This window comes from Clostridium zeae (assembly GCF_017312485.1).
GTDB lineage: Bacteria > Bacillota > Clostridia > Clostridiales > Clostridiaceae > Clostridium_AR > Clostridium_AR zeae.
This window is the reverse complement of sequence record NZ_BMBA01000001.1, coordinates 576714-634384: the sequence shown is the minus strand read 5'-3', so window position 1 is coordinate 634384 and position 57671 is coordinate 576714. Positions and strand designations below refer to the sequence as shown.

The window sequence follows — 57671 nt, the reverse complement described above, 5'->3', positions numbered from 1 at the left end:
CACAGATGACACTTATGAAAAATGTAATGTAACCTTATGGCATGGTTTAAAAGAAGGTGTGCTATATAGAAGACAATTCTTTAATTATGATTTATCAAAAGAATCCATGTGGATGCAGGCAGTAAACTTAGCAGATTTTCCTGTAAGTTATGGAATAATGAGAGTAGATAAGCTTAGATTATATCGAAGACCTGTCACAGTTACCTTAGGCGCTTATGGTTTCCCGGACAATGGAACAGAGGTTATCTATAAAGTAAAAGGCAATGGCAAAGCTATTATACTAAAAGGTCATGATTTTAGTGGAAAAGAAAAGCAGCTTGCCATGACAGTATTTGATGGTTTTGATGAAATAGATATGATTCGAAGCTGCGGCACAAATCCTGATTCTGAAAAGTCAATAGTGATATATGGAAAGTTAACCCGTAAAAAACAATATGGCTATGAACCATATGTAATGATTTCTCAAGTTGTCACAAAAGAAAGTCATGACGATTTTACAGAAGAGGAACTGTTTCCTATTGAATCAGTTGAATATACAGATACAAGAGAATGTGGTGGCTACGGTCCCGTTATTGTTAACTTAAAAGATGGTACCAGTAAAACAATAGTGTTCGAAGGAATGGAAGAAAATCTGCAATTGTAAAAACATAAACAGGATATTAAAGTTCTACAGTAGCTATACAATAAAAAAACATAATTTATTCGTCTGCCAGATTTTCCTCATATGCATTGAGAAAGGCAGATGCGCAAAAAAACTAACTGAAAAAAGGTCGCTTTGGCGACTTTTTTTATTTGCATAAAAAACTTAAGAATTGTTAAGCTTTTTTAAAATGAAATATTAATATTTAAATTTTATATTTATTACATAGTCTAAAAGTTTCTAGTATAGAACTTAATCTATGCTTGTTGGAAAATCTCTTTAAATTATTACTATAAGAATAGAGGTATAGAATGAATAAAATATTTAAAAGCACAATCTTTTTATTTTGGTTATCAATTATATTTATATTTTTTAAATATCAATTATATAATGATGGAGTTCATAAAATTACAACATTTTTAAATGCTTATCCCAGATATAGTGAAGTATTGTTTCTTGTTATTGCAACCTTAAGAATTTTTACCTTTGTTCCGTGCACTGTTTTTATAATCATTGGTGGTATGATATTTAGTCCATTAGAAACAGTTATTTTAACTACTATAGCTAATTTATTAAGTGAAATGTTACTGTTTTTCTTTACAAAGCTTACTTTTGGAATGAATTATCAAAATAAAATAATAGATAAGTATCCTAAGCTATATAATGTTATACAGAAAAATAATGTTCAAATTTTAGCCTTAGGAGTTTCTTCACCAGTTGTACCATCAGATGTTGTTTGTTTCTTTTCTATTTTAACTGGTATCAGTTTTTATAAATATATTTTAACCGTATTTTTAGCTGATGCTCCAATTATTCTTCTATATACTTTTTTGGGAAGTAGTATTAAATATTCTGCATATGTATTTGTAGTTATACTGGTGGTGATAGTTATAATTAGTTATTTTAATTATAAGAGATGGAAGAATCAAATTGACACATAAAAGAAATGACTAAAAGTATTAAGGAATCTTATATTTTAAGATTCTTTATTTTTTTACTATATGTTTGTATATAAAATGTACTAGAACTTAAGAATTCTTAAGATATTTCAAAAGAGAATCTTAATGTTTCGTATTTATACTGAATCCATAAATTTATTATCAAAAAATGAATGTTTCTAAATGTTCTAAATTGAAAAATAAGGGGAAGGATTAAGTATGAAGATTATAAAATTTTTATTACAGTATATTAGATCACCAAGAACTATAGGTGCTGTAGCACCAAGCTCTGAAAGACTGGCAATTAAAATGGTTGATGATATAGACTTTGAAAACTCAGAGTGTATAGTTGAATATGGTCCTGGTACAGGAGTCTTTACTGATAAGCTTGTTGAAAGAAAAAAAAATGATACATTACTTATCTTATTAGAATGCAATGAAGTTTTTTGCAAACAACTTGAACATAGATATAATGAAAAGGATAATGTTATAATAATCAATGACTCTGCTGAAAATGTAGATATGTATTTAGAAAAGTATAAAATAAAAAATGTTGATTATGTAGTTTCAGGTTTGCCTTTTGCTAGCTTACCTAAAAATACTTCAAACAAAATCTTGAAGAAAACTAGAGCTATATTAAAAACAAAGGGCTCATTTATAACCTTTCAATATACTCTTTTAAAGAAAGAATTTATTACTAATTATTTTGAAAACATAGAATTAGAGAGAGTTATACTCAATGTGCCACCTGCCTATGTTTTGAAATGTAAAAATAATAGAAGGGATCTTATTTATGTCAAAGAAAATTCTAATAGTTGATGATGATGCGGAAATAAGAAAAGTTATAGGTATATATTTAGAAAATGAGGGATATGAAATACTGAAAGCTGAAAATGGAGAGCAGGCACTAAAGCTTATTGCTAAAAATGAAGTTGCTCTTGTGCTTTTAGATATTATGATGCCTGGTATGAATGGTACAGAAGTTTGCATGAAAATTAGAGAAGATAGTATTATGCCGATTATTTTTTTATCTGCAAAATCAGAGGATTTAGACAAGATTCAAGGGTTAGCTTCCGGTGCTGACGACTATATTACCAAGCCTTTTAGTGCAATGGAGTTGATTGCAAGGGTTAAGTCACAGATAAGAAGGTACACAAAATATACTACTGAACCAAGAACAGCTAGAAATATAATTGAAATTGGCAATTTAACTATAGATACTGACACAAGGCAAGTATTCGTAGGTGATAAGGAGGTTAGACTTACACCTAAAGAATTTGACATACTACAGCTTCTTGCTAGCAACAAAGGAATAGTTTTTAGCATAGAAAGGATTTACGAAAGAGTATGGGGAGAAGATTCTTACAAGTCAGATAATACTATAATGGTTCATATAACAAAAATAAGAGAAAAAATTGAGGAAGATCCTAAAAGACCTATATATATTAAAACAATTTGGGGAGTTGGATATAAGATATGAAGAAAAAGACATTTACTATAAGCTTAAAATTAAAACTTTTAATCGAGATAGTATTGAGTTTTGTATTAACAATAGTGTATTTATCTACAATGTCTGTGTATATACTTGCTCCTTATTTTGAAGAAAATCGAGATAATTGGAGTACACCACTTGCGTCTTACTTTGCAATAGCATTTTTTATATCCGCTGTTGGAGTTTTTGTTTTATGCTTTTTATTGATGTCAAACAAACATATAAAATATATTAATTATATAGCGAAAGAAGTAAATTTCATTGCTACAGGCAATTTAGGTAAAACACTTGAGGTTAAAGGTAAAGATGAACTTGCAGAGTTATGCATAAACATAAATTCAATGTCCAAACAATTAAAAGATAGATTTCAATATGAGAGGGACTTGGAAAGAACAAAATCAGAGCTCATAACAAATGTTTCTCACGATTTAAGAACACCTCTCACGCCAATTATAGCGTATTTAGATATCCTAAGAAATAAAAAATTTAATACTGAGGAAGAAGAAAAGGAATATATAAATTCATCCTATAATCTTTCAATAAAGTTAAAAAAATTAATTGATGAACTTTTTGAATATACAAAGTTTTCAAGTAAAGAAGTTACTTTAGACCTTGAAAAGGTAGATTTAGGACCTATTCTTAATCAAATAGTAGGAGAATACACACCTATGCTTGAAAGTAAAGGTCTGAGGGTTTTAACACAAACTACTGATGAGAAAATATTTGTAAAGATAGATGTTGAGAAGGTAGTTAGAGTTTTTGAAAATGTTTTAAGTAATGCGGAGAAATACAGTTCCAAACCTTCAGATATAATTGTTAAGACAGAAAATAATAGCGATAATATTGTAATAACAATATCTAATAAAGGAGAACATTTAGATCAGAATAAGTTGGATAGAATGTTCGAAAAGTTTTATAGAGATGATGTTTCAAGATCAACTAATATTGAAGGATCAGGCCTTGGTTTAGCAATTTCTAAAAAAATAGTGGAGCTTCATAACGGGCAGATTTGGGCTGAATGTGATGGAGAGATAATATCAATAAATATTAAATTTCCTATAAATAATCCGTGAATTAAATGTATTTATCTAGAATCCATGTTATAGTTTGTATATAATTTAATATGAGTTAATTAAGTACCTAATATTAAACAATATGATGGAGATTTAAATGAGAAAAATAACTCAGCTTTGATAATTTAATATTTTACATAATTATTAGGAAATTTTATAAAAAGAAGTTGATGGTATGAATCTTTTGAAAGAACTTATTATTAGAAGTGTATTAGTTGTTGTGTTAAATGATGCGATTATATTTTATGTAATTAGCAAACGTTCTCAGAAAATAACCTTGCCTATAGCACTTGGAATTATAGCAGTAACATGCATCGCACTAGTAATTAATATTTGGTATTGCCTACATCGAAATAACATAATATAAATTGAATTTTCTTATAAAACGTCTTTACGGGTGAATAATAGTCATCCGTAATTTTTTTATGCCTCAAAAAATCTCTTGACTTGGAGTTAACACCAAGGAGTATTGTAAAAGTGTGCACAATATGTAATACAAAACGACTTGCAATGGGAATTGACTGGGGAATTAGAACTTTTATTTTTAATATAAGATTCAGAAATGGAAAGTGGAGAAATTTCCGTGTAATATAAAAAGCTTTGTTAATAAAGTAAATAGATATAAGTATTTAGATAAATATAAATTTTTTATAGAAGCATTTAATTATAAAGGATTGGAGAGGCTAAGATGAAAAAACGTATTTTAGGAAGAGGTTTAGAAGTATCAGAAATAGGACTTGGATGTATGGGGATGACTCACGGATTTGGTGAAGTTTCAGATGAAGCAGAAATGATTGAAGTTATTAGAGGGGCAGTGAAGTCTGGAATTACAATGTTTGATACAGCCGAATGCTATCAGAATGATGATGGAACTATTTTCAATGAAACCTTAGTTGGTAAGGCATTAAAACCTTATCGTGACCAGGTGGTTATTGCCTTTCCAGCTCAGGTTGCATTGGCATGGGTAATAGCTCAAAAGCCATTTATAGTACCTATTCCAGGAAGCAGAAAACTAAGTAGAATTGAAGAAAACATAAAAGCTGCTGATATAGAGCTAAGTTCTATGGAATTAGCAAACATAAAACAAGCTTTAGATAATTTAGAATTAAAAGCAGATCGCTGGGATTCTAATTCTGCTAATGCAAAAAGAATTGGGAAATAGAAGTACAAAATAACTTAATGATCGAATTAGCTGTATTTTATAAGAGTCTATAAGCTAGGCTCTTATTTTATTATGTTTTAGTGTTCAGAAAAACACCTCTAAACGAATGGCTATATAATGCTAATTTTAGTCCTAATAATTAAGGAATTTAATAACCTTTTATATTACTATAATATCATTAAAACCTTTGCAAAGATGTATTCACTTAATTAAAATCTTGGCTTAAGAAGGCTGATGTCAGAACTTTAGCACATTCAAATAGTCTTACTCTTGATTTTAGCATTATATAGCCAAAAGTAAATCGGAGGTATGAAAATGAAATATAGTAATCCTATTATAAAAGGTTTTTATCCAGACCCAAGTATTTGTAAGGTAGAGGATACCTATTACCTTGTATGTAGTTCCTTTCAATACTTTCCTGGAGTTCCTCTTTTCGAAAGTAAAGATCTTATCAACTGGAAACAGATAGGTCACTGTCTTACAAGAAAAAGCCAGGTTCAGCTGGAAAAGGTAAATAGTTCTGGCGGAGTTTTTGCTCCAACCATTAGATATAACAATGGTCGTTTTTATATGACTACAACTAACAATACAACAAATCAAAATTTTTATGTATACACTGATGATATTTACGGAGAATGGTCCGAGCCTATATTTGTAGATCAAGGAGGCATTGATCCTTCTTTATACTTTGAAGAGGACAAGGCGTATTTTATGAGCACCAAAGCTGATGATGAAGGGGTTAATGGAATATATGAATGTGAAATTGAAATTGAAAATGGTAGGAGACTCACAGAAAGCCAAGTAATCTGGCAAGGCTCAGGCGGACGTTATCTTGAAAGTCCTCATTTGTATAAGATAAATGGATACTATTACTTAATGGTAGCTGAGGGAGGAACTGAATATGGGCATATGATAACCTATGCACGTAGCAATTCTCCTTATGGTGTTTTTGAAGCCTATCCTCATAACCCAGTGTTAACAAATCGTAATCTTGGAGGTTATGAAATACAGGGAATAGGGCATGGAGATCTTATTCAAGACAACAGTGGAAATTGGTGGATACTCCACTTAGGTTTTCGTCAAATAGATAGATGGACTATGTTTCATCACTTAGGTCGTGAAGTTTTCATGAGTGAGATCACCTTCCATGAGGATGGTTGGTTCACAGCAGGGCATAATGGTACAACCTTGAAGGAAATCGATACAGATCGCATGAACGATGAGGTGGTACAGATAGATAAGAAATATTATACCTTTGAAAATACTGAATGGAATAAAGAGTGGTGCTATCTAAGACATCCTCATAATGAAAATTATATATTTGAGAAAGATAAGTTAAAGCTAAAAGGAACTGAAGTAACTCTTGATGAGGCAGCTTCTCCAACCTTTATTGGAATTCGTCAGAAAGACTTTAATGCAGTAATTTCCTGCGAGGTGTCAATTACTGATGGTGAAGCAGGTATTACACTATACATGGATGAAGATCATCATTATGATTTAGCTATACGTAAAACTTTCAATGGATATGAGGTTATCGAAAGATTAAATATAGGGGATGTTAAATCCATAGAAAACATTGGAACACTAGAAAACAATAATGGCTCACTGGTTATTCTTGCTAATAATAATTACTACAGCTTTTATTTTAAATCTGAAGATAAAGAAGTTCTTCTAGGAACTGCAAAAACTAGATATCTATCCACCGAAGTTGCCTGTGGTTTTACTGGTGTTATTATAGGCTTGTATTCCTATGGAGAAAACATAAGTGAGTATGCTCAGTTTACTAATTTTAAGTGTGAATATAAATAATAAGGTAATAAAGTTCTATGAAAAATAATTATAAGCTTAAAGAAATTTAGCGATGAGCTTAGAAAACTTGACATTAATAACAAAGCAGGCTTATTATATGTATATGCATATGATAGGAGGAATTTTACGTATGTTTACTGAAGAGAGAAGAGAAAAAGTAAAAGAGTGCGCTTGCAGAAATTTAAGAATGACAACTAGAGTAACAACTCTGTATTATGATAAAGCCTTTCAACCAATTGGATTAAAGTCAACACAATTTGCTTTGTTAGCAGACATTGCATCTCGTGAGTCTAGTACAATAGGAGAATTGTCAGAAATATTATTAATGGATCAGACAACCGTAACTCGTAGTATTGAGGTTTTAAGAAAGAACGGATTCATAGAGGTAAGAGCTGCAGAGGATGATGCAAGAAAGAGATGTATATCTATAACAGAAAGTGGAACTGCTAAGTTAAGGGAAGCAATACCTTTATGGCAAGAAGCTCAAAATAATATTGTAGAGGCCATAGGTGAGGAAAAATATAATGATTTTTTAAATACCTTAGCCCAAATACAGAGCTTTGTATAAAGAAGGAAAGAAAGCTTGAGTACATAAAGTATTCAAGCTTTCTTTAGTTTATTTTTCATAAAATGCTACATCAAGAGCATTTCTAGTTGTTAATCTATTAAATGAATGTTTAGGGTGACCTACCATAACAACTCCAGTGATTTTCTTTCCTTCTGGTACTTTAAAAACTTCAAGTATAGGGGAATCATCGCTTAAGGCACAACATTCGAATACTCCAGCCCAGCATGACCCAAGACCAAGTGAAGGGGCAAAAAGCTCAAGATATGTTAGAGATAGTATGGAATTTTCTCTTCCTTTAAAAAAGTTTTTGTCTGATATAGCTAAAATAATGCTTGGAGTATCTCTTAAAATAGTATCTACGCCACTTTGATTAAATTCATTTAACATACCAGCAAAGGCTTTACTATATACAGGGTGGTTTTGAAGCCAATCAGCAGAAACCTTTGCAGCATTCTTTATTACTTCCTTATCATCAACAATTACAAATGACACTCCTTGAAGATTGCTTGCAGTTGGAGCGTAGTGTGCTATATCCACTAGCTTTAATAAATCTTCTCTAGATACACTTTTATCCTTAAAGCTACGGATAGATCTACGAGATCTTATAAAGTTTTCAGCTTCTTCTGCAGATAGTTTTGGAGCATCTTTTATGCTAATCTGATCTGACAGTGGTGTTTTCTTATTATCAATAGCTTCCTTAGGACAAACAGCCACACAATGTCCACAGGCTAAACATGCATCTGGGTTAATTTCTTTAGGACCATTTTCCTCCATCTTTATTACGTTTGTAGGACATTCCTTTACACACATTCCACACTTAATGCATTTTTCTTGATTTAAAGTTATTAGACTCATTGTAATATACTCCTCATTTATAAAATTTTTTATTGTTAACTTATATTGATGTGTAACTTGGTAATTGTGCTTGTAATTTTATAATCCTTTTACCGGAACCCGTTGGAGTTTTGAAAATAGGTTTCGGATATTTATTGTTGATCTGTACATATTTAAAAGCTACAGTCTCTAAAATACATGTATATGCATATATATGTGTAAAAAAATATTATTAATAGCTTGTTTTAATTACATAATGCGTATTTATACAAAAATAAGATAGGCAAATTATAAAATTAAAATCTTATCTTTAAATTGTGTAAGGTTAGATTAAAAATATATATGCATATACATATATTAATATACAAAGATTGCCTTGTCAATAAGATGAACAGTTATAGAAAATTTATCTGAATCATTTTGATAGCTTTTACAATTCGTAAAGTTATTAAAGTAGATATAGTTCCATTATTACATCCAAATAACTAATTATTGTACTATTTGATTTATTGTAATATTTATAATATAATTAAAATAACAATTAAAAAAACTCAAAGGCAAACTTGTCGAAAGATAAGGACGCAAAGCTACGGGTCTAAGGTTTAATGCTATGATAGCCGAGTTGCATTAATATATTATTTTGCTAAAGCATTAATTTAGAATGACTCGAGCTGTGTTCCTTTGAGGAGCACAGCTTTAATTCGTTATTAAAGAATTTAAAAATGGAGGTCAAGAGAAAAAATTATGAAAAAAAAGGTGTTAAATTTTTTATTAATCAGCGTTGTTATTGTAGGACTAGTAAATGGTGGTACAACTTATAAAGCCTATGCTCAAATTCAGAACCTAGATAATAACTCTAGCAGTACAAACACTGATCCGCCACCAACAGAGACATTACCCTCAGATCCAACACAAGCATCTTTTCCGATTTCAATATACAATGGTGAGACTGATATTATCTTCAATGCTGGACATTGGGGAAATATAACTGCATCAATTTCTCAGGAAGGAGTTGGTGGTTCAAACTGTATAAAGTATTCTAATTTAGAAAACAATATATATTCACCAGGTCCTGACATAATATTTTCAAGTCCAAAAGATATTAGTAATATGGTTGATTCGGACAGGCTTCATTTAATCATGGATATAGGGACTGTACCGACCTCTCAGCCTGTAAGGATTATTTTTAATGGGGATCCATCTTTAAATGTTGTCACTCCTAATTTGAATAAAACATCAGTATTTGAAGAATTAAATCTGGATATATCAAATATACGTGCAAAACTTGGAGGGAAAATTACAAAGATGTCCTTTGAAGGTGCTGGGCCTAATGGCTGGCAGAGCGTAAAGAATTTGTATGTAAATGAAATAAGTATTGTAAGATCTACAGGATCAACACCACTTCCAGTAATTGCACCAGTACAACCTTCGCAGCCAGTATCTAATTCATTACCGATTTCTATATATCATGATGAATCAAACATCTACTTCAACCCTGCACAGTGGGGGAATATAACTGGAGAGGTTGCTAATGAAGGTGTTGGAGGTACGAATTGTATTAAATATTCTAATTTGATGAATAATGTATATGCACCAAGCCCAGAAGCAGTTTTTGCTAGTCCTATAAATATAATTGGCATGACGAATTCGGACAAGCTTCAATTAAGCATCAGTTTAGGAAATACAAGTCCTGCTCAAGCTATAAGGGTAATATTTAATGGGGATCCATCCTTAAATATTGTTACACCTAAAATAGATACAAGCTTAGGCTTTCAAACTTTAAATCTTGATATATCAAGTATAAGACAAAGTCTTGGTGGGCAGATTGCTCAGATGTCCTTCGAGAGTGCTGGGCCTAATGGATGGAATAATGTAAGCGATTTATACGTAGATGAAATAAGCATTGTTAGTGGTAGCTTAAATGATGAAATAAATGTACAGCCTTCTTCGGAGGTAACATCAACAGTGCCTAAAAGTTCAGCAATAATATTGAATTCTTCAATTAAAGTTAATGAATTTGCAGTTCAAGGAATTACAAACGAAAATAGTAAAATAGCTAATGTAACAGTGACTGCACAAAATAATCCTATAGTAACTTTTAAGAGTAAAGCATTAGAATCGGTAATTAGAACTGCATTAGGAAAGCCTTTAGGAAATTTGTATAAAAGTGATGTGGAAAAAATTACTTCGTTAAAAGCACAACAAAAAAATATACTAGATTTAAGTGGAATCGAAAATTTGACTAATTTACAAGCTCTTGATTTAAATAAGAATTTAATTAGTGATATAAGCGCATTAAAAAATTTGAAAAATTTAAAGAATCTAAATTTATACAATAATAAAATCAAAGATATAAATGCGTTAAAAGGTTTAACAAATTTACAGTCACTTAATTTAGGGTACAATAAAATCAGCGATATAAGTGCTTTGAAGGGATTAGTAAATTTACAGTCTCTAGATTTAAATAATTATTATCATGTTAGTAACTACATCAGTGATATAAGTGCCTTGAAAGGGTTAGTAAATTTACAGTACCTTTATTTATCAAATACTAAAACCAGTGATATAAGTGCATTAAAAGGATTAACTAAATTGAAGAATCTTTATTTAGATAATTATCAATTCTGTGATATAAGTGTGTTAAAGGGATTAACAAATTTACAGACACTTTATTTGCATGATAATAAAATTATAGATATAAGTGCGTTGAAGGGGTTAGTTAATTTACAATATCTTTATTTATCTAATGCTCCAATTAAAGATATAAGTGTATTAAAAGGATTAACAAATTTACAGTATCTTTATTTATCTAATGCTCAAATCAGTGATATAAGTGCCTTGAAAGGGTTAACTAAATTACAGACACTGTATTTAGATAATAATAAAATAAAAGATGTAAGCACCTTGGCTGGATTAACTAAATTACAGACCCTTTATTTAGATGATAATGGAGTTAAAGATATAAGTGCCCTGAAGGGATTAACTAATCTGCAGTCGCTCCATTTATCAAATAATCAAATTAGTGATATGGGTACATTGAAAGGATTAACAAAATTACAAGCTCTTTATTTAAATAATACTAAAATTAAAGATGTAACTAGCTTGAAGGGATTAACAAAATTACAAACACTTTACTTAAATCAGAATCAAATTAGTGATATAAGTACATTGAAGGGATTAACAACGTTACAGTACCTTTACTTAGCTAATGCTAAAGTTAGTGATATAAGCGCATTAAAAGGACTATCTGGGTTACATACACTTGATTTAAGACAGAATCAAATTAGTAATGATAATAAATCATCATTATCAAAAGCAATATCTAAATGTAAAATGTTTTTCTAAATCTGTTTGCTCAAGAAAAAAATAATTAAAGAATTAGAAGGCGGATTAAATGGTGAGTATATAAGTTTAATCTCTATATAAAGATTACTTATTCCTAATATGGAGGATTTTACTTAATATGCTTCGCCTCTACCATGAAACCCCACGAAAATCTAGAATTTGGATTTTCGTGGGGTATTTTAATTTTAATATATAACTTAAACAGGTCCGAGTTTAGTAGGTTACCGAAGAAGCGAATCATAAATAAGTGAGGCTTTTCAATACGTTAAACCACTAACTAATGGATCTTATGTAAACTTTTATTGCAATACAAGAAAAATGTAACCGTAGGATTTAACAATCATATATTATACTGACAGGATTATAACCCTGTAAGAGTAAAAGAATTATCAGGTAAAGTTATATGTTCTTATGCTACAGAAATGAACAAGCATAGTAAAAATATAACAGAACTATAAGCAAATATCCTTTTGTAATTATATAAAAAAGGAGAACACAGATATGGTAAAACCATTGGACCCAAACTCTATTCCTAAATATGTAAGTGAATTGTTTATTCCTCCAGTATATAAGCCTGTAATTGTAAAAGATCCTGTTACAGGTAAGGAGATAAGTTATAATTACACTATCAGTATGATTCAATTTAAGCAGCAGATTCTTCCAAATATTTTCCCTAAGACAACTGTCTGGGGGTATGAAAGTAATGTTGAGGATACAAGTACAGGTAAAATTCGTTGCTTTCGTAGTTCGCCAGGCCCTACTTTTAAGGCAGTCAGAGGGATTCCAAGCAATGTACAGTGGATAAATAATATTACTGAACCGAATCAATTTGCAGTGGATCCCACTTTACATTGGGCGAATCCAAATAATATGCCAACACCAACACCACCATTTTTGCCTTTTCCACCAGGATATTCTTTAGCACAGAGTCCAGTTCCTCTTGTTACGCACTTGCATGGCGGAGAAGTTCAATCTGATTCTGATGGCGGTCCGGATACTTGGTTTACCGCTGGGGAGGAAAAAACGGGACCAGAATTTTCAAAGAGTCGGTATACCTATCCGAACAAGCAAGAGCCAACTACACTTTGGTATCATGACCATGCCTTGGGAACTACACGTCTTGATGTTTATGCTGGTCTAGCAGGATTCTATTTAATAGAAGATCCAAATAATAAAATATCTCCGCTTCTTCCAAAAGGTCCATATGATATTCCGCTTGCAATTCAAGATCGTTCATTCAATGAAGATGGTTCATTATTATTTCCAAGTAATGGTGTAAGTCCTAATGTTCATCCTTATTGGAGGCCAGCGTTTGTGGGTAATACTATTATGGTCAATGGAAGGGTATGGCCTAATTTAGATGTAGAGCGTAGACAATATAGATTTAGGCTTTTAAACGGATCTAATAACAGAACCTACAACTTTAAGCTTTCAAATAATCAGAACTTCATTCAGATTGGCTCTGATGGAGGCTTTCTTCCTTTTCCTGTAACGTTAACTGAACTATTACTCTCACCAGGAGAACGTGCCGACATTTTAATAGATTTTTCTATGTTAAAGCCTAAAACAACTGTTATTCTCAATAATAATGCTAAAACTCCTTATCCTAATGGTAATGCACCAGATCCAAATACTGTAGGACAAATTATGCAGTTTACTGTCCTTGATACACCTGTTGTTTTACCAACTAAGCTTCCGGATGAATTGAATAAAATACCTATATTGACCCCGGATGTACCAAAGAAGATTTTAACTTTGAATGTAGTTGGCCAAGCAACTGCTCCAACTGAATTATTATTAGATGGACAGATGTGGGAGGCTCCAATTTCAGAATTACCAATAGTTGGATCGACAGTAGAATGGGAGCTTGTTAACCTTACAAATGGTGCACATCCTATCCATGTGCACTTAATACAATTTCAAATTGAAAATCGTCAGAACTTCGACAATGCAAAATATAGTCAAGAGTGGATTAAACTTAATGGGGAGACACCTCTTATGCATCCAACAATTTCACTGCCTGTAGAACCTTTCTTAATAGGTAATCCTATTGACCCTGCTTTAAATGAGCGTGGATGGAAAGATACTGTCATAGCATTGCCAGGAAAAGTTACTAGAATTAAACTTCGATTTGCACCACAAGATGCAAATTCTAAAATAGTTAAGCCAGGGGTTAATTTATTTTCATTTGATCCTACTTCAGGTCCTGGATATGTGTGGCATTGTCATATCATAGATCATGAGGATAATGAAATGATGAGACCGCTTAAGGTTATCTCCTGTCCTAGCGTTGTAGCCAACCCTCAGACTTGTTCTCAGGTTATGGTAGAAGGAAGTACCCAATTAGTTCCTCCTGCACTGAAAGATGCTCCTATTATTCACAATAATATTGTTTATGCAAATATTGAAGCTGTGTGCCCTGAGAATGTTGTTATCAGTGGTTTTGTCCGTAGAACTATCAAATATACAGCTGCTTTAGATAATGGATTTGAGCAAGAAAAAGAGATCATAGATGATACTCCTTTCCAAAGTTTAATTTATAGGGAGGATGCTAACGAAGGCGATGAATTCAGCATTACTGGCGTAACAGTATTATGCGAAGTTTTTGCTCATACTAGAAATTTTGGAACACAGCCTCTTACTGGTAAGCAAGTAGCTTATAATTTTGCAGAAAAAGATATTATAAAAATTTGTATCAGAAAAAATTGAAAATAAAAATGACTTCATAGCTTTAGACTGCTGATAAATATATTTTGTCAGCAGTTTTTTACTGTATAGAAAATTATTGAATTTTTAAATATCAAAACTGGTAGAAATATTACTGTAAATGGCTTTAATTCTGGGTTTATGAAACCACCGACCTGTGCTTATGGTTTTGCGTAAAGTAGGTGGAATTTTAACGTAGAAGAATAAAGAAATAAAAAAAATAGAAAAAATTTAAAAAAATATGTTGAAACATATAAAGAATGATGTTATTATGGAAACGTACTCAAGAGAGAAACATTTAGATATGTCTTCTAAGTAGAGTACGATAAAAATTAATATTCGACATGTTACTGATTCGATTAGGCATGAGCGTACTTAAATAAAATTATTTAATATTGGTTTGTTAAATCATATAGTTTATACTTTTATAACGTTATTATTTATTCTTAATGATTAAATTTTGTGTATAAACTGTGTGAGAAAACAACAACCTATATTATAGATTTTATTTTGATGCTCATGCTTTTTGTATTTGTAACAAATATATAATTAGGAGGTATAAAAAAATGGTAGGAATTATTCTTGCTAGTCACGGTGAATTTGCTCAAGGCATATTACAATCTGGTTCAATGATTTTCGGAGAACAAGAAAACGTTAAAGCTATTGCATTAATGCCAAGCCAAGGACCTGATGACCTTAAAGCAAAAATGAAAGAAGCAATCGCATCCTTTGACAACCAAGATGAGGTTTTATTCTTAGTTGACCTTTGGGGCGGTACACCATTCAATCAAGCAAATGCTCTATTTGAAGAACACAAAGACAAATGGGCAATTGTAGCTGGTTTAAATCTACCAATGTTGATTGAAGCATATGGTGCAAGACTTTCTATGGAATCTGCACACGAGATTGCATCTTTCATCTTAACATCAGCTAAAGAAGGAATTAAGGTTAAGCCAGAAGCATTAGAACCTGTAACTGCTAAACCTGCTTCAGTTCAACAATCTAACGCAGGTGCACCAGGGAAATTTGAGTATGTTCTAGCTAGAATTGACTCACGTTTACTTCATGGTCAAGTAGCAACTGCTTGGACAAAGGCTATGAACCCTACAAGAATTATTGTAGTGTCAGATGATGTATCTAGAGATAAACTTCGTAAGAACTTAATAACACAAGCTGCTCCTCCAGGAGTAAAGGCTCATGTTATTCCAGTGGATCACATGATTAAACTTGCAAAAGATGACCAACATTTTGGAGGTCAACGTGCAATGTTACTGTTCGAAAATCCACAAGATGTTCTTAGAGCAGTAGAAGGTGGAGTAGCTTTGAAGACAATAAACGTTGGTTCAATGGCTCACTCTATAGGTAAAGTTCAACCAAGTAAAGTACTTGCTTTCAATCAGCAAGATATCGATACATTCAATAAGCTTAAAAAAGCTGGATTAAATTTCGATGTTCGTAAAGTACCAAATGATTCAAAGGGAAATATGGATGAAATACTTAAAAAAGCACAAGACGAGTTAGCTAAAGTTAAATAATTTAATTATTTAAGTAGTCTAATTTATTTAGAAAAAGGAGGTTTAATAATCGTGACTTTAAATATAATTCAAATAATATTAGTCATTATTGTAGCATTTCTAGCTGGTGTAGAAGGTATATTGGATGAATTCCAATTCCATCAACCATTAGTTGCTTGTACATTAATCGGATTAGTTACTGGTAACTTATTACCTTGCTTAATCCTAGGTGGTACTCTTCAAATGATAGCCTTAGGTTGGGCAAACATAGGTGCTGCCGTAGCACCAGATGCTGCATTAGCATCTGTTGCATCTGCAATAATTCTTGTTCTTGGTGGTCAAGGTAAAGAAGGAGTTGCTTCAGCTATAGCTATAGCTGTTCCTCTAGCAGTTGCAGGTTTATTATTAACAATTATTTGTCGTACTATTGCTACAGCATTCGTACATTTCATGGATTCAGCTGCTAAAGAAGGAAATCTTGGCGCTGTTGAATTTTGGCAAATAGCTGCTATATGTTTACAAGGTGTACGTATTGCAATACCTGCAGCTTTAATATTAGCAATTGGTGCTGATCCAATACGTTCATTACTTGCTTCTATGCCTGGTTGGTTAACTGGTGGTTTAGCAATCGGTGGTGGAATGGTAGTAGCTGTTGGTTATGCAATGGTAATCAACATGATGGCTACAAAAGAAGTATGGCCATTCTTTGCAGTAGGTTTTGTACTTGCAACTGTTTCACAAATCACACTTATCGGATTAGGTGCATTAGGAGTAGCTTTAGCTCTTGTTTACCTAGTACTTAGCAAACAAGGTGGTTCTGGCAACGGTGGAAATTCAAATACTGGTGACCCAATCGGGGATCTTATAGATAGATACTAAGAAGGGAGTGTACGAAAATGTCAAAAGAATTAAAATTAAGTAAAAGCGATCGTATTTCTGTTTGGTTCCGTTCATTTTTCCTTCAAGGTTCTTGGAACTATGAAAGAATGCAAAACGGTGGATGGGCATATGCCATGATTCCGGCAATCAAAAAATTATATAAGACTAAAGAAGAAAGAGCTGCTGCATTAGAACGTCACTTAGAATTCTTCAACACTCATCCATATGTAGCTTCACCAGTTATTGGTGTAACTTTAGCGTTAGAAGAAGAACGTGCAAATGGTGCACCTATAGATGATGTAACTATTCAAGGTGTTAAAATAGGTATGATGGGGCCTTTAGCTGGTATCGGAGATCCAGTTTTCTGGTTCACTGTAAGACCAATATTAGGAGCATTAGGTGCTTCACTTGCTATCAGCGGTAATGTACTTGGACCAATAATATTCTTCGTAGCATGGAATATTATCCGTATGGCATTTATGTGGTATACACAAGAGTTTGGTTTCAAAGCTGGATCTCGTATCAGCGACGATTTATCAGGTGGTTTATTACAAGATATAACAAAGGGAGCATCTATCCTTGGTATGTTCATACTAGGATCATTAGTTAACAGATGGGTATCTGTTAGATTTGCACCAGTAGTATCATCTGTTAAATTAAGTGATGGTGCTTTCATAGCTTGGGATAAACTTCCTGCTGGAGCTCAAGGTATCCAACAAGCACTTTTACAACAATCATCTGGTATGGCATTAACTGATACTAAGGTTACAACATTACAAGGTAACTTAGATTCATTAATCCCAGGACTTGCTGGATTAATAATCACACTTATCTGTATGTGGTTACTTAAGAAGAAAGTATCTCCAATTGTTATCATCCTTGGATTATTCGCAATTGGTATAGTTTTCCACTTAATCGGCTTAATGTAATATTTTTAACTAGCCTAGGCTTTTTAGCCTGGGCTTTTGTTAACATATAAAGTAGAATAAAAAAACAATTTTTACAAAAATAAAAAATGAATTGGGAAATATATGTTGTTTTTTATTTGCTTTAGACTACTTGATAGAAATATGTGAAGAATATATAATAACAATAAATGTGTGTATAAGTAGAAAAGAGGTATATCCGATGGTTCAATCACTCAATACAAAGGTGGATTTAGTAATTGATGCAACAGCTTTTACGGGTTTATCAGATTATGGTAAGCTTATGATTGGCGATAAAGGCTTTGAGTTTTATAATTCCCGTGATGCTCACAAATTTATTCAAATTCCTTGGGAAGAGGTTGACTATGTAATCGCCTCAATTATGTTCAAAGGAAAATGGATTCCAAGATATGCAATCAAAACAAAGAAAAATGGTACATATACTTTTGCTTCTAAAGATGCAAAAAAAGTACTTCGTGCTATTCGAGTTTATGTTGATCCAAATCGTATGGTTTCTTCGCTAAGTTTCTTTGATGTGGTGAAACGATCAGTAAAATCAATTTTAAAAAAAGACTAGGTTAGTATTTTTATTAATCTAGTTTTTTCGCATTGTGGAATTGTTAAGAATTTAAAATAAGTTATAAACTGTTCCATCAATAAACCCATCGACTAAAATGTCGAGGGGTTTATTTGTTTATGAAGAAAACTGCAAGAATTATTAATGTTTAAGTTAATGAAACTATATGATAATATTTTGAAGGTAATAGGGAAATAAAATCTTTGAAGTTTTCCTATAATATTAAAAGTAAAAGAAATTTATGGAATACGAGCGTTGAATTATTAAAACTAAAAAATTGAAATAATATTGAACTTAGATTAAAGATAATTTGTAAACTTCATGGGAACAGTTCAAAGTCTGGTTATAAATTAAAGTATAACAAATAGATGCATAAAATGTATTTTATATACAGTATTTATTGCGTATGTTAATATATGTTATGTAGCATTTGTTATAAATAGAAAATATTTGGAAGTTACTAAATTAAAGTTAAGAAAATAGTGTGAAAAGAAAGGAGATAATAAGATGAGAATTTCAGCAATTATAAGAATAGCAAAAGAATACCTTTTATTAGGTGCAGTAGGAATGATTTTATTGTCCATTATGTTAAGTATTGGATATTTTGTTATATATAAAAAAATTTTAAAAGGAAAAAAGACCATAAGAGTAAGACAAGCTGTATTGTATTCCTTTCTTTTAATTTACATCATTATAGTATTTGGAGCTACAGTTGGAATAAGAATGCCAAGTAATAGCAGTGCTAATATGCATTTATTCAGTTCTTACATAGAAGCTTGGAATAGTTTTTCAAAAGTAGAATGGAGGAACATAATACTAAATATATTAATGTTTGTGCCACTAGGCTTCATGCTACCTATCATTTTTAGAAGGTGCAGAAAATGGTATGTCACTTACTTTATAGGATTCTTATCTACAGTTGTGATTGAAATTATTCAACTTATAACTGGAAGAGGAATTTTTGAGTTAGATGATATTTTTAACAATGCTTTAGGATGCATGATAGGATATGGAATTGTAATGATTTTTATATTATTCTTAAAGTATAAAAAAGAGCAATCAAATTTAATTGGCAAGAAAAAAATTTTAAAAAATAAGGCTTTAGCCATTTGTAGTATGCAAATACCACTATGTATTACTATTATAGTTTTTAGTAGTATATTTATAAGCTACTCTAAACAGGAATTAGGAAATCTAAGTGTTGCATGTAGCTATAGTCAGAATATGTCTAATACAAACATAAGTACGAAGATAAAATTTAAAGATTCACGAAATAGAGCGTATGTTTATAAGGCAGTGGTTGGAACAAAAGAAGATACGTTGAAAATTGCCAATAAAATTTTAAGCGCGGTAAATGATAAGGTAGATGAATCACTTAATGATGTTTATGATGAGACAATAATATATAAATCTGGAGATGAAAAACATTCAGTATGGGTACGTTATACTGGATTAACAGTAAGATATAATGAGTTTACTCAATTTGCTTCTTCTGGTTTAGGCGGATTAAAATATGACGAAATAAAGCAAATATTAGAAAGTTTCCCTATTACCTTACCGGAAAAAGCTGATTTTAGTGATAAGGGTAGTGGAAGGTATGAAATATCAGTAAATATGGCTAATATGGGAGATAGTATTCTTAATGGCAAATTAACATGTAATATTAATGCTAATAAAGGTGTATCAAGTTTTGACAATGAAATTGTGTCGTATAGTAAGTATAAAGAATATGAAATTATATCAGAACAAGAAGCATATAATAAACTTTTAGAAGGAAAGTTCAACGCATATTCATTAAGTAATAAAATTGAAATAAAAGACATCAAGTTGACTTACAAGGTAGATAGTAAAGGGTTCTATCAGCCTGTTTATGAATTTATTTTACAAGATGAAAATATGGGAAGTATATTTATACCAGCATTATAACTATAATGAAGGAACTATCCAATAGTCAGGACTTTAAATGATTTGAGTAATAAATTATTAATAGCAGATGAGATTAGCAATAGAGCTTAGCGTGGTAGAACTAAGCTCTATTACGATAAATTACACTTACTATTATATTAGTAATTTCTGAAATATTGTTTGCAAGCGTAAATTCATGAGTAGGGTTGGAATTAATACAGTTAATTATAATTAAATCGTTCCTAACAGTTTCAAAAATTTTATCATTAATAGTAAAGTTAAAGCCACCATTTACAGTGTAAAAACAAATTGCTACTAAATCTTTATTCAAAGGGACTTTATATTCGAATTTAAGTTGTTTATTGGGATTAATATTAAGGTGAATTAATTCACCATTATAATTTTCTCTAGTCATTAAATTAAAAACAGAAGCTTTTCCATAGGTTTTAGTTTTCCAATCTCCTATAAAATCGTCTTGATCAAAGGTATTAAGTTGTATCTTGTAATGATCTTCATGGTCGAGAGTTATAGTTCCTTCTATAGCCATTAATTTACGTGAAACTTTTGGCAGATTGCTAAAAGTTGATTCAAGTATATCAATTTTAGCAACTCCTAGCCTCCACAAAAAGTTTTGGCTGGCATAATCTGAACCTAGTGGATATGTTGTTAGCTCTGTAGCCATGCCGCCAGACCAAAAGGTTGGTTTATAATTTTCTTGCCTTAATAATTCTACATCATATTTCATATATAACTGCACCTTCTTACATCTCTATTATGTACATTATATTGAAAGATATAGAGATAATCAATTAGGTCTAGGGGACATTCTTAATTTGAATAAAATGTGTTAGATGAAAATATTTTTAATAATATATAATTTATCAGGGAGAACGATATGAATAATAAAAAGATAGTTGTGATATTTCCAGGTGCAAATTATAGTGCAGATTGTCCATTACTATATTATGCTGGATTCAAGTTTGAAACTCGAGGGTATGAAAAAATATCGATTAGTTATGGAGATTTTACTAATAAACATAACTCATTTGCTGAGCTTATTGAAGAAGTTAAGCTTGCTGTGTTATTAAAATTGAAAGCTGTTGATCTATCACAATACGAAGATATAGTATTTGTTTCTAAAAGTATTGGGACAGCAATTGCAGGGTGGATTGAGGAAAAGTTATGTATTAAAGTAAGACACATATATTTGACGCCTTTGAATGAGACATTACCTTATATTAATAAAGATAAAAATATTATCATTGTAATTGCTGGTACAAAAGATAAATTTTTAGATGCAGATACTCTTAAGGAGCACTGTACGAAAGAAAATATTTATTTGAAATTAGTAGAAGGAGTGGGTCACAGGTTAGAAGTTAAGGGAGATATGAATAAAAATATTGAATTATTAAAGGATTTAGTATCTACCTATTAAAAGGGGAATTCTATATATATGTATCACTTCGTTATATGAATCATATTCTCCGCTGGGTTGTTATGGGAGGGTTTAAAATATATACTTGATTATTATATTTTAATTGCAATATAATGGAAGCGTTTTTAAGAATACCAACTTAATAATTCCAAACTTATTTGGATTGATTATGCTAATAATATCTTATTACTCAAACTATAAACTTTTGGACAAAGAAACTAAAAGATGATTTTTAATATTATCAAATGAAAACTGTAAAATGTAAAAAAATCACTGAGATTATTTAATTTATATATAAAAATAACCAGCTCCCGTTAAAAGGAAGTTGGTTATTTTTAAAATGTAGCTATTTATTTGAGAGCATTAACAATTTGTGCAAGGCCTTCACTCACTGGTGTTGCTTTACGACCAAGTAGTTTTTCGAAATCATTGCTTTTTATATCCAGTGCTCCATCTCTAATAGCTTTTTGTATATCTACAAGCATAGGGACTACAAAATCTGGTACGCCGGCACTCTTCATTGCATCTGCATAAGCGGAATCATCCACCTGATGAACAGACACTTCTTTTCCTATTACAGATCCAAGAGTAGCTGCTAATTCTTCTTGAGTCATAGTTTCTCCTGAAAGTTCAAAAGTTGTATTATCGAATCCGCTTCCTATAAGTACTGCAGCAGCCGCCTCAGCATAATCTTGCTGTAATGCCCAGCCCACCTTGCCAGTTCCTGCAGAGGTTAGCCAAGGCGCACCTGCTAGCACTCCTTGAATTGTTCCAATCTCGTTTTCTAGGTACCAGTTATTTCTTAGGAAGCTGTAAGGTATACCGGTTTTTAGTATAGCTTCTTCTGTAGCACGATGTACTGGAGCAAGGAATAAAGAACTTTCAGTTGCATTTCCTACGCTAGTATATGCAATAAACTTTACGTTAGCTTCTTTTGCAGCAGCGACTGCATTTGAATGTTGTCTGATTCTTGTTTCATTGTCACCGTCAGCTGAAATGATAAGTAATCTGTCAACTCCAGCAAAGGCTGTGGTTAGTGTTTCAGGATGATCAAAGTCACCGTGTCTAACCTCAACACCTCTATTTTTTAAGCCTTCTGCCTTCTCAGGATTCCTAACACTAACAGCAAGATCGCTTGCTGGTATAGTCTTCAATAATGCTTCCACCACCTTTGATCCTAATTTTCCTGTAGCACCTGTTACTAATATCTTCATATTTTATACCTCCATATAGGTTTTATTTGTTTATCAAAAAATTCAGTGATATAATTAAGTATACACAAATTATAGTTGCTTACGTTTATTTATACAAGTACAATTATTTTTAATACATAGTATCTAAAAAGATACTAAGGATGTATTACTTCAATCGCAAATCTATTTTCAAAACTCCTCTGGGTTCTGAGAGGAGAGTTTGAAAATATAAACTTTATTACGAAGTGGTACATCTATATAAGGAGGATATATGTTAACACAGGAAGAATTATTTGGAAAATGCCCTTATGCCACTGCTCAAAGGATATTATCAGGAAAATGGGCTGTGGTTATACTACATCACCTAAGTGAAAAAAAACTTAGATTCAACGAATTGCAAAGACTTTTGCCAGAAATAACACAAGCTACTCTAACTAAGCAATTACGTGCTTTAGAAGAGTATGGCGTGGTTAATAGAACGGTTTATGCTCAGATTCCTCCAAAGGTTGAATATGATCTAAGCGATATTGGCAAGGAGTTTATAGAGGTTTTGGACAGTCTTAAAGCCTGGAGTGACAAGTATATAGTTTTTTGTAATTCTAAAGATAAATAGAGATGTATGAGTAGTATAAAAATATGATCTTAACTACAATAAAAGTGGGTTGATGCAGATGAATCAAAGTGCCTCATCTTGTATCAACCCATTATAACTGTTAATCTAACATCTTATTAATAACAATAGACAACTTATAATTGGCGTGTCTATTTAAAGCCTCTAAAAACTTATCTAGTTCTTCGTTAGAAGTAAATTTACATTCTAGAAGATAGCAACCTTCTCCACTGATTTTATAGTTATTTATTAAATATTTAGCTTGGGTTTTTATAAATGAAATATAGGGATCATGTTGTGTGGTTCTTATAAGAATATTCATAAAGGCGTGTATGTAATAGCCTAATTTTACTTGATTAGTTTTTATGGTATATCTTTCGATTACTCCGGTATCTTCTAGTTTAGCAACTCTTGATGCGGCTGCCTGACCGGTTAAATGAACTTTGTTGCCTAGTTCTTTCATTGTGATACGGCTATTTTTTGATAACTCGTCCAAGATACTAAAATCCGTACTATCTAACATTCATTCAACTCCTTAATAAATCAAGTGAATCTATAAAAAGACTTGATTTTATATATTCAAATGCTACTTCTAATAGTATAAACTATAGGTGAATCAAAGAAAAGGAGTTATAATTATGAAAATTAAGCAAATTAGAAATGCTACGATTGTAGTTCAATATGCAGGAAATAGATTTTTAATAGATCCAGTGCTTGGTGATAAAGGATCATTTCCACCTTTCCCAAATTCAATGAGACAAGATCAAGCTAATCCTTTAGTCAGCTTACCGACATCAATAGATGAACTAATTAATGTAGATGCAGTTATAGTAACTCATTTGCACAAGGATCACTTTGATGATGCGGCTAAAGAGATATTACCAAAAGACATTAAAATATTTGCTCAAGCTGAGGCGGATGGTTTACAATTGAAAGAAGCAGGCTTTAAAAATGTAGAAGTTTTAAAAGAAAATACACAATTTAAAGGTGTTGAATTAACTAAAACACCAGGGCAGCATGGAAGAGGTGAAGTGTTAAAGCGTATGGGGAATGTTAGTGGTATTGTATTTAAACATTCAACTGAAAAGACTCTATATGTAGCTGGAGATACAGTGTGGTATGAAGGTGTACAAGAAGTAATTGATACTTATAAACCAGAAATAATTGTTGTAAATGGTGGAGATAATCAATTGTTTGGGATGGGTTCTTTAGTAATGGGAAAAGATGATATCTACGAAGTCCATAAGGCAGCGCCTGATTCAATAATTATTTCTAGCCATATGGAGGCCATGAATCACTGGACCTTATCCAGAGAAGAATTAAAAAACTTCATTAATGAAAAGCAAATAGCTACTAAGGTTTTAGTGCCAAAGGATGGAGAAGAATATCTGTTTTAAGAGAGTTACAATTTGATTAATTGGTTACGAGAGGAGAAAGCAGGATGAATAACAATATATTAATAGAAGAGGCTCGAAAAGAAGAGTACGATGAGCTAAGAGAAATCTTTTTAAAATCAAGACAAGAAAACTTTAAATGGATGGACTATGATAGCATAAAACTAGAAGATTTCGATAGTAGTACAGACGGAGAAATAATATTAACAGCAAAAATAAATAATGCTATTGCTGGCTTTGTTTCAATTTGGGTGGCAGATAAATTTATTCATAACTTATTTGGTTCATCGGAATTTAAAGGCTGTGGAGTAGGAAAGGCTTTGATAAATGAGGCTGTAAAAGCAGTTGGTCTGCCTTTAACCTTAAAATGCGTAAAGGAGAACACAAATGCCTTTAAGTTCTATTCTTCTCAAGGTTGGAGTGTAGTAGAAGAAGCTAAAGGAGCAGAGCCTTATTATTTAATGAAATATGAGGGGTAAAACCAGCAAAATTCCTATATATTTATATAATTATTTAAATATATAAATTTAAAATGTTAACTTCTTAACGGTGCTCTAATGGCATTAAATATAAACTTAAATAAATGTGGTAAAGGTACTAATCTTTGAGGATTAGTACTTTTATAGTTTATATGGTAAAATATGTTTGTAATGGCTTGTTAAAGGCGAATAAATTGGAAATTAAATTTATTTTTAAAGCTCAGATATATTTTGAACAGATGGGTTAAAAATACAATGATACTTAAAGAATATTTTAATAAAGATTGAGAGGTACAATTAAGATGAAGACACTTGATTCTAGTACACAGGCAAGTTCACCTGGAAGCTTGTCACTGTCAAATGAAAAATTAAAAGAACTTAGACCTGAACTATATGGGCTTAAGGGCAAATGGTTAGAATATAGAGAGAAAAAGAGTGCAGGTTACTCACAAATTGAACAAATAAGGGAGCATATTTTTTACGGAGATAGTCAGCCAGCGGTGGTGTTATCTGTAGATCCTTTAATTATTGTTGCTTATTCAGAGGATTTAGACTGTGTTGTTCCACTTTATTTTTCAAATATATATGTTAAAAAATATAGGTTAAAAGAGAAAACAAGGCTAATAACTGTTAATACATATATGAGAGGTCCAAAATTACAAGAAGATATAATATTAGGTCCTAACAACTCAGGAGTCTGGTTTGGTTTTCATCCGATAATTGCTGAATTTGTGTCTGATGATTTAGATGTCATTGAAATGAGGAAGCTTAAAATAGATGAGAAAATGTGGGAGTATGTTTATAAGTTGGGGGGAGAGTATAGTAGCAAATATCCGAATGCATATAGAGATGGTAGACCAATTTATTCTCAGAATCCTGCAACAATTAGGTGGTTTTAATAGGTTAGTGATATCTTAATATAGTAAGCTATAAGTATGTTAGTTAGTTGATTTATAACAATTTTTAAGCCAAGCAATCAGTAATCTTTTTAACATTTTGTTATTCATAGCAATAATTAGAGATTTAAGTTTATAACTGTTATGAAATATTGATTATATATGAAACTAAAGTCCTTAGCAAACATGAGATAAAATGAGTCTTATTGATTGAATATAAGCTAGTATGTTTTCGTAGACTGCCAATACAATACTAAGTTAAAATAGGACATAAAATTAATTTGGAATATTGTAATTGATACTATATAATGAATGTATTGATAACCTATGATCATAAAATGAATATGATTTAGGGGTAAGGAGATGTAGTTTTTATGGGACTATTTGGACCAAGTAAAAAAGAAATATGGCAACAGCTAGCACTAGAAATTAATGCTGATTATGTAAATAATGGAGTTTGGAAAGGTGATAGAGTTGAGGCACATGTAGATAAGTGGACTGTTGTGCTTGATACCTATACAGTTTCTACAGGAAAATCGTCAATAACCTATACAAGGATGAGAGCGCCATTTGTAAATCTTGATAACTTCTATTTTAAGATATATAGAAGTGGAATGTTCAGTGGGCTTGGAAAGATATTCGGTATGGAAGATATTAACGTTGGCTACGAAACTTTTGATGAGGAATTTATAATAAAGAGCAACAATGAAAGTAAAGTAAAACAGTTATTTGAAAATGATAATATAAGAAGATTAATACAATATCAACCTAGCATAAGTCTTGAGATTAAAGACGATGAAGGATATTTTAAATCCCACTTCCCTGATGGAGTTGATGAGCTTTACTTTAATGTAGTTGGTGTTATAAAAGATGTAGAAAGACTTAAGGAGTTGTACGAGCTTTTTGCAGAAGTACTAAAAGAACTGTGCGACATAGGTTCAGCTAGTACTGAAGAGCCAGGAGTAGTTATATAAAAACTATAAGATTGTAGAAAGTAGAGAATTTATGAAGAAGTATGATAAAGATAAACAAAGAGAGCAATGGGCTAAATATGAAGCAATGGGAAAAGGTAAATATGTAGCATTTATGACATCAATTTTCACTGGAAGTGTTCTTATAGCTGTGGCTATCCCAGCTATAATTATAAATAATATATTTGGAATATTAGATTACAGTGCTTCAGGATTATTTCTGAAACTTTCAATTTATATAATAGCTATGGTGCTTTTTTCAATAAGAATGGGCTCAAAGACTTGGGATAAGAAAATGAGAGAATTTCATGGATATGAAGTTGCTGAGGTTGAAGATGCTGAACTAAAGAAGCATATTTTAGATGGTGAAAAGATTAAAGCAGTTAAGCGATATAGAGATATAACAGGATCAAAATTAAATGTTGCAATAGAATATGTTGATATAATGTGTGAGAAGTATTTATAATAGCTGAAGTTATAGGTTTTGTAAATGTATGAATAGCATTTTGCATTAAAATATATGAGTATAAGAAAATATCACAAACGCCTTCATGGTATTTGTGATATTTTAGCTTTAGGCTATGTTCGATTATAGTGTTTATATAAGTGGTGTATTATATAATTATCAAATATTTAACATAATTATATATAAATTGCTTTAATATTAATGATTCTTAAGCTTTTAGTGAATCAAGTTAACTTATATAAAATAAGTATGATATTATAAAAGCATATAGAGATGTACCACTTAGAACCGAAATCTATTTTTAAAGATTACATGGGTTCTGGTGAGAGAATTTAAAAAAATAAATTTTATTACGAAGTGGTTCATCTATAACATAGGAGGAATAACAACATGGAGTTTGATATTTATAAGCTTGCTGATAATTATAAATTAACTGAAGTAGAGAGACAGGTACTTGAATACATAATAAATAATATAGATTTGGTATTAAGTAAAGGCGTTAGAGAAGTTGCTAATATTAACTATACTTCTGCAGCTACAGTGATTAAAGTATCTAAAAAACTTGGATATACAGGTTATACAGATATGATATATCGCTTAAACTTTATAATAAAAAATCAGAAGAAAAATCAAGATAGAACCTCTGATATTACTAGCTTTATTGAGGAAATAGATAAAGCTAAGATTGATAGTTTTGTGTCTACACTTATTAAGCATAGAGAAAACATAATTTTTATAACTGCCACTGGTTTTTCTGCACCTATAGCTGAATTTTTTTGTAGGAAAATGCTTGTATTAGGTTTTAAGTGTATTAAGACTAATTCCTATGGCGTATATGATAGTAATCAAATTGGCGGAGCTTTAGTCATCGGAATATCTAAAAGTGGTGAAACTGAAAGTGTAACAAAGGTTATAGATTATGCCTCTAAGAATAACTTAGACATCATTACTTTTACTGGCAATCAAGAAAGTTATATGGCGAAGCAATCAACAGTTCATTTTTCTATCTTGGATGATAAAGAACTAGATGATAGGAATATTACAGCTAATTATTTTTATGCAAGAGTGATGATAGTGATGGAGTACTTATTAGACAAAGTTATGAATAATTTATAATCTGCTAGCAAAGACTATCTTGAGTTTTTATTCAGGATAGTCTTTTTACATTCCAATTTTAGCTATGTTTAAGACCATTGTTGAAAAAGCGTCTTAACTTTTTATGTAAAGGTAAACATGTTCACTTTTTGGTCAACATGTAACTGAAAGGGCCAAAGCTATTAACATTGATTATTAAACATGTTATTCTAGGTTCAGGTAATTACCAAAGATAATTTATTAAATAGTAGAGGGGTATATTAAATGAAAGATAAGATTATAAATAGTATGCAAAAGTTTGCCAAAGCTATGATTGGACCGGTCTTATTTTTACCAATAGTAGGTATGTCTATTGCATTAACTGCAGTTTTTACAAATACAGCTTTTGTTACTGAAAAAGGTGTTATCTGGACCATAGGAAAGTTCTTTAATGGGATGTTATCACCTATCATGGGTAACTTAAGTGTTTTATTCTGTGTTGGAATAGCCATGGGGATGGCTAAAAAGAAAAAGGCAGAAGCAGCTTTCGTTTCTATAATGTCCTATATTTTGTTTTTAGGTGCTAACAGCAAATGGTTAGAACTATCAGGCAAGATTATAAAGGGCGATACAGCAGGAGCCCTATATGGAACTGGACAAACAATACAGTTAGGCTTTCATGTAACTGATATGGGTGTATTTCTAGGAATGATCTTAGGAGTTTTAGTTGCCTTAGTTCACAATAAATATGTAACTAAAGAATTTAAAGGTGCCATGGCTCCTTATGGTAATAGCAAGCTGGTATTCGTTGTAATGATTCCAATAATTGCAGTATTTAGTATTGTTATCACTTACGTTTGGCCAACTATTGCAGGTGGAATTTCTGCATTAACAGGATTTATGAACACTGCTGGCCCAATTGGAGTATTCGTTTATGGATTCTTAAATAGATTTTTAGTACCAACTGGATTACATCACTTAATATGGTCTCCATTCTTATATTCATCTGTTGGAGATCAAATGATGATAGGTGGACAAAATGTTATTGGTGCAAAGCCTGTATTCTTAGCTTTACTTGGTGATCCAAGTGTAACAATGATGAGAGATTCAGCAAGATTTTTAACTTATGGTTTAGTTAAAACCTTTGGGGTAATTGGTGTAGCATTAGCGTTCTACTTCACTTCTAAAAAAGCTAAACGTAATAACTTAAAGGCTCAGCTTATTCCATCAACTTTAACAGCAGTTATTGCTGGTATTACTGAACCATTAGAGTTTACCTTTATATTTGCAGCTCCATTACTATGGTTTGTATATTCAGTTATTGATGGATTATTCCAAATGTTTGTTTACTTATTAAACGTAAGAGTTTGTGCAACAAATGGTATTTTAGATTTCCTTGTTATTAATCTACCAGCTGGAATTTCTAAAACTCATTGGCCTATATATGTTTTAGTTGGTCTTGCTGAGATAGTTGTATTATTCTTTGTATTTAAAATTATGATTGAAAAGTTAGACTTAAAGACTCCAGGAAGAGAAGAGGATGAAACTGATATTACTATAGACTTAAATGAAAATGCAGCGGCAGTTAAAAAACAAATGAGATCAGTTAGTAAGAACAATGAAGAAGCTGAGGATAGGGAAAAGGCTTTAACAATAATAAAGGCATTAGGTGGAAAACAAAACATCTTAACCGTGGATAACTGTTTCTCAAGACTTCGAGTTGAAGTTGCAGATAATAACTTAATCGATGAAAAAACCTTAAAGACAACTGGAGCATCTGGAGTTGTTAGAAAAGGCAACAATATTCAAGTGGTTTATGGTCTTACAATAAATAAAATAAGAACTATTGTAGATGAGGCTTTGGAAACCATGGAAACATTAAAGTAAATTTAAATTAGGGAGGAAGCATTAACATGAAGACATTTAAACTAGTAATCGTAGGCGGTGGAAGCACATACACACCAGGAATCGTAAAAAGTTTGCTTTCAAGAAAAGAAGATTTTAAGATATCGGAATTAAGATTATATGATATAAATGAAGAGCGTCAAAACAAGGTTGGAGTAATAGTTAAAAAGGTTGTTGAGATGTTTGATCCAGAGGTAAAGCTTATATTTACAACTGATCCTGAAGAGGGCTTCAAAGATGCTGATTTTGTATTCGCTCAAATGCGTGTGGGTTTATATAAATTAAGAGAGCAAGATGAAAAAATACCACTAAAATATGATGTAGTAGGACAAGAAACCTGTGGACCAGGAGGACTTGCATATGGCTTAAGAACTATATATCCTATGGTTGAGATGATAGATTTCTGTGAAAAATATGCTAGTCAAAATTATTGGATTGTAAACTACTCCAATCCTGCTGCAATAGTTGCTAAAGCTATGCATAAGTTAAGGCCAAATGCTAGAATTCTTAATATATGTGATATGCCAGTTGCAATAATGAGAAATATGGCTAATATCTTAGATTGTGATAGACATGACATTGAAGCAGATTACTTTGGCTTAAACCACTTTGGTTGGTTTACTAAGATTAGAGTAAAAGGCGAAGATAAGACTGAGGAATTAAAAGCTTATGTAGCTGAACATGGATATATTCCTCCAGATTCAAGAAGTGAAGTAAGGCATAATGATGCTTCGTGGCTTCATACCTTTGACAATGCTAAATATATAATGAGAATGTTCCCTAAGTATCTTCCAAACACGTATATGCAATACTATCTATTAGGAGACAGCATTGTAAAAGATGCAGATAAGAACCATACAAGAGCTAATGAAGTAATGGAAGGAAGAGAAAAGAAGATATTTGATGCAGTAGATCAGTACAATGCAACCGGTGAAATAGATCTTACTCAGTTCTTCACAGGAGTACATGGAGAATTTATCGTTGAAGTTGCCATGAGTTTAGCCTTTGACTTAAGAAAGAGACATCTTGTTATGGTTGAAAATAATGGTGCTATTAAAAACTTACCAGAGGATGCGATGGTAGAAATACCAGCTTATATAACTAAAGATGGCCCAGAACCAGTTAGAGTAGGAGAGATTCCAACCTTCTATAAAGGCTTGATAGAACAACAAGAGGCTTGTGAGAAATTAGTGGTAGAAGCTGCAATTGAAGGATCCTATGAAAAAGCTCTTATGGCATTTACTATGAATAAACCAATACCTTCTGCTTTTGTAGCTAAGAAGATTTTAGATGAGATGATCGAAGCTAATAAAGACTACTGGCCAGAATTGAAATAGTAGAGGTATATATGTTTAAGAATCTATTTAAAAATGTAAGCAAGAATAAAAAGATTTTATATGCTTTCTCAAATGGGACAAGTGTAGATTTATCAGAGGTCAAGGATGAAGTTTTTTCACAGAAGATGATGGGGGAAGGAATTGCAATTTCTCCAGTGGATAACAAAGTATATTCTCCATGTGATGGAAAGATCATTACAGTTATGAAGGAAAGTAAACATGCTGTTGCCATAGAAACAGAGGATGGAGTGGAGATCCTTATACATGTGGGCATCGATACTGTAACTCTAAATGGTGAAGGTTTTAATATACACTGTGAGGAAGGAAAGAAAGTAAAAAATGGAGAGCTTCTAATAAGCTTTGATAAAAAACTGCTTAAGGATAAAGAATTAGATGATACAATAATGCTTATAATTGCAAACCAAAATAATCATGAGATTTTAAACTTTCATGTTGGTGAGAAGATGGTTGCAAATAATAGTATACTATTGGAATATAAATAATGTAAAAAGCAAGCTTCACTTTAATGGGAAGCTTGTTTTCTTTTTATTTATAAAAACTTCTTAATTATTAGAAATAAACTTATTAATCTCATCATACAATCCAGCTTGGTTGGAATGCTTAGCATAGTTTTTTATTGTTATTATCAATTCTAAGGGTAAGGGCTTTGTTTCTTCTATGGACATCTTTAAGTCGTTTGTTCCAATAGAATGTTCAGTGAATGTTTTAATGATATCTGTGATTACAGTTTCTGCTGCAACCTCAACTACGTTTAGAAAGTCTTGTGAAGAAGTTAAGGTAGATACGGAAAATAAAAAAAATGAAACTGTTATGATGAATAAAAGTTAATAAAACAGAAAATGATTCCCAAAAATTACTAAAGCATGGTATAATAGTTACAAAGTTACCGTTTATACAAAATTAAAAAAGTATTGTACAAGGGGGAATATAATATGAGAAGAAAAATAATAGCTATGGTTATGACTTTATTTGTTTTTTCATCAACAACAGTAGCTTTTGCTGATGAAAAGAAAGCTGATTTAAAAGAAGGTACAAAGCTCTTAGAGCAAAATAGTAAAGTTAAGATGAATAAGAAACCTCTAAGCGATAAAGAATTAAGAGCTGCAGAAGGCATAAAGGATTTAGATAAGCTTAATAAAGCGAAGCTATCACTAAAAGCTAAAAATGTTACAACTAAAAAAGGACAAGCTAAAGAAAAATATTCATTAGAAAAAAATAAAAGCGGAATAGCTTCTTTTGCTGCAGAAGCAGCGGAAAATACTGATCCAAATAATGCATATCTGCTTAATTTTCAAACTGTTATTAATGGAAATATCTCAGTACAGGGTGAGCAGCGTTGGTACAATTTAGCTGTAGATAAGAATACTAGAATAGCAACTTATTTAACTATGGGTGCAGATGCTGATTTTGATTTATATCTTTTCAAATTAGATCAAACAACTATGCAGCTTAATCTAGTTAAGGCTTCAGAAAGTGCTATAGGACAATCTGAAATTGTAGATGATGTTGTAGGACCAGGTATATATTATTTTATGGTTAGTGGCTATCAAGGAAGCGGAAGCTACCAGTTATTAAGCTTTGGAGCAAATAGCTATATTGATAATGAGCTTAATGACACTGCTGCTACAGCTACAACGCTAAGCAATAATAGCTTTAATATAAATGGTGCTATAGATAATCCTTATGATTATGATTTCTATAAAGCACAGCTTACCAGTGAAAGAATGGCAAAGTTTAATTTCACTCAGCCATCAGGAAGTGGTTACAAAGCTTATATAAGCACAGATGGCGCAAATTTCTCAGAAATAAATACTGCTACAACTTATGATTTAAATGCTGGTACTTACTATTTCGTAGTTGCAAGCAGTGATGGTAGCTTTAATAATAGTAATCCTTACAATCTACAGTTATCTTCAGTAGGTTATAACAGTAATCTATTAACTGTTGTATATACAAACGATCTTACAAGCTTTTTTCAAGTAGACTCTGGAAGAACTAACTTTTATGTAAATGGAAATCCTATTAATTTTTCGTATTCCTATGAAAACCATGTTGTGAATTCTGCAGGTTGGATAGATACCTATATGAATTTATATCAAAGACCAGAGCAAAATGTTGCAATATATCAAAGTGAAGTAAATCAAACTTCTACAGACCTTCCATGCTTTATAAAATATCAAACAAACTTTGCTGGAGGTGGTTCAAGGAATAAGGCTCTTTTACTTACTGTATTTAATACAAGCTTAAGTGTAAACAGATATGCTGGTGGAGCATATGCTGGAGAAAAAGCATTCTATACAAGCAAAATGGCTGAAGTAGTAATAGATATTGATACTGGAAAGGTTATTGACCTAGTGTATCCAAACTATTACTACATGTATGGAAATCAATCATATACAATAACAAAACCATATCCATCTACTTATAATAGCAATCTATTGCAAAATTAATTATTAAAGAATTTTTAAAGCTAAGTATATTAATTACCTTTGTGTTTAAATTCTAAATGAAGATTTTGATGGAATCACGACTCTTTATTTAAATAAATTTTGTTACTAAATGATTTTTCTATAAAGTATCTGAAACGAAAAACGAATAATAAAGTAAATGGTAACTTTGTGCATATTATGTAAGTTTTTAGATATGCTGCTTTGATTATCAATATCTCTTACATCTAATAGATGAAATTTAAAGTGTTTATTATCAGAGCAGCAAAATCTTATATAAAACTCTTTATACCTGTTAGAGAATCTTGCGCTTTTGCGGTTCTTGGACAAGTATATTTCATAAATCTATTTTTAGGGAGGAATAGGGCTTATTGAAGTTCTAAAGTTAAATGGAGATAAATAAAGTAAGTACAACAATACAAACGAAAAATTATTCAAACTATAGAAGTGTTGATAAGGATAAAGAAAAACTTCAAGAAGATAAATTGAATTATTTAAAAGATAACTTAATATTATCTGAAAAAGGAAAACTTTCTACTGCAGAAGATTTTAAGGAAATGTTTGACTGGACAGGTGAAATTGGAAATGCAGGGGCTAAGGATAAGGAAGGCTATGTAAATGGTACAGTGATTAAGTATAATGAAATACTAAATCGAATAGATGAAGCTGATTTAGATGATGATGTAAAAGAGCAGAAAAAACAAAGACTTGAAAAATCCTTTAATATGAACGCAGACTTGTATGCTTCATCAGTGAAATATAAAATATGGTTTATAGAAAACAAAGATAATTTAGGAATAGATTTTACTGGAGCTGACAATAAAAAAACTTATGAGTCAATGGACACGGAAACTGAAAACCAACTCCGTAACGATGTAAGAAATATGTTTGATAATGCAAGAAAATACTATAAAGAACATGGAAGCTTAAAAGGAATAACCTCAGAATTAATTACAGGAAACTCAAAAACTGTTTCTTCAAGTGACTTAGGTCTACTAGAAAAAATGGAGAAAAATATTGATAGTTATTTTGGAAATGCATATAAAGATTATGAAGCTACTGACGATTTTAAAAATCAATTGAAGCAAAAGATTGGTTCAGTTGGATTTAGTGCTTTTACAAGTAACATATTCTTTGACTTTATAGATAAGAAATTTTCGAAGTAAAAAGAATCAGTAGAAGATTTGGATAAGTATTTATAAGAAATTTATAATTAAGAAGTATATGAAAACACTAGTTCGTAGAGAGTTAGTGTTTTTCTTGTTTTTATGGTAAAATATATGTATAACAAAACTACAAAAATTGCAGGTGGAAAAATGAGCAATTAGTGCCACAACAGGGCTTAAGAAAAATAGAACTTCAGCACATATGGAGGAACAGCGCATGGAAATAAACATAGGAAACGTAGTTGAGAACTATAGGGAAAGAATTCAAAGACTAGCTCTATTTGATCCTTTATATGCACTATCGAGAAAGGGAATGAAGGATGACAAAGGAAAAGAGGTTGATTATTTTAGTTTTGGCCTTTTAACCTTACTGTTCTTTTTTGAAAATATGCTTATAAGAAATAAGAAAACAGGAGTAAAGGAACTGGCTGCATTTTTACAGGAGCTAAGTAAAGATGAAATAACTATGGATATCATAGGTTTTGAGAGGGTTGCGAGAACCATTATTGATACCTTTAGACCTCCTACAGGAAAAAGAAATTCAAAGACCTTTTTCAATTGGGAGACTAAGAAGCAGGAAACTGTACAGTATTCAGTGCTAAAGGCTGCAAAGGCAGACCTTGAGACCAACACTCAGTATTATACTCTTGATGAGCAGGGGCTTGAGCTTATCTTTGCCACAAAAGAGTATTTTAATGAATTTCAGCTTTCTATAAATCAGCTAGTACTAAGAAAACAGCTTGAGAAGGGTGAGTTTTCTGGAGCTTTAAGGCAGATAGATGAAATGAATCTGGATGTTAAGAATCTGCAGGATAGAATAGTTAGGATTAAGCATGAGGTCAATAGAAATATTGTATCTAATGAAACCTATGAAAGATATAAAAATATAATTGAAGATATAAATAATAGATTGCAAATGGAAGATGAAGAGTTTGAAGAATTAAAAACCTTCGTAACAGAAACTAGAGAAAAGATAGCAAGTGACTTAAGTAAAAGCGAAGATAGAAAGGCTTATGAGCTTATCATACAGATAGATAAAGAGCTAGGAGAGGTTCATTACAACCATAGACTACTCTTTAAAGATAGCATTATTCTTAAGACTTCAGCACTTCAAGCAGCTCAGGAATCCTTATATTATGTAGGGATAGACTCTTTCAATTTCAATCAAGAAATAACCAGCAGAGTATTTTCGTCACCTATTCCATTAAACGAAACAAGAACGCTTATTGAACCGTTTCTGTATCTAGAAAAAAGCAAAGTATGGTCTCCTTTAACGGTATTTTCTCATCAAAAGATAGAAAAGCTTGATAAAGAAGAAAGAATAAATGACTTTTTAGCTGTAACTAGTGATGAAGAGGCAAAGCTTGATCTTAAGCTTCAAAGCAACAATTATAAGGTTATTGCTTCTATAATACTTATGGCGATGAAGGCTGAAAACGAAATAACTCTTGAAAAAATAATTGAGTTTATGAAAAATAATGCTTACGATGAAATATTAAATCACCGTAGTTTTTATGATTTCTTTATTATATTGCATCAAAAATCTCCTGTGGTTATGGAAGTGCAGGAGGATCAAGAAGAGGGTATATTTGGACAAGTTTATAAGTTATTAATTAAAAAGGGAAAGAAACTTTATGTTGAAGAACTTGACACTATACTGAAGGTTACAGAGAGATTTGAAATAAAGAATATGAGCTTTAGATTGGAGGAATATTAATGGCACTTTATAGCAATGAGCAAGTAATGCAAAGCTTCAAGCTATATTCTACACTAGCTATGAATGGATACGGAGAAAAAGAGGATTTAAAGCTTTATACCTCAGACGATATTACACGAGGACTGGTAGATCAGTTTGCTAGAGAGGTAGATTGTACTATCTTTTCTTCTGGGGAAGTAATCTATATGATTCCTATTGCAAAAGAGTCTATTTTCCACGTTTCAAATGAAGCTATAAGGAAAGCATATCTCCCAAGTAAAGCTGTAAATTTGGATTTATATCTTATGTATTTATCAATTATCGTTTTATTTGGTGATTTCTATGATAGTTATCAAACTAATGAAGCAACTAGAGATTTTATTACCATAACTGATTGGTTAGATAGCTTGAATCAGAGAATTTTTATACTAACAGAGCATGAAGAGGAAAAGCTTAAAGCCCTAGATCAAGAGTTTGAATATAATTGGTCTGCTATAATTCAAAAGTGGACTGATATGGATGAAATTAAGGAAAAAGTAAAGGCTCAAGATGGTAGGACCATAAGTAGAAAGAGCTTTTTAAATACTGTTAAAAAGTTTCTTGAGGATCAAGAACTTATAAAGGATATTGGGAATGAAGAGCTTGAGCTTACGGAAAAGGCTAAGACCATCATTCAGAGATATTACATGGAGTATGATTACAACAGAGGAATACTTGATTTTCTGTACAACATTGACAAGATGAAGGGGGACGAAAAGTAATGCCAGCGATTTCAAAAATTCGTTTTACTAATGTGGTGTATGAAAACGGTGAAAAAAGATATAATGATGATATTTTTGAGTTTGACAGCTATAACGGAGCTATACTTCTTGAAAATGGCGGAGGAAAAACTGTTTTTGTTCAGACAGCGTTGCAAGCAATACTTCCAAATATTGAGGTGGCAGATAGAAAGGTGAAAAATACCTTAGCTCTGCAAAATACCTCAGCACATATTGCTATAGAGTGGATATTAAACGAAAGACCTAGAAGATATGCGGTTACAGCAGTGACCTTATTTATGAATAAGGAGTCTATAGATTCTCATAAGTATGTTTATGAATACATAGAAAATGATGATAATTCCATCGATAAGCTTCCATTTGTAAGAGAAAGCATCAATGGAAGCATGAGGCCGTCCACTAAGGAAGAAATGGCAGAATACTATGGTTATATGAGCCAAAACAGAATGAATGCTAAAACCTTTAAGACAGTCAGGGAATACCATACTTACATAGAAGATAATTTTAAGATAATACCTTCAGAGTGGAGGAAAATTGCTTTAATAAATGGAGCAGAAGGTGGAGTAGAAGCTTTTTTTGATGCTTGCAAGACCACTGGTCAGCTAGTAGATAATCTCCTTATACCTACTGTTGAAGAAGCTTTGGCTGGAGAAGGTACTAAGGATTTTGTTGAGATTTTTGAAAGACAAAGAGAACATTTTAAAAAGTATAAACAGTTAAATGCAAGAATAGAAGAAAGCAAAAAAGTTGAAGAGCAGATAGAGTTATATTCAAGAGTTTTTGAAGAGTATGATCAGGCTAAAGCTGAAGAGATAAAGGCAAAGGAAGCTTTAAAAGCTTTGGATAATTACATAAAGATAGAAGCCGAAGGCATAAAGGATAAGCTTGAAAAGAATAACAAGGAAACCATTACTTTATCTGAGGAACAAGAGCTTTGGAAACAGAAAAACTTATCCTACGACATAAAAAATTATGAAAATAACATGGCTAAGGAAGAGAAATACTACAAACAAACCCTTGAAAGTTATGACAAACTTAATCTTGCAAAGGCTGAGAAGGAAAGCAAGTATTCAGGACTTCAAATCTCAAAGTATAAAAAAGACATAAAAATAGAAGCTGAAAGTATTGAACTTATAAATAACCAGTTAGAAGCCTTAGATAAGGATGAGGCTGTTGAAGATATAAAAGATAAGCTAGAAGAAAATAGTAAAAGAATAAGAGGGTACTATTTAGATAAGGAAGAAAACTTAGAAAAAGAAAAGAATTTATTAGAAGGTCAGATAAATAATATTGTTCAGCAGCTTAAGGCTAGTGAGCTGGAACTAAAGGCGATAAGGGCTAAAGAGAAAAATTTACTGGATAATAAGAGCAATCTTCAAGGTATAATTTCTTACTTAACTACTGATATCAATAAAATCAATAAAGCAATCTTAGACAATCCTAATGAAGGTAACATAAAAGATGAAGTCTTAATATGGAAAAATAGAATAAATGAGCTTGAACATAAAATCTTTGAAACTAACAATCAGAAAAGAAGTCTTAATGAAGAACAGCAAAACCTAAAGGAAGCTTTAACTAATTTTAGAAAAGAATTAGAAGGGGTTAATGAAGAAAGACATGCTTTAACTAGCGAGATTAAGAACATAGATGATAACAAGGTTGAGCTATTAAGTAAAATAAAAGAATTTAGAAGTAGCTGGCTAAGCTTTGAGGCAGATTCTATATATTCAAAGCAAAGTACCATAGTTACTCAGGTAGAAAGTAAGCTTCATAAATTAAAGGAAGAAAAAGAAAAAGCTATATTAAATGAAAGACTTGCTCATAGATATGCTGACGAGTATAAGGAAAGTGAATATTATACAGCAGACCCTGCTTTGGAGAAGAATATAGACCAATGGAGAAGTGGCTTTAATTATTTAGAAAGTGGTACAAAGTATATTCAAAGAATATGCAGAAAAGAAGGAAAGCCGGAAGAAGAGCTTTTTAAAAACTATCCTTATTGGGCCTTGAGTTTAATAACTTCAGATGAAGAGGTAGAGAAGGTTAAGGATAAGGTTAGTAAAAGTGTAAAAGACATATCTCATCCTATTATAATACTTAGTGAAAGAGAAGCTAAGGCTAAAGCGTTAGGAGAAAGTGATGTAATAAATGAAAACATAATATATCCTTTTATTTGGTCTAATAATATAAATCAAACATATTTTGAGAACTGGCAAAAAGATATTATGTTTAAGGCTGATGAAACTACAAAGCTTCGTGAAGAAAAAGAAGCAGAGCTAAGTCAGTGCCAGGATTTACATAGAGATATAACTATATTTTATAATAAATATCAATATGACCATTATAATGAACTTTTAAAGGTTGAAAAAAGCCTTAAGGAAAAAGCAGAAGAAGTTACTAATTCAATAAAGAGTAGTGAAGCTAGACTAAATGAAATTGATATTGAAGTAAAAAAGCTAGACAGTGATGTAAAAGAGTTTAGTACAAAGCAGAGAAATCTAGAGGATAAGGCAATAAAGGGACAAGAGTCCATAAATAAGAGCAGCGAAAAAGAAGAAAATGAAGTTAAGATAAGCCTTATAAACACAGAGCTAGAGCTAATAGAAGTGGAAACTATAAAAGCTGAGAGAACCTTGAAGGAAAATGAAGAAGTTAAAACTCAGTTAGATAGAGATTTTAATAGTGTAAAAATCAATATAAATTCTTTAAAAACTGAAAAACTATACGAAGAAGTAAGAGCTTTATCTCCGATGTTTTCTGATTTAAGTAAAGAAGTATTGGAAGCAGAGAGAAAAATCCTTAAAGATCAGCTTGATAATAAGCAGCAAAATAGAGGGCAGCTAGAGGAGAGATTAAAAGGCTCTTTAAGTCTAAAGAAAAATCATGAAAAGCAGCTACAGGACTTTATGAAAAAACTAGAAGTTGCTGTAGATGAAAACCTAGAATTTCCTCTTAGTGGGGATATGGAAATATCCAATCTGCTTGATGAAATAAAGGACCTAAAAGAACCTTTAGGAAAATTAAAAGGTGAAGCTGATGAAGCTAAAACAAGATTTGAAAAGAGTAAAACTCTTTACGAAGTTAAAAAAGAGGATTATCTAAAATACTATAAGGAAATAATCAATTTCAATTTGGAACTAGAGCTTATAAAGCCACAGCTATCAAAAGAGAAGGATGTTCTTAAGAAGAAGAGAGCTTATTTATCTAGTGAAAAAGAAAGATTAGATAACGAAGAAAAAAACATTTTGAATATCTTAAGAAATCTAGAGCTTTTTAATGCAAGTTATGCTTATTTAAGTGAAGAGATTCAGTTATGTAAACTTCCAGAGGAGCTTGCGCAGAATATTCCTTATAACAGAAAAGGGATTGTTGAAGCTGCAAAGAAAAAGCTAGAAGAGTCAAAGAAAATCTTAGATAAAAAGAACTTAGAAACAGAAGCACAAAAAGATCTGTTTGTAAAATTCTGCGAAAGTGAAATCCTTGATGTAAAGCTTAAAGAAATGGCTACTTCAGGTGTGAGATTTAAAAATACCTATAAGGATATCATTGAATGGCAGAAGATGATGAATGAAAGAATATCACGAACCATAGACATTGCTCAAAATGATATTCGTGAACATGATAAGGAAGTGCAGCAGTTTATTAATCAACTACATTCTTATCTAATTACAATGGTTCAAGAACTTAAAGCTATTCCTAAAAAGACAAGAATAAAGGTTGAAGAGGAATGGAAGGACGTATTCATTTTCAATGTACCAGAGTGGGATGAAAAAGAAGGAAAAGAAGAGCTGGCAAAGCATATTGATTGGATGCTGAACCAACTTGAAGGCGACAAATTTAAAGATGAAAATGGAGTGGAACTAGCGGACCAAGCAAAGAAAGAAATTGAAAAATGGCTTAAGTCTAAGCAATTATTACAAATTGTGATGAAGCAGGATACTATAAAAGTTAAATGTAGAAAAGTAACCAATGATGGCAAAATGAGAAGTGCACCTTTCTCCTGGGAAGTATCTAATTCTTGGTCAGGAGGAGAAAAGTGGAGTAAGAATATGTCCTTATTCTTAGGCATATTGAACTACCTAGCTGAAAAAAGAAAGCAGATAATGCCAACTAACAGACACTATAGAACTGTGATTGTGGATAATCCATTTGGTAAAGCTTCCAGTGATCACGTCCTTGATCCTGTTTTCTTCATAGCTGAGCAGTTAGGTTTCCAAATAATAGCCCTTACAGCCCATGCAGAAGGAAAGTTCATAAGAACCTATTTCCCTATTGTGTACAGCTTAAGACTTAGAAGTTCTAAGGACAATAGTACTCAAATAATGACTAAGGAAAGGGAAATAAAACATACATATTTTAGAGACAATGATCCTGATGCTTTAATAAGACTTGGTGAAGCTAAACAGTTAGGCTTCGACCTTGAAAGTTTGTTTAAGAATAACGAAGCTTAATACAATAGAAAGTACTATATAATCTATAGATTTAGCTACCTAGGTATGTTTGTCAATAGGAAAATTTTATACACCATCTTGACTTGCGAACAAATGTTCTTATATAATGATATTGATAAGATTTTGAGGTGAGGAAAATGGTGTTAAACAAAAATATTGAAATGGTAGCTGCCTTTAATAAAGATGGAAAGATAGTACCGGTAAGATTTAGAGTGTTTGCAGAAGATGAAAGCTACAGTGTATTTACTATAAGTAAGATATTAAAGGTTGATGAAATAAAGATTGATAGAATAGAAACTATTGTATTCACATGTATAAGTACTATTAATGAAGTACAAAAAAATATAGAACTCAAATATATTAAGGATACATGTAAGTGGTATCTTTATAAAATGAGTGCTTAAAGTTAGAAAATTGTAGCCTGGCATCTGTTAATTGTTGATGTCAGGCTATTTTTCATTGGAATTATGTATATTCATATAATCATAAAATTTTTTGTTTATATGTGGTTTGACTTTTTTAATTGATAATTAAATGAAGAAGCTACCTGCAGTATCTATAGAGCTTACTTACACAGAAGGTATTTATTATAATTTCAGAGCAATTTCATTTAACTTTTCGGCCATTGAAGTTATTCCTTCGAGGCTTGCTGCCATTTGTTCTGTGGCTGCTGCTTGATCTTGGCTTGAAGAAAGGGAACTTTGGCTCTTTATATTTGATTCATTAACTTTAGAAATAATCTTATTAGTTAATTCTTGAATTGTAGGAACAGTACTTTTCGATTGTTCTGATAATTTTCTGATTTGTGTTGCTACAACTCCAAAACCTCTTCCTGATTCTCCAGCTCTTGCAGCTTCTATAGCTGCATTTAAACCAAGCATCTTTGTCTCATCTGCAATTTCTTTTATAAATGAAGAGATTGCATTTATTTGACGAGACAAAAGTGTTATTTCATTAATACTGTTGTTTAACCCCTGTTCATTTAGATGAATGTTTGATGCAGATGATGCTAATTCTTCAACAGTTGATGCTATTTCTGATAAGCCTTTTTCAAGGCTAGTTGACATCTCCCTAAGCCTTTCAGCAGTTACCTTAGGTATAATCAAGCTAAAGGTTCCTACAATTTCTTCGTTGTTTTCATCAAACAAAGGGTAACCAACAGATAAAACTGGTACACCATAGAACGAATTATCATATTCTTTAGATACAGGGCTTTTAGTTTTTATAGATATTTCTGCAACTCCTCCTTCATTTAGTGGATGTCCAGCTCTTAACTGAGGAAGCTTAAACTCATTAGAGTGCTGTATATCGATAAAATCTGATAAATCTGAAGTTGCCATCACTGCACCATCTGGAAACATCTCAGATAAAATTGGCGCAAAGTCTTTAAAAGCTTTTATCACAGGGTGAACCACAGGGAATATAGTAGAGAAGGCTCCTATAACTTGGTATTCATCATCAACTATAGGCTCAGAGGTGATTTTCAGCCTTATTCCATATAATGAACGTGGAACATTTGCTGTAATGGTTTCTTTTTCTCTCATGGCTTTAGCTGCCATACTATTTGAAATCACCTTTTCGCCAACTTGAAATATACCAAGATCAAACTCGCTTGAAGCTTTTCGCCAAACAATAGAGTCCTTACTCGTAATTACGTATATAACACCACCAGGTATCATATCTGCTTGTGCGTCACACATACTTTTAATAAATTCGACTGCCTTTGATAAAATCATAAAATACTCTCCCTTAATAGTAATTAAATTTTCTGATATTGATTTTTAAATAATCATTGTTTAGTATTTTTATCTTTAAATAAATGAAAGCTTGGAATGTAACTTTAATGGCGTTAAAGTGTATGCACAGAAAGTTTTTTAAATTAATACTTATTCATTATACAACAAAATAATGTAAAATACATCATAGATTGACAAATATTTTGTAACTATTTAAAAAATAATTGTCATTTTTTGAATTGAATCACATATGAGTATTAAAGTCAGGAAAAGTTTTTTGATTTTTTTGAAAGACTGCATTAGGTGAAAGTCTTAAACAAGTGCTCACTCATATGTATAAACAAGATATACATTAATTTCAAAATAGTACTTTAATAGAGTGTGAAAATATAAATTTTATTAGGAAATGTAAAGGTTACATCAGTAGCAAAATAAAATCCTCAGCATATAGTAATACTAGATTACTTAATATTAGAGGAGAATCATGGTAAGTTTAAATAGGGTAATAGTGGATAAGAAATTCCTAAGAAAAAACTTAGTTGAGGAAGAAGATATATCTAAATCACTAAGTAGGTTTATTGATAACTCTATTAATGCTAGAAGAGAAGTGACAATTAGTAAAAATCCCTGTAAGATTAATATAAATATAACCGATGATTCAATAAAAATCAGTGATAATAGTGGAGGCATCCATAGCAAGATCACAGATGAAGATATCTTTAGAATTGGTTTTGAAAATGGAGATCATATCTCTGGATTAGGCATAAAAAAGTCTTTCTTTAAGTTAGGTAATAAAATAGAGATATTTTCAAACAAGAAGAGATGCTCAAGAAAGTTTTCCTTAGATCTCAATTTAATTAGTGACGAGCTTCAGTCTCAAAGCGAAAACATAGCGTATAATTCGAAGCTGGTAGAAGGAACTGTTATAGTAATTAGTGACTTAGAAAAGAATATAAAGAAGCAGTTAGAAAGTGATTACTATATAGATAATATTGTATCAAGACTCGGAAGAATTTATGGAAAGTTTATCGAAAAAGATGAACTTATAATATTGGTTAATGAAAAAGAAGTAACGGTGAGAAATATTAAGGCCAAAAAATTAAACTCCTGCAAGATATTAGGCGGTTATGAGGTTGTTCTATATAAAGGAACAAAAGAAGAAGCTTCAGGGATAGACCTATATATTAATGATTTTATTGAATATGACAGAATTAAAAACAAAGAGGTTAAATGGACTCTATTAAATGAACCAAAGCACACCTATTCAGATTGTATAGTAGAAGTAACTTATCATGGAGAAAGAGCAAAATTCTTAGAAGAAAAAGACTTGCTATTCACAGAAGTTATAAAGTTTATTAAGGAAAACAAAATGTATTTCTTAAGCAGTACAATAATCATACAATATGAAATGCCTATAGGAAAAGTAGAGGAGCTCAAAGAATATTATGATGAAAGTACTGCAAAAGCTATAGGTATAAAAGGTTTCGATAAGTTATATGAAGAATATCTTCATAGCAAAATGACAGATAACTAATAGAAATAAAAATATAGATGTATTACTTTTTTAGTAGAAATTACTTTTATTGTTTTATCAAGAGCAGTGAGAACTTTAAAGTAAATTCGATTTAAAGTAGTACATCTTTTTTTACGTACATAAGATATAAAATTAATTGCACAATATAGCCCTGAACTAAATGATGACGTTAAATTAAAAAAATTGCGTCCATTTTGAAAATAACTATTTTTGCTATTCTACTATAGAAACTTAGACAGTTCCTTATGAATGCGAAGAAGTGAGTCTATATCTTCCGTTGATATTTTTTCAAGTGCAGAAACCATGGCTATATATGAGGCAGGATTTTGAATTGACTTTCTTGATATTTCCATGCCTTTGTCAGTCAAAATTAAGTTGATTTGACGTCTATCTTCTTCTGATGATTTACGTTCAACCAAACCCAAATTAACAAGCTCTTCGACGCTAACACTTGCTGTGCTTTTAGGAATGAATAATTTCTCTGTTATTTCTTTAAGAGTTATTAACGGAGAAGAATATATGGTATTTAAAACCCCTAACTGCTGCAAATTCAAACCTAAACTATTAGCATTCTTTTGTGTGTATTTTGTTAAAGTTTTGCTAACCATCATAAATGATTGAACTACCTCCGCAGCCTGCTTTGCTTTGGAATCCTTGTAATCCATAAAAATACCTCCTTGAAATATAGTTCATAATTGAACAATTCATATATGAACTATATTAAATTATTTAATTGTCAATGTCAATATTAATATGACTACTTAATGCGGATATTTCACCAATTTAGGTTACTTATTTGCAGTTACATAATGAAGAAACAAATATCCACCACAGTATAAAATAGTTAATTGAAATTTCTATTATCTCAATTCTTAAACTTCATATAATGCAATTTCTATGCTCATCATAAATATAATTACTCAAATGCACTATTGGTACAATACAATCTGTATATATTTTTTATACTATTAGCTTCTGTATTAAATAAATGTTGATATTTTATAGCTTATCCTTTTATATAGCAGTAACAACATTTATTTAATACATAATATAAGGCTTTTTTAATAGTATATCTAATACACTGTTTCAGCCTAGCTTTACGAAAAGAAATATTATTTTGTTTTATATGTAAATATGATTATGGTATCATATGGATAATGAGCTGAGTATATGCTTGATTCTATTGGCGGTTTGTGGAAGAAAGATGAAGTTATATTTCACTTATTACCAGATGGGAAAAATGATGAAGCTGAGCAAAATAGACTTTTAGAAGTTTTATTTTTATGATTAGAGTTGTTCATACTTAATGATTTTACTCAAAGCATGTAATAAAGATATTGGCCACAGCAAGAAGGCTACATAACTTTTAGGCTCAATTGACAAGTAAAAGGAGAGATACTATGGAAATTAACAAAGTAGTTGAAAATAAAGTAGAAATAGCTGTTGTAAAAAGTAGTGAAGTGCTGATAACAGATCTTCAATCTGCCCTGGATTTAATAGCTACAGTGAGCTATGAGTCTGGTAGCGATGCGATGATTTTGGATAAGTCATCAATAGTAGAAGAATTCTTTGATTTAAAAACAAAATTAGCAGGTGAAGTGCTTCAAAAATTTATAAACTATCGTATGAAGCTTGCAATAGTAGGAGATTTTTCGGGCTATACAAGTAAAAGCCTTAAAGATTTTATATATGAAAGCAATAATGGGAAGAATATATTCTTTTTAAGCAGTGAAAAAGAAGCTTTAGAAAAGTTAAGCAGTGTGTAGATACGAGTTTGCAGATATGGTTAGTTGTTGCTTTTACTGTGGAGTTCGTATTTACTTTAATTCCTATGATATATTTTATTAAAAATATGCAAAATGAAAAAGACTATTAATTAAATAAATTCAAATTTGTAGATGTATACTAATATAATTTTGAATTAAGATATAGTAGATCTTTATTATACGATGCAATAAAGGCAACCCTTTGAGGTTGCCTTTCAACTTACAAGAAATTCATTAATAAGGTTCAAATCTAATTTACTTTTAAAAGTAGCAATAAGATAATATCTTATAATCCTTTAATGATTTTAACAAACTCATCTTTTTCCTCTTGATCTTCAAATAGATTGAACCAATCATATATTTCTATAGCAAAATCTATAAAAGCTGTTCCTTGGGCGGTTATAATATTGCTATCTTTTACAACTCTCGCTTTAACGAAATTTTCTCTTGGAAAAGGGTCTTTCTCTCCAAATACTTTAATGTGATTTTCAGTCCATTTAACAGCAGGGGTAGTGTATCTTACATTATTAAGAATACCTGATTTGGCTAAAAAAACTGTACCTGCACCACATATACCTGCTATTAATTTATTCTTTGAATTCAAACTATTAATTAGTTGTATTAGTTCAGGCCTAGTGTCTCCATACCACCCACCGCCAATAATTAAGCCATCTACATCTTCGTCCAACACTTCAGTAACTAATCTTGCAGGTTTGTACATAAATCCAGAACGGCTTTTGATTATTTTATCTTCATATGCAATTGTAATTATCTCTTTACCCCCACTGGTTCCTAATAAATGAGTGATAAAGGTTACTTCATAATCTGCCATTGCATCAAAGATAAACACCAATATTTTTCCCATATAATATCCTCCAATCCCTTGATATAAATTTTAGTTTAAAAGTAATACTATAGATGTTTTAGTGCTATTTTAAAATTTCCTTAAAAATAGGATTTGAATTTCTATTTATAAACCAAATTGAAGCTCCATTCATTAAGACACCTTGTACATTTATATCTTTGTCTACCCACAACATGTAATCTTCGGACGAAGTATCTTTAAAATTTATAGTTACAGAATAATCACAAGGGCGTATATCAAGCTTTGCATAAGTTTTCTTTTTATCATTTAGTGCCATTGCAAATTTATCTATAATATTCTTATCTGAAAGTGTCCATTTTTTCTTGTCCGACTGCCTAATTACTTCAATTGAACTGATTTCTTTACTCTTACTCGCAGTGTTATTGATATATAGTACAAATAATGCAGTTATCACAATAAAAAATAGTAAGAGTAGAAAAATTTTTTTCATAATAATCACCTATAAAATCTTATTTTAAAATATAATGGAGAATTACATCTAGCATTCGTTATAGTATCGTTACTTTACTTATTATAAATTTTGAATTTAAATATCCCTTATTATAACATTTATTCCTAAAAAGTACACATGTTATATAGTTAATAATTCTAGATTTTACATGTCTAATAATAACAACAAGGATATAAAGAAGAGGTTATTATATACTAAACACTAGATATTTATAGGATTTTTATTGTAATATGACAGTATGATGACGTATTAAGTGTGATATCTTATAGATAGTTCTAAATAGGAGCTATAAATCTATCAAAGTGCCATTATTAGTTAAAATATTTTTTAGTATACTTTAAATTCATAGATAAAAAGGAGGGTAATTGTGAAACACGAGTGGAAAAAGCAAGAAAAAAATTTATATTTACCAAAGAATAAGCCAGATTTAGTTACAGTACCGAAGCAAAAATTCTTTATGATAAGAGGAAAAGGAAATCCTAACGATGAAGATTTCGCTGAAAGAATAGGGGTATTATATTCGTTAGCCTATGCAGTTAGAATGATGCCAAAGCAAGGCTACACACCAGAGGGGTATTTTGAATACACCGTTTATCCACTTGAAGGGATATGGGATTTGACTGAGGAAGGAAGAAAATCTGATACTTTGAATAAGGATGAATTGCTGTATACCATAATGATTAGACAGCCTGATTTTGTGACTGAGGAAGTAGTGAAAAAAGCATTTGAAAATGTTAAGAAGAAAAAACCACATCCTTTATTAGAGGATGTAACTTTTGAAACTATGGAAGATGGATTATCAGTTCAAATGATTCATATGGGTTCATATGACGACGAACCACAAAGCTTTGAACAAATGAAAGAGTTTATAAAAGAAAATGATCTTGAAATAACAACTTTAGAACATAGGGAAATCTATATTTCAGATGCAAGAAAAACTGAAAAATCTAAATTAAAAACCGTTTTAAGATATAGGGTTCACCATATATAATAAATATAAAAGTTATATACACCTCAATGTTGACTAAGCTAGTTGTTTTTGATAACATTATAGCCATCAAGAGAAATTTAATAATATAAAGTTTTATAGGGTTCCGCAGTTTTAAATTTGAAGCTGGTCTGGTCCAAGATAAAACGCACAGCTTGCTGTGTTCACGGAAGGACAAAAGCCTGGGAGATATTTAATTATATCAACCATGGCTTTTTTTATTTGAAGGAGAGTGAAGTATATGAAATGGTTATTCTTAATTATTGCAGGTCTTTTTGAGGTATGCTGGGCAGTAGGATTAAAGTACTCAGAGGGATTTACAAAGCTTGTACCAAGCATAATTACAGTAAGTGGCATGATTGCAAGCTTCTATTTTTTATCATTAGCACTGAAAGAGCTGCCACTAGGTACTGCATATGCAATTTGGACAGGAATAGGTACTATAGGAACCGTTATTTTAGGAATAATATTATTTAAAGAGCCTATGGACATCATAAGATTAACTTGTATTGCATTCATAGTAGCAGGAATAATAGGATTAAAGCTTGTGTCTCACAGTTAGATACTTGAGAAATTTCTATAAAAAGCAGCATTATGAATTCTAACCTATAAAAGTCGTGTAAATAAAGGAGAATGTTTTCCTTTTTATACACGGCTTTTGGTTTTTGGAGAAGGCTTTTCAGCAATTAGTTCAAGCTTTCAAAACTATAAATGAGAAATAATATATGGTATTAAACCGTAAAAGGTTATGAAGTTGGCTTAGATAATAAACTAAATCTAAGTATAATTTCTATGGAATAAATTGGAGAGTGTTGATATAATTACAAGTAATTAATATATGATTATAAAAGATTTATGAGAAGGCCACTTGCATGTTTAAATGAATATTACTTCAAAAAGGGGAGAGGATAGGATGGAAAAAAGTCTTAAGTTATTTGGAGGACTAATCGCAGGAGTAGCTTTGGTGTATATCAATACAATAATATCTAGTTATGATATTCTAGATAACGTCTTTGGGTTTGTTTTAAATGGGGTAATGAAAGGTATGTCTCTTTTGGGACTTATAATAGTTGAAGTGACATGTGTTCTTCTATTTATTGAGAGCATAAAAGCTTTCGTTAAAAAGCCGTAGGGATTAAAACATTAAGTATGTAAAATTCTTTTAATATTCATAACGAAATAATAAAAAGAGGAAAATTATTATGAGTTCTTATTATTTGTTTAGTGATTTTGATATGTATAAAGGATTTACAGCTGAAGTAAGAGATAACTTACTTATTGATATAAAGAATAATTTCAAGATTGTTTTCATAGCTTCTAGTCCTGATTTCTTTGAGATTAGTGATAAATATGCTAAGAGGTATTTAGGGTGGTTTTCAGACATTGGAATTGACTTTAAATCTAGCAAAGTAATTGATAATAGAAGGGATATTTGCATTTGGTGCAACCTTTTTATTAATAACAATATATCCAAATAAATTAACTCAAGTCAAAGAATAGAAATAAGGAGAGACAAAATGAGTAAAGATATTATATTTAAAACAGAGGAATATGTGTTCAGTTATAGAGTTGCAGGATTGTTAGTGCAAAATGGAAAAGTTTTATTGCAAAGGCCATTAGGAGACACTGGTTATGCAATTCCTGGAGGTCATGTTGCACTTGGTGAGACAAATGAAGAAACATTAATTCGTGAGTTTAAAGAGGAAATAAATGTAGACATTAAAGTAGACAAATTAAGATGGGTTGGAGAAATATTCTTTCCATGGGGGGACAAACCTTGTCATCAAATATGTTTATTTTATGATGTTTCATTAACTGACAAAACCAACATACCACTTGAAGGAGTCTTCTTTGGTACTGAACAATTAGAGGGAGAATCTTTCAAATTAGAATTTTCATGGGTTGGTACTAAAGCTATAAAAAACATAGAATTATATCCTATTGAAGCAAAAGAGTATCTTTATGAGGAATTAGATGAAGTAAAGCATTTTGTGTACAAACAAGATTAAAGATGTATGGCTGCACACAAGTATTTATATCAAAGGGGAAATTTGATGAGAAAATTTATGATTGGAATGCATGGAAAGTTTGATGCTAGAAAGTTTCATAGAGATTTTAGAGAAGGTTTTTATGGAATAGAGGTATGTCTTTTTGAAGATGAAAAAGATATAGAAAAACTAGTCAGAGTAACTGAAGAAAATGAATTTAAATTTGGGATACATTTTCCTTTAAGGTCTGGGATATCAGATTTGAGAGATCCACAGTTTTTATCATTAGATGAAGCTGCAAGGAAAAAGGCTTATAAATATATAGAAGAAGAGCTCAATTACATTAGCAGCAAGGAAATCAAACCAGAATACATTCTATTCCATTATCCAAAACCAGCAATTTTGAAAAAGGACTTTGATATGAGCAATTGGAGATTTGCAGACAAAAGTGAATATACATATGAATCAGAGTACACCATTAGTGAATTTAAAAGATTAAGTGAAAATCTCTTTGCATGGTTATCAGAAAAAAGTTTTGAATATAATTTTATCCCTGTGCTAGAATTAGACGCTTTAAATAAATACGTTTATGAGGATAACTTTCTTGAGTCATTACTTGAAAAGTACCAAGCAATTAAAATATGTTTAGATACAGGAAGACTTCACTTACAAAGAAGGATTGATCAAGATTTCAACGAGAGGGAGATTATTTTAAGATTGGCTAAGTTTACTGAAGTAGTGCATTTATGGAATGTTAAGGTATCTGGTAATTTAGAAAATAGTCATTTTCCTGCGCTGCCAAGATTAAAAGTAGATGATGGATGGGCACCTATTGAAGATTATTTAAGAATTATAAAAAATGAAAATAAGAATATAAAGATAATGTTTGAGCATAGATCAGATTTAATAAGTGATGAGGAACTAGATAGTTGTTATTCTTGGGTCAGTTCTATATTGGAATAAAAGCATCAGATAGTGACTTTTTTGTGAAGATAGTAGTACTTCATGGTAAATAAGTTTTACATTAGTGAAAAGTAAAGGAGAATAAACATGATAAGAGATTATAAAGCATCGGATATTGATGAAATTATTAGATTATATACTCTTGAATATTTGGCTATGCCAGAAGAAATTGAAACTTTAAAATCTGCATCAAAGATTCTTGTTTATGAGGATAACAATGTTATTAAAGGTTTTATTCATATAATGATAGGTGGAAGCTCTTGTACTATTGAAATGGGAGCAGAAAGCAATGAGCAAATACTGCCTGTAGGCTTACAACTTTGGGAGGAAGCAAAAAAGATTCTAATTGAAAATTCTATAAGATCTATAACAACCTATCATGTGAAAGATAATTCAAAATGGCAGCAACTTTTTGATATGATTGGATTTGAATATTGGTATTCTGTATACCGATTTTCTTACAAAGGAGTTAAATTTGATGAATCAAATATTTGTTCAGTAAAATATGAAGATAAATATTACGAAGAGGAAGCAAAACTTGAAAGTGAAGCTTTTGAAGCATTAAGAAAGGAAAATGATATTAAGCCTTACAATTGGTATTTAAGTGCTAGTAGTAAAGCGCTTGAAAATGATAGAAAAGCAAAATTTGCTAATAAAGATTATATTCATCTATTTTTAGAAGGTAATGAAATTGTAGGTGCTTCAATGGTTAAAAATGCTGAGATAGATTTACTGTTTGTTAATACCGAGTACCAAGGAAAAGGTTATGGTAAAAAAATTCTGGAGTTCACAGTGAATAGAGGCCTAGAACAAAGTTTAGAAGGTGTGAATCTAAATGCGTTAGCAAAAAATGATAGAGCATTAAAATTATATTTTAATACTGGATTTGAAGTTGTACAAGCGCAGGATTGTAGAAGATTAATAAATGATTGTTTAAATAAATGAGTTTAGTAATATATGCTTATAGTTGCCTAAAGAGACATTAGTTAGCTTTGATTTACGCAAAACTAACTAATGTCTCTTTGGTGTTGGTCCAATTTTAGTTTTATTTTTATGATAAATTATTGTGGTGAAAGATGGAAAATTCAATATTGAAAGGATAAGAGGACTATGATAAAGGTAAGCTTAACTGAATTATATCAAATGAATGATAATATGTTTTTATGTGCTGTAATTGTACCTCGATATGAAGGAAAGTGGGTATTTGTACGCCAAAAAGGTAAGAAAACATGGGAGCTGCCTGGAGGAACCCATGAGATTAATGAAACTATAACTGAAACTGCTGAAAGAGAATTATTTGAAGAAACAGGAGCAAAAAAGTTTAGGCTATTTCCAATATGTATTTCCTCAGTAAATATTAATAATCGAAAGTCTTATGGATTGCTATTTTATTCTGAAATAAGTGAACTTGGACAGTTGCCAAATTCAGAGATTGAAGAATTAAAATTGTTCGAAGAATTACCAGAAAACTTAACGTATCCCTCAATCCATAATATATTGTTTAATAAAGCAGTTGAATTTTCTGGACATATCAAAACAAATTAATACATTATGAAAATAAGAAGACATAACTAATATATAAGATAGTTTTTAATATTAAATTGTGAGGTGAAAAAGGTAATATTGAAAACTTCAATTATATTTTGAGCATATAGAATCAATTGGTTTTGAATGATATAATGACAAGTAATTAGGTCAAAAGTAGCAAGATATAATGAATTAACGATATTAAATTGTTAAGATATAAATGCTGAATGCTACACCTAATGAGTTAGATTTTTTGATTAGCTATGAAAAATTGAATGAGAGGTTGCTTAGGGTATAAACAATATTATTTTTGTGATGTCCTTTAAATCTTAAAAAGAGATGTTATTAAAAAATATATTTTTCACTCAAATTTAAATTAAATATATTTTCTAACAAAAGGAGCTTACTATAATGGATATTATAATTAGAAATGTGTCTGTAGAAGACTTAGATGCAGTAGCAGAAGTGGAGATGAGATGTTTTCCAGAGTCAGAGGCAGCTACAAGGGAATCCTTGGAACAAAGAATTAAGACATTTCCAGAAAGTTTTTTTGTAGCGGAAATCGATGGAAAAATAATTGGTTTTATCAATGGCTGTATAATCAACGAGCTTGCTATCTACGACGAGTTATTTAGTGATGCTAATCTACATATTCCAAATGGTGATTATCAGACTATTTTTGGACTTGATGTAATGGCAGAGTATCGTAAACTAGGAATTGCAGCACAATTAATAAATCAGTTGATAGAAGTATCAAGATCGGCTGGACGAAAAGGCGTCATTTTAACTTGCAAAGAGAAGCTCATTCATTACTATTCAAAGTTTGGATTTGAAAGTACAGGAGTTTCAGGATCTAAACACGGTGGTTCGGAATGGTACGATATGATTTTAAAGTTTTGATTAAATATGAAATACGCTACATAAGCTGTTATGGTTAGCGCATTTTTGTTTATGAATCAAGTATGAGGTTGGCGTACAAATAAACAAAATGATACCATTTAATCAGAAGTTTATTAATAAATTTATAATGGAAAATATAAATAGAGGTGTTGTATATGGTGAACGAATTAATTTCTGAGATAAATTTCCGTGGTGCTAATTTTGTTAAAACAGTTGATATATCAAGGTTACCTGAAAAAGAAAATATGGGGTACGATACTGCCATTTTAATAGGAATACTTCTAAGTCCCGAATTTATCCTGGGGCTTTCAAAAGAAACGATAGCAGTCCCTTCCGAATTTTGGGAGAAGGAACACCGCGCTCAAGAACTTGCAGAGTGGGTGGCAGATTTTATTGTTGGAAAAGGATATAAAGCCTTTGCTCAATCAGATGGAAATCTAATAAATGGATACTTTGAGGAAGCTACAAAAACCAGTGTACTCCCACATAAGAAAATTGCCATATTATCAGGATTGGGATGGATCGGAAAAAACAATTTGTTAATTGCTGAAGAATATGGATGTGCATTTTGTATGTGTACCGTTTTAACTAATGCGTCATTATCGATTGAAAATAAAAAGGTAATAATGCCTAAGTGCGGTGGTTGTACTGTTTGTAAAGATATATGCCCTGTAAATGTAATTCATGGTACTACTTGGGAACCGAATATGAATAGAGATTTAATAGTTGATGTATATCACTGTAAATGCTGTTTAAAATGCCTAGTACATTGTCCGTGGACACAAAACTATATGAAGAGTAATATAACATTATAAGGCAAATTAATTCAGAACTTTCTTATTATAAGTTAACATAAATAAAAACTAATAATTACTTGAAACACTGCAGTATTCAAAATGAAGCTTGCGGTGTTTTTTTATAGCTATACAAGAAAAATTATGATTAATATTTGAGGACTAAGACACGTGGATGTTCAGTATGTATTGGATGATTATATGAAAATACTGTAAAATAAATCTGCATCTGTAGATATTATAGTAATATGTGTAATATAATTACAATTGTAAAATAAATACAAGCAAAGAATTTATATATTTATGGTTTAGGAGAGGATTATGAATAAACGAATAGGAATGTATTCAGCTATTGTCACATTAATTGGAGTCATTGGTTTTGCAGTGTCAATGCTTTTAGGAAAGGATGTAGGAAGTTATCTTTTCAGTCTTTTTATTTCATGGGGATTTGTTCCTATGATATGTTCTTTCTCAGCAAACGGTACTAAAGAAAATAAAGCTGCAGGGTACACGGCAATCGCCTTTTCTTCTGTATATGCTGTGCTGGTTGGATTAGTTTATTTCGCACAATTAACCACTATACGATTAGCTAAATTAAATGAACAAGCAACTGCTATATTGAATTATAAGAACCTCGGCAGTCTGTTTTTTAATTATGATCTATTTGGGTATGCATTCATGGCGCTATCAACCTTTTTTATAGCTTTTACCGTAGAAGTTAAGAATAAAAAAGATAAATGGTTAAAAACACTTCTGTTAGTTCATGGAGTTTTTGCAGTGTCCTGTATCATAATGCCTATGCTTGGTGTCTTTAATGCAGATATGAAGGGTGGCAGCATTATCGGTGTTTTAGTTTTAGAGTTTTGGTGTGCTTACTTTGCTCCTATATGTATCTTGGCTTATCAATATTTCAAAAAGAATGAAGAGAATTAGTTATTAGAGCAGTAAGGTGAAATATTTATATAAGATGAAATTTGATTAAATATATATACAAGAGGTGTATGCAATGGCAGTTTTAATCAAACCGTGCTTTATTTATGATGTATTATGTTATGCCGGACAAAGATTTCTCGAACTTGAGGAATATTACCTAGAGGAACAAAAAGAACTAATTTATAAAACGAATAAAGAAATAGAAAAGTATAGTATAGATGACTTTAATCGCAATGGACCTAGCATGTCTTCAATGTGCATGGTACTCAGTTGTTTTACTGACAATAAGAATATAGATAAATTAACTATAAAAGACTTGATAGAAATTATAAAACAGCCTGAAGAATTATCACAACTAGTAAATGAACGGCTAAAAGATAATGATTTTTTACTTAACGATGTTAAATACACGATTAAATGGCTTGAAGAGGGAGGAACTGCTGGGTACGTTAAACTTCTAGAGGGCTTAGATAATATAAATTTTTATAAAACCTGGGTGGATGAGGCGTTGCCTAAA

The 57671-nt window shown here is 31.1% G+C and carries 56 protein-coding genes and 2 riboswitches (2 of these 58 cut by a window edge); of the genes, 48 read left to right on the top strand and 8 right to left on the bottom strand.

Annotated features, from left to right (window positions below; all coding sequences use genetic code 11):
- The 9 genes from J3477_RS02925 to J3477_RS02885 form a co-directional block, all read left to right on the top strand.
- Nucleotides 1-643: the final stretch of a DUF2264 domain-containing protein gene (locus J3477_RS02925; protein ID WP_206868075.1), read on the top strand. 1412 nt of this gene lie to the left of the window's left edge; the window shows 643 of its 2055 coding nt (coding positions 1413-2055); the start codon falls outside the window, past its left edge; it ends in the stop codon at nucleotides 641-643.
- A gap of 308 nt (nucleotides 644-951) precedes the next feature.
- Complete coding sequence (locus J3477_RS02920; RefSeq protein ID WP_206868074.1) at nucleotides 952-1581, top strand: TVP38/TMEM64 family protein; 630 nt, start codon at nucleotides 952-954, stop codon at nucleotides 1579-1581.
- A 216-nt stretch (nucleotides 1582-1797) separates the two neighbouring features.
- On the top strand, nucleotides 1798-2397 hold the full coding sequence (locus J3477_RS02915; protein WP_206868073.1) for a class I SAM-dependent methyltransferase: 600 nt from the start codon (nucleotides 1798-1800) through the stop codon (nucleotides 2395-2397).
- A complete protein-coding gene (locus J3477_RS02910) occupies nucleotides 2372-3058 on the top strand; it encodes a response regulator transcription factor (RefSeq protein WP_206868072.1) in 687 nt (228 codons plus the stop codon). Before J3477_RS02915 ends, J3477_RS02910 begins: the two co-directional genes overlap by 26 nt.
- Nucleotides 3055-4143 (top strand): HAMP domain-containing sensor histidine kinase, encoded by a 1089-nt coding sequence (locus J3477_RS02905; RefSeq protein ID WP_206868071.1) that lies wholly within the window; start codon nucleotides 3055-3057, stop codon nucleotides 4141-4143. Before J3477_RS02910 ends, J3477_RS02905 begins: the two co-directional genes overlap by 4 nt.
- A 175-nt stretch (nucleotides 4144-4318) precedes the next feature.
- Nucleotides 4319-4510, top strand: a complete 192-nt coding sequence (locus J3477_RS02900; RefSeq protein ID WP_206868070.1) for a hypothetical protein — start codon at nucleotides 4319-4321, stop codon at nucleotides 4508-4510.
- A gap of 321 nt (nucleotides 4511-4831) precedes the next feature.
- On the top strand, nucleotides 4832-5305 hold the full coding sequence (locus J3477_RS02895) for an aldo/keto reductase (protein WP_206868069.1): 474 nt from the start codon (nucleotides 4832-4834) through the stop codon (nucleotides 5303-5305).
- 315 nt (nucleotides 5306-5620) lie between these two features.
- Nucleotides 5621-7114: a glycoside hydrolase family 43 protein gene (locus J3477_RS02890; protein ID WP_206868068.1), complete on the top strand. Its 1494-nt coding sequence runs from the start codon at nucleotides 5621-5623 to the stop codon at nucleotides 7112-7114.
- Nucleotides 7115-7244: 130 nt separating this feature from the next.
- Nucleotides 7245-7682 (top strand): MarR family winged helix-turn-helix transcriptional regulator, encoded by a 438-nt coding sequence (locus tag J3477_RS02885; RefSeq protein WP_206868067.1) that lies wholly within the window; start codon nucleotides 7245-7247, stop codon nucleotides 7680-7682.
- A 48-nt stretch (nucleotides 7683-7730) separates the two neighbouring features.
- Here the strand turns inward: J3477_RS02885 and J3477_RS02880 are convergent, their stop codons facing one another.
- On the bottom strand, nucleotides 7731-8537 hold the full coding sequence (locus J3477_RS02880) for a nitroreductase family protein (RefSeq protein ID WP_206868066.1): 807 nt from the start codon (nucleotides 8535-8537) through the stop codon (nucleotides 7731-7733).
- A 525-nt stretch (nucleotides 8538-9062) separates the two neighbouring features.
- A riboswitch (cyclic di-GMP riboswitch) is annotated at nucleotides 9063-9146 on the top strand.
- A gap of 114 nt (nucleotides 9147-9260) precedes the next feature.
- Here J3477_RS02880 and J3477_RS02875 point away from each other — a divergent pair.
- The 7 genes from J3477_RS02875 (at nucleotide 9261) to J3477_RS02845 (ending at nucleotide 20389) form a co-directional block, all read left to right on the top strand.
- The gene (locus J3477_RS02875; protein ID WP_206868065.1) at nucleotides 9261-11861 is read left to right on the top strand and encodes a leucine-rich repeat domain-containing protein; all 2601 of its coding nucleotides are present in this window, start codon (nucleotides 9261-9263) and stop codon (nucleotides 11859-11861) included.
- 501 nt (nucleotides 11862-12362) lie between these two features.
- Nucleotides 12363-14570 (top strand): multicopper oxidase family protein, encoded by a 2208-nt coding sequence (locus J3477_RS02870; protein WP_206868064.1) that lies wholly within the window; start codon nucleotides 12363-12365, stop codon nucleotides 14568-14570.
- Between the two features lie 563 nt (nucleotides 14571-15133).
- Nucleotides 15134-16102, top strand: a complete 969-nt coding sequence (locus J3477_RS02865) for a mannose/fructose/sorbose PTS transporter subunit IIA (protein ID WP_206868063.1) — start codon at nucleotides 15134-15136, stop codon at nucleotides 16100-16102.
- 51 nt (nucleotides 16103-16153) lie between these two features.
- Nucleotides 16154-16960 (top strand): PTS mannose/fructose/sorbose transporter subunit IIC, encoded by an 807-nt coding sequence (locus J3477_RS02860; RefSeq protein WP_206868062.1) that lies wholly within the window; start codon nucleotides 16154-16156, stop codon nucleotides 16958-16960.
- Nucleotides 16961-16977: 17 nt separating this feature from the next.
- Nucleotides 16978-17889: a PTS system mannose/fructose/sorbose family transporter subunit IID gene (locus tag J3477_RS02855; RefSeq protein ID WP_206868061.1), complete on the top strand. Its 912-nt coding sequence runs from the start codon at nucleotides 16978-16980 to the stop codon at nucleotides 17887-17889.
- 199 nt (nucleotides 17890-18088) lie between these two features.
- Nucleotides 18089-18463 carry a DUF956 family protein gene (locus J3477_RS02850; RefSeq protein ID WP_206868060.1) on the top strand — a complete coding sequence of 125 codons (375 nt, stop codon included), beginning with the start codon at nucleotides 18089-18091 and terminating at the stop codon, nucleotides 18461-18463.
- Nucleotides 18464-18970: 507 nt separating this feature from the next.
- Nucleotides 18971-20389, top strand: a complete 1419-nt coding sequence (locus J3477_RS02845; RefSeq protein WP_206868059.1) for a VanZ family protein — start codon at nucleotides 18971-18973, stop codon at nucleotides 20387-20389.
- Between the two features lie 100 nt (nucleotides 20390-20489).
- Here the strand turns inward: J3477_RS02845 and J3477_RS02840 are convergent, their stop codons facing one another.
- Nucleotides 20490-21113, bottom strand: coding sequence for a HutD family protein (locus J3477_RS02840; protein ID WP_206868058.1), 624 nt, complete (start codon nucleotides 21111-21113; stop codon nucleotides 20490-20492).
- 150 nt (nucleotides 21114-21263) lie between these two features.
- Here J3477_RS02840 and J3477_RS02835 point away from each other — a divergent pair, with 150 nt between their 5' ends.
- Nucleotides 21264-21803 (top strand): hypothetical protein, encoded by a 540-nt coding sequence (locus tag J3477_RS02835; protein ID WP_206868057.1) that lies wholly within the window; start codon nucleotides 21264-21266, stop codon nucleotides 21801-21803.
- Nucleotides 21804-22153: 350 nt separating this feature from the next.
- Here J3477_RS02835 and J3477_RS02830 read toward each other — a convergent pair whose 3' ends face one another.
- Nucleotides 22154-23017 carry an SDR family oxidoreductase gene (locus tag J3477_RS02830; protein ID WP_206868056.1) on the bottom strand — a complete coding sequence of 288 codons (864 nt, stop codon included), beginning with the start codon at nucleotides 23015-23017 and terminating at the stop codon, nucleotides 22154-22156.
- A 250-nt stretch (nucleotides 23018-23267) separates the two neighbouring features.
- On the opposite strand from J3477_RS02830, the gene J3477_RS02825 reads away from it, so the two are divergent.
- The gene (locus J3477_RS02825) at nucleotides 23268-23609 is read left to right on the top strand and encodes a winged helix-turn-helix transcriptional regulator (protein WP_206868055.1); all 342 of its coding nucleotides are present in this window, start codon (nucleotides 23268-23270) and stop codon (nucleotides 23607-23609) included.
- A 100-nt stretch (nucleotides 23610-23709) separates the two neighbouring features.
- Here J3477_RS02825 and J3477_RS02820 read toward each other — a convergent pair whose 3' ends face one another.
- Entirely contained in the window at nucleotides 23710-24129 is a 420-nt protein-coding gene (locus J3477_RS02820; RefSeq protein ID WP_206868054.1) for an Lrp/AsnC family transcriptional regulator, read from the bottom strand.
- Nucleotides 24130-24244: 115 nt separating this feature from the next.
- Here J3477_RS02820 and J3477_RS02815 point away from each other — a divergent pair, with 115 nt between their 5' ends.
- The 16 genes from J3477_RS02815 (at nucleotide 24245) to J3477_RS02740 (ending at nucleotide 43092) form a co-directional block, all read left to right on the top strand.
- Nucleotides 24245-25003 carry an MBL fold metallo-hydrolase gene (locus J3477_RS02815; protein ID WP_206868053.1) on the top strand — a complete coding sequence of 253 codons (759 nt, stop codon included), beginning with the start codon at nucleotides 24245-24247 and terminating at the stop codon, nucleotides 25001-25003.
- Nucleotides 25004-25047: 44 nt separating this feature from the next.
- Nucleotides 25048-25479: a GNAT family N-acetyltransferase gene (locus tag J3477_RS02810; RefSeq protein ID WP_206868052.1), complete on the top strand. Its 432-nt coding sequence runs from the start codon at nucleotides 25048-25050 to the stop codon at nucleotides 25477-25479.
- A gap of 302 nt (nucleotides 25480-25781) precedes the next feature.
- Nucleotides 25782-26378 (top strand): hypothetical protein, encoded by a 597-nt coding sequence (locus J3477_RS02805; protein WP_228731190.1) that lies wholly within the window; start codon nucleotides 25782-25784, stop codon nucleotides 26376-26378.
- A gap of 371 nt (nucleotides 26379-26749) precedes the next feature.
- Nucleotides 26750-27349 (top strand): DUF3137 domain-containing protein, encoded by a 600-nt coding sequence (locus J3477_RS02800; protein ID WP_206868051.1) that lies wholly within the window; start codon nucleotides 26750-26752, stop codon nucleotides 27347-27349.
- Nucleotides 27350-27380: 31 nt separating this feature from the next.
- Nucleotides 27381-27812: a hypothetical protein gene (locus J3477_RS02795; protein WP_206868050.1), complete on the top strand. Its 432-nt coding sequence runs from the start codon at nucleotides 27381-27383 to the stop codon at nucleotides 27810-27812.
- 390 nt (nucleotides 27813-28202) lie between these two features.
- Nucleotides 28203-28928 carry a MurR/RpiR family transcriptional regulator gene (locus J3477_RS02790; RefSeq protein ID WP_206868048.1) on the top strand — a complete coding sequence of 242 codons (726 nt, stop codon included), beginning with the start codon at nucleotides 28203-28205 and terminating at the stop codon, nucleotides 28926-28928.
- A 243-nt stretch (nucleotides 28929-29171) separates the two neighbouring features.
- Entirely contained in the window at nucleotides 29172-30773 is a 1602-nt protein-coding gene (locus J3477_RS02785) for a PTS transporter subunit EIIC (protein ID WP_206868046.1), read from the top strand.
- A gap of 26 nt (nucleotides 30774-30799) precedes the next feature.
- On the top strand, nucleotides 30800-32128 hold the full coding sequence (locus J3477_RS02780) for a 6-phospho-alpha-glucosidase (protein WP_206868044.1): 1329 nt from the start codon (nucleotides 30800-30802) through the stop codon (nucleotides 32126-32128).
- Between the two features lie 11 nt (nucleotides 32129-32139).
- Entirely contained in the window at nucleotides 32140-32631 is a 492-nt protein-coding gene (locus J3477_RS02775) for a PTS sugar transporter subunit IIA (protein WP_206868043.1), read from the top strand.
- A 175-nt stretch (nucleotides 32632-32806) separates the two neighbouring features.
- Nucleotides 32807-32977, top strand: coding sequence for a hypothetical protein (locus J3477_RS02770; protein ID WP_206868041.1), 171 nt, complete (start codon nucleotides 32807-32809; stop codon nucleotides 32975-32977).
- 104 nt (nucleotides 32978-33081) lie between these two features.
- Complete coding sequence (locus tag J3477_RS02765) at nucleotides 33082-34599, top strand: hypothetical protein (protein ID WP_206868039.1); 1518 nt, start codon at nucleotides 33082-33084, stop codon at nucleotides 34597-34599.
- 386 nt (nucleotides 34600-34985) lie between these two features.
- Nucleotides 34986-35762, top strand: a complete 777-nt coding sequence (locus J3477_RS02760; protein WP_206868037.1) for a hypothetical protein — start codon at nucleotides 34986-34988, stop codon at nucleotides 35760-35762.
- Nucleotides 35763-35979: 217 nt separating this feature from the next.
- Complete coding sequence (locus J3477_RS02755) at nucleotides 35980-37479, top strand: replicative DNA helicase (RefSeq protein WP_206868035.1); 1500 nt, start codon at nucleotides 35980-35982, stop codon at nucleotides 37477-37479.
- Nucleotides 37479-38219, top strand: coding sequence for a DUF6063 family protein (locus tag J3477_RS02750; protein ID WP_206868032.1), 741 nt, complete (start codon nucleotides 37479-37481; stop codon nucleotides 38217-38219). The genes J3477_RS02755 and J3477_RS02750 overlap by 1 nt, the downstream gene beginning before the upstream one ends.
- Complete coding sequence (locus J3477_RS02745) at nucleotides 38219-42688, top strand: coiled-coil domain-containing protein (RefSeq protein ID WP_206868029.1); 4470 nt, start codon at nucleotides 38219-38221, stop codon at nucleotides 42686-42688. The genes J3477_RS02750 and J3477_RS02745 overlap by 1 nt, the downstream gene beginning before the upstream one ends.
- Nucleotides 42689-42825: 137 nt before the next feature.
- Nucleotides 42826-43092 carry a hypothetical protein gene (locus J3477_RS02740; RefSeq protein WP_206868028.1) on the top strand — a complete coding sequence of 89 codons (267 nt, stop codon included), beginning with the start codon at nucleotides 42826-42828 and terminating at the stop codon, nucleotides 43090-43092.
- A gap of 183 nt (nucleotides 43093-43275) precedes the next feature.
- On the opposite strand, the gene J3477_RS02735 is transcribed toward J3477_RS02740, so the two are convergent.
- The gene (locus J3477_RS02735) at nucleotides 43276-44424 is read right to left on the bottom strand and encodes a methyl-accepting chemotaxis protein (protein WP_206868026.1); all 1149 of its coding nucleotides are present in this window, start codon (nucleotides 44422-44424) and stop codon (nucleotides 43276-43278) included.
- Between the two features lie 484 nt (nucleotides 44425-44908).
- Here J3477_RS02735 and J3477_RS02730 point away from each other — a divergent pair, with 484 nt between their 5' ends.
- A complete protein-coding gene (locus tag J3477_RS02730) occupies nucleotides 44909-45958 on the top strand; it encodes an ATP-binding protein (protein ID WP_206868024.1) in 1050 nt (349 codons plus the stop codon).
- Nucleotides 45959-46179: 221 nt separating this feature from the next.
- Here the strand turns inward: J3477_RS02730 and J3477_RS02725 are convergent, their stop codons facing one another.
- Entirely contained in the window at nucleotides 46180-46623 is a 444-nt protein-coding gene (locus tag J3477_RS02725; protein WP_206868023.1) for a MarR family winged helix-turn-helix transcriptional regulator, read from the bottom strand.
- 735 nt (nucleotides 46624-47358) lie between these two features.
- On the opposite strand from J3477_RS02725, the gene J3477_RS02720 reads away from it, so the two are divergent.
- A complete protein-coding gene (locus J3477_RS02720; RefSeq protein ID WP_206868021.1) occupies nucleotides 47359-47724 on the top strand; it encodes a DUF4180 domain-containing protein in 366 nt (121 codons plus the stop codon).
- A gap of 286 nt (nucleotides 47725-48010) precedes the next feature.
- Here the strand turns inward: J3477_RS02720 and J3477_RS02715 are convergent, their stop codons facing one another.
- On the bottom strand, nucleotides 48011-48589 hold the full coding sequence (locus J3477_RS02715) for a DJ-1/PfpI family protein (protein ID WP_206868019.1): 579 nt from the start codon (nucleotides 48587-48589) through the stop codon (nucleotides 48011-48013).
- Nucleotides 48590-48653: 64 nt separating this feature from the next.
- Entirely contained in the window at nucleotides 48654-49040 is a 387-nt protein-coding gene (locus J3477_RS02710) for a YhfM domain-containing protein (protein ID WP_206868017.1), read from the bottom strand.
- 388 nt (nucleotides 49041-49428) lie between these two features.
- Between J3477_RS02710 and J3477_RS02705 the strand changes: the two genes are divergently transcribed.
- The 12 genes from J3477_RS02705 to J3477_RS02650 all read left to right on the top strand — a co-directional run.
- Nucleotides 49429-50052, top strand: coding sequence for a GyrI-like domain-containing protein (locus J3477_RS02705; RefSeq protein WP_206868015.1), 624 nt, complete (start codon nucleotides 49429-49431; stop codon nucleotides 50050-50052).
- 84 nt (nucleotides 50053-50136) lie between these two features.
- Nucleotides 50137-50240: riboswitch (guanidine-I (ykkC/yxkD leader) on the top strand.
- Nucleotides 50241-50290: 50 nt separating this feature from the next.
- Complete coding sequence (sugE, locus tag J3477_RS02700) at nucleotides 50291-50611, top strand: quaternary ammonium compound efflux SMR transporter SugE (RefSeq protein WP_206868014.1); 321 nt, start codon at nucleotides 50291-50293, stop codon at nucleotides 50609-50611.
- A gap of 351 nt (nucleotides 50612-50962) precedes the next feature.
- Entirely contained in the window at nucleotides 50963-51181 is a 219-nt protein-coding gene (locus J3477_RS02695; protein ID WP_206868013.1) for a hypothetical protein, read from the top strand.
- 70 nt (nucleotides 51182-51251) lie between these two features.
- Complete coding sequence (locus J3477_RS02690; protein WP_206868012.1) at nucleotides 51252-51527, top strand: hypothetical protein; 276 nt, start codon at nucleotides 51252-51254, stop codon at nucleotides 51525-51527.
- Between the two features lie 39 nt (nucleotides 51528-51566).
- Nucleotides 51567-52058, top strand: a complete 492-nt coding sequence (locus tag J3477_RS02685; RefSeq protein ID WP_206868011.1) for an NUDIX hydrolase — start codon at nucleotides 51567-51569, stop codon at nucleotides 52056-52058.
- 45 nt (nucleotides 52059-52103) lie between these two features.
- Nucleotides 52104-53000, top strand: a complete 897-nt coding sequence (locus J3477_RS02680) for a sugar phosphate isomerase/epimerase (RefSeq protein WP_206868010.1) — start codon at nucleotides 52104-52106, stop codon at nucleotides 52998-53000.
- Nucleotides 53001-53087: 87 nt separating this feature from the next.
- Nucleotides 53088-53945: a GNAT family N-acetyltransferase gene (locus J3477_RS02675; RefSeq protein WP_206868009.1), complete on the top strand. Its 858-nt coding sequence runs from the start codon at nucleotides 53088-53090 to the stop codon at nucleotides 53943-53945.
- Nucleotides 53946-54110: 165 nt separating this feature from the next.
- Entirely contained in the window at nucleotides 54111-54545 is a 435-nt protein-coding gene (locus J3477_RS02670) for an NUDIX hydrolase (RefSeq protein WP_206868008.1), read from the top strand.
- Between the two features lie 393 nt (nucleotides 54546-54938).
- Nucleotides 54939-55427 carry a GNAT family N-acetyltransferase gene (locus J3477_RS02665; protein WP_206868006.1) on the top strand — a complete coding sequence of 163 codons (489 nt, stop codon included), beginning with the start codon at nucleotides 54939-54941 and terminating at the stop codon, nucleotides 55425-55427.
- Between the two features lie 155 nt (nucleotides 55428-55582).
- Entirely contained in the window at nucleotides 55583-56242 is a 660-nt protein-coding gene (locus J3477_RS02660) for an epoxyqueuosine reductase (protein ID WP_206868005.1), read from the top strand.
- Nucleotides 56243-56542: 300 nt separating this feature from the next.
- Complete coding sequence (locus tag J3477_RS02655) at nucleotides 56543-57154, top strand: hypothetical protein (RefSeq protein WP_206868004.1); 612 nt, start codon at nucleotides 56543-56545, stop codon at nucleotides 57152-57154.
- 73 nt (nucleotides 57155-57227) lie between these two features.
- Nucleotides 57228-57671: the 5' end (the start) of a hypothetical protein gene (locus J3477_RS02650; protein ID WP_206868003.1), read on the top strand. The gene runs 627 nt beyond the window's last position; only the first 444 of its 1071 coding nucleotides appear in the window; it begins with the start codon at nucleotides 57228-57230; its stop codon lies beyond the right edge, outside the window.

Bases quoted from the DNA above. Each gene is read 5' to 3' on its own strand.
- J3477_RS02720 (WP_206868021.1), top strand. From the start codon at position 47,359: ATGGAAATTAACAAAGTAGTTGAAAATAAAGTAGAAATAGCTGTTGTA.
- J3477_RS02880 (WP_206868066.1), bottom strand. From the start codon at position 8,537: ATGAGTCTAATAACTTTAAATCAAGAAAAATGCATTAAGTGTGGAATG.
- J3477_RS02710 (WP_206868017.1), bottom strand. From the start codon at position 49,040: ATGAAAAAAATTTTTCTACTCTTACTATTTTTTATTGTGATAACTGCA.
- J3477_RS02850 (WP_206868060.1), top strand. From the start codon at position 18,089: ATGGTTCAATCACTCAATACAAAGGTGGATTTAGTAATTGATGCAACA.
- sugE (WP_206868014.1), top strand. From the start codon at position 50,291: ATGAAATGGTTATTCTTAATTATTGCAGGTCTTTTTGAGGTATGCTGG.
- J3477_RS02660 (WP_206868005.1), top strand. From the start codon at position 55,583: ATGGTGAACGAATTAATTTCTGAGATAAATTTCCGTGGTGCTAATTTT.
- J3477_RS02715 (WP_206868019.1), bottom strand. From the start codon at position 48,589: ATGGGAAAAATATTGGTGTTTATCTTTGATGCAATGGCAGATTATGAA.
- J3477_RS02790 (WP_206868048.1), top strand. From the start codon at position 28,203: ATGGAGTTTGATATTTATAAGCTTGCTGATAATTATAAATTAACTGAA.
- J3477_RS02735 (WP_206868026.1), bottom strand. From the start codon at position 44,424: ATGATTTTATCAAAGGCAGTCGAATTTATTAAAAGTATGTGTGACGCA.
- J3477_RS02695 (WP_206868013.1), top strand. From the start codon at position 50,963: ATGGAAAAAAGTCTTAAGTTATTTGGAGGACTAATCGCAGGAGTAGCT.
- J3477_RS02875 (WP_206868065.1), top strand. From the start codon at position 9,261: ATGAAAAAAAAGGTGTTAAATTTTTTATTAATCAGCGTTGTTATTGTA.
- J3477_RS02685 (WP_206868011.1), top strand. From the start codon at position 51,567: ATGAGTAAAGATATTATATTTAAAACAGAGGAATATGTGTTCAGTTAT.
- J3477_RS02675 (WP_206868009.1), top strand. From the start codon at position 53,088: ATGATAAGAGATTATAAAGCATCGGATATTGATGAAATTATTAGATTA.
- J3477_RS02800 (WP_206868051.1), top strand. From the start codon at position 26,750: ATGGGACTATTTGGACCAAGTAAAAAAGAAATATGGCAACAGCTAGCA.
- J3477_RS02865 (WP_206868063.1), top strand. From the start codon at position 15,134: ATGGTAGGAATTATTCTTGCTAGTCACGGTGAATTTGCTCAAGGCATA.
- J3477_RS02765 (WP_206868039.1), top strand. From the start codon at position 33,082: ATGAGAAGAAAAATAATAGCTATGGTTATGACTTTATTTGTTTTTTCA.
- J3477_RS02745 (WP_206868029.1), top strand. From the start codon at position 38,219: ATGCCAGCGATTTCAAAAATTCGTTTTACTAATGTGGTGTATGAAAAC.
- J3477_RS02665 (WP_206868006.1), top strand. From the start codon at position 54,939: ATGGATATTATAATTAGAAATGTGTCTGTAGAAGACTTAGATGCAGTA.
- J3477_RS02760 (WP_206868037.1), top strand. From the start codon at position 34,986: ATGGAGATAAATAAAGTAAGTACAACAATACAAACGAAAAATTATTCA.
- J3477_RS02885 (WP_206868067.1), top strand. From the start codon at position 7,245: ATGTTTACTGAAGAGAGAAGAGAAAAAGTAAAAGAGTGCGCTTGCAGA.
- J3477_RS02900 (WP_206868070.1), top strand. From the start codon at position 4,319: ATGAATCTTTTGAAAGAACTTATTATTAGAAGTGTATTAGTTGTTGTG.
- J3477_RS02740 (WP_206868028.1), top strand. From the start codon at position 42,826: ATGGTGTTAAACAAAAATATTGAAATGGTAGCTGCCTTTAATAAAGAT.
- J3477_RS02845 (WP_206868059.1), top strand. From the start codon at position 18,971: ATGAGAATTTCAGCAATTATAAGAATAGCAAAAGAATACCTTTTATTA.
- J3477_RS02680 (WP_206868010.1), top strand. From the start codon at position 52,104: ATGAGAAAATTTATGATTGGAATGCATGGAAAGTTTGATGCTAGAAAG.
- J3477_RS02750 (WP_206868032.1), top strand. From the start codon at position 37,479: ATGGCACTTTATAGCAATGAGCAAGTAATGCAAAGCTTCAAGCTATAT.
- J3477_RS02820 (WP_206868054.1), bottom strand. From the start codon at position 24,129: ATGTTAGATAGTACGGATTTTAGTATCTTGGACGAGTTATCAAAAAAT.
- J3477_RS02815 (WP_206868053.1), top strand. From the start codon at position 24,245: ATGAAAATTAAGCAAATTAGAAATGCTACGATTGTAGTTCAATATGCA.
- J3477_RS02840 (WP_206868058.1), bottom strand. From the start codon at position 21,113: ATGAAATATGATGTAGAATTATTAAGGCAAGAAAATTATAAACCAACC.
- J3477_RS02855 (WP_206868061.1), top strand. From the start codon at position 16,978: ATGTCAAAAGAATTAAAATTAAGTAAAAGCGATCGTATTTCTGTTTGG.
- J3477_RS02785 (WP_206868046.1), top strand. From the start codon at position 29,172: ATGAAAGATAAGATTATAAATAGTATGCAAAAGTTTGCCAAAGCTATG.
- J3477_RS02775 (WP_206868043.1), top strand. From the start codon at position 32,140: ATGTTTAAGAATCTATTTAAAAATGTAAGCAAGAATAAAAAGATTTTA.
- J3477_RS02670 (WP_206868008.1), top strand. From the start codon at position 54,111: ATGATAAAGGTAAGCTTAACTGAATTATATCAAATGAATGATAATATG.
- J3477_RS02725 (WP_206868023.1), bottom strand. From the start codon at position 46,623: ATGGATTACAAGGATTCCAAAGCAAAGCAGGCTGCGGAGGTAGTTCAA.
- J3477_RS02690 (WP_206868012.1), top strand. From the start codon at position 51,252: ATGAGTTCTTATTATTTGTTTAGTGATTTTGATATGTATAAAGGATTT.
- J3477_RS02755 (WP_206868035.1), top strand. From the start codon at position 35,980: ATGGAAATAAACATAGGAAACGTAGTTGAGAACTATAGGGAAAGAATT.
- J3477_RS02795 (WP_206868050.1), top strand. From the start codon at position 27,381: ATGAAGAAGTATGATAAAGATAAACAAAGAGAGCAATGGGCTAAATAT.
- J3477_RS02655 (WP_206868004.1), top strand. From the start codon at position 56,543: ATGAATAAACGAATAGGAATGTATTCAGCTATTGTCACATTAATTGGA.
- J3477_RS02825 (WP_206868055.1), top strand. From the start codon at position 23,268: ATGTTAACACAGGAAGAATTATTTGGAAAATGCCCTTATGCCACTGCT.
- J3477_RS02910 (WP_206868072.1), top strand. From the start codon at position 2,372: ATGTCAAAGAAAATTCTAATAGTTGATGATGATGCGGAAATAAGAAAA.
- J3477_RS02905 (WP_206868071.1), top strand. From the start codon at position 3,055: ATGAAGAAAAAGACATTTACTATAAGCTTAAAATTAAAACTTTTAATC.
- J3477_RS02805 (WP_228731190.1), top strand. From the start codon at position 25,782: ATGAAGACACTTGATTCTAGTACACAGGCAAGTTCACCTGGAAGCTTG.
- J3477_RS02895 (WP_206868069.1), top strand. From the start codon at position 4,832: ATGAAAAAACGTATTTTAGGAAGAGGTTTAGAAGTATCAGAAATAGGA.
- J3477_RS02835 (WP_206868057.1), top strand. From the start codon at position 21,264: ATGAATAATAAAAAGATAGTTGTGATATTTCCAGGTGCAAATTATAGT.
- J3477_RS02920 (WP_206868074.1), top strand. From the start codon at position 952: ATGAATAAAATATTTAAAAGCACAATCTTTTTATTTTGGTTATCAATT.
- J3477_RS02890 (WP_206868068.1), top strand. From the start codon at position 5,621: ATGAAATATAGTAATCCTATTATAAAAGGTTTTTATCCAGACCCAAGT.
- J3477_RS02780 (WP_206868044.1), top strand. From the start codon at position 30,800: ATGAAGACATTTAAACTAGTAATCGTAGGCGGTGGAAGCACATACACA.
- J3477_RS02810 (WP_206868052.1), top strand. From the start codon at position 25,048: ATGAATAACAATATATTAATAGAAGAGGCTCGAAAAGAAGAGTACGAT.
- J3477_RS02770 (WP_206868041.1), top strand. From the start codon at position 32,807: ATGGACATCTTTAAGTCGTTTGTTCCAATAGAATGTTCAGTGAATGTT.
- J3477_RS02870 (WP_206868064.1), top strand. From the start codon at position 12,363: ATGGTAAAACCATTGGACCCAAACTCTATTCCTAAATATGTAAGTGAA.
- J3477_RS02915 (WP_206868073.1), top strand. From the start codon at position 1,798: ATGAAGATTATAAAATTTTTATTACAGTATATTAGATCACCAAGAACT.
- J3477_RS02730 (WP_206868024.1), top strand. From the start codon at position 44,909: ATGGTAAGTTTAAATAGGGTAATAGTGGATAAGAAATTCCTAAGAAAA.
- J3477_RS02830 (WP_206868056.1), bottom strand. From the start codon at position 23,017: ATGAAGATATTAGTAACAGGTGCTACAGGAAAATTAGGATCAAAGGTG.